Origin of the sequence: Clostridium acetireducens DSM 10703, assembly GCF_001758365.1 — a bacterium.
Taxonomy (GTDB): domain Bacteria; phylum Bacillota; class Clostridia; order Clostridiales; family Clostridiaceae; genus Clostridium_C; species Clostridium_C acetireducens.
This window is the reverse complement of the sequence record NZ_LZFO01000019.1, coordinates 1-41261: the sequence shown is the minus strand read 5'-3', so window position 1 is coordinate 41261 and position 41261 is coordinate 1. Positions and strand designations below refer to the sequence as shown.

General features: G+C 27.8%; 31 protein-coding genes. 8 read left to right on the top strand and 23 right to left on the bottom strand.

Features of this window, described 5'->3' with window-relative positions; genetic code table 11:
• Window positions 1-498 precede the first annotated feature (498 nt).
• The 5 genes from CLOACE_RS07295 to CLOACE_RS07270 all read right to left on the bottom strand — a co-directional run bounded on the left by CLOACE_RS07295 (window position 499) and on the right by CLOACE_RS07270 (window position 6200).
• The gene (locus tag CLOACE_RS07295; protein ID WP_242866422.1) at window positions 499-1155 is read right to left on the bottom strand and encodes a CPBP family intramembrane glutamic endopeptidase; all 657 of its coding nucleotides are present in this window, start codon (window positions 1153-1155) and stop codon (window positions 499-501) included.
• Between the two features lie 420 nt (window positions 1156-1575).
• Entirely contained in the window at window positions 1576-2796 is a 1221-nt protein-coding gene (locus CLOACE_RS07285; protein WP_070110447.1) for a M16 family metallopeptidase, read from the bottom strand.
• Window positions 2797-3247: 451 nt separating this feature from the next.
• The gene (locus CLOACE_RS07280) at window positions 3248-4228 is read right to left on the bottom strand and encodes an acyl-CoA dehydratase activase (protein ID WP_070110446.1); all 981 of its coding nucleotides are present in this window, start codon (window positions 4226-4228) and stop codon (window positions 3248-3250) included.
• Complete coding sequence (locus tag CLOACE_RS07275; protein ID WP_070110445.1) at window positions 4209-5306, bottom strand: acyl-CoA dehydratase activase-related protein; 1098 nt, start codon at window positions 5304-5306, stop codon at window positions 4209-4211. The genes CLOACE_RS07280 and CLOACE_RS07275 overlap by 20 nt, the downstream gene beginning before the upstream one ends.
• A gap of 3 nt (window positions 5307-5309) precedes the next feature.
• The gene (locus CLOACE_RS07270) at window positions 5310-6200 is read right to left on the bottom strand and encodes an acyl-CoA dehydratase activase-related protein (RefSeq protein ID WP_070110444.1); all 891 of its coding nucleotides are present in this window, start codon (window positions 6198-6200) and stop codon (window positions 5310-5312) included.
• 569 nt (window positions 6201-6769) lie between these two features.
• Here CLOACE_RS07270 and CLOACE_RS07265 point away from each other — a divergent pair.
• Window positions 6770-6946, top strand: coding sequence for an H-type small acid-soluble spore protein (locus CLOACE_RS07265; RefSeq protein WP_070110443.1), 177 nt, complete (start codon window positions 6770-6772; stop codon window positions 6944-6946).
• Between the two features lie 436 nt (window positions 6947-7382).
• Here CLOACE_RS07265 and hcp read toward each other — a convergent pair whose 3' ends face one another.
• Together hcp and CLOACE_RS07255 are read right to left on the bottom strand one after the other, a co-directional pair.
• The gene (hcp, locus tag CLOACE_RS07260; protein ID WP_070110442.1) at window positions 7383-9050 is read right to left on the bottom strand and encodes a hydroxylamine reductase; all 1668 of its coding nucleotides are present in this window, start codon (window positions 9048-9050) and stop codon (window positions 7383-7385) included.
• A 141-nt stretch (window positions 9051-9191) separates the two neighbouring features.
• Window positions 9192-9917, bottom strand: coding sequence for an ATP-binding protein (locus CLOACE_RS07255; protein WP_070110441.1), 726 nt, complete (start codon window positions 9915-9917; stop codon window positions 9192-9194).
• A 159-nt stretch (window positions 9918-10076) separates the two neighbouring features.
• Between CLOACE_RS07255 and CLOACE_RS07250 the strand changes: the two genes are divergently transcribed.
• The gene (locus tag CLOACE_RS07250) at window positions 10077-10754 is read left to right on the top strand and encodes a Crp/Fnr family transcriptional regulator (protein ID WP_070110440.1); all 678 of its coding nucleotides are present in this window, start codon (window positions 10077-10079) and stop codon (window positions 10752-10754) included.
• Between the two features lie 352 nt (window positions 10755-11106).
• Here CLOACE_RS07250 and CLOACE_RS07245 read toward each other — a convergent pair whose 3' ends face one another.
• The gene (locus CLOACE_RS07245; protein WP_070110439.1) at window positions 11107-12639 is read right to left on the bottom strand and encodes a GTP pyrophosphokinase; all 1533 of its coding nucleotides are present in this window, start codon (window positions 12637-12639) and stop codon (window positions 11107-11109) included.
• A 429-nt stretch (window positions 12640-13068) separates the two neighbouring features.
• Window positions 13069-14043: a lipoate--protein ligase gene (gene lplA, locus CLOACE_RS07240; protein ID WP_070110438.1), complete on the bottom strand. Its 975-nt coding sequence runs from the start codon at window positions 14041-14043 to the stop codon at window positions 13069-13071.
• Window positions 14044-14450: 407 nt separating this feature from the next.
• On the opposite strand from lplA, the gene CLOACE_RS07235 reads away from it, so the two are divergent.
• From CLOACE_RS07235 to CLOACE_RS07225, 3 genes are read left to right on the top strand one after another with little or no spacing between them, the layout of a single operon-like run.
• On the top strand, window positions 14451-14810 hold the full coding sequence (locus CLOACE_RS07235; RefSeq protein ID WP_070110437.1) for a glycine cleavage system protein H: 360 nt from the start codon (window positions 14451-14453) through the stop codon (window positions 14808-14810).
• 56 nt (window positions 14811-14866) lie between these two features.
• Window positions 14867-16204, top strand: coding sequence for a dihydrolipoyl dehydrogenase family protein (locus CLOACE_RS07230; protein ID WP_070110436.1), 1338 nt, complete (start codon window positions 14867-14869; stop codon window positions 16202-16204).
• Between the two features lie 44 nt (window positions 16205-16248).
• Window positions 16249-16695, top strand: coding sequence for an OsmC family protein (locus CLOACE_RS07225; protein ID WP_070110435.1), 447 nt, complete (start codon window positions 16249-16251; stop codon window positions 16693-16695).
• Between the two features lie 110 nt (window positions 16696-16805).
• Here the strand turns inward: CLOACE_RS07225 and CLOACE_RS07220 are convergent, their stop codons facing one another.
• A complete protein-coding gene (locus tag CLOACE_RS07220) occupies window positions 16806-17381 on the bottom strand; it encodes an indolepyruvate oxidoreductase subunit beta (RefSeq protein WP_070110434.1) in 576 nt (191 codons plus the stop codon).
• Between the two features lies 1 nt (window position 17382).
• Window positions 17383-19143 carry an indolepyruvate ferredoxin oxidoreductase subunit alpha gene (iorA, locus tag CLOACE_RS07215; protein WP_070110433.1) on the bottom strand — a complete coding sequence of 587 codons (1761 nt, stop codon included), beginning with the start codon at window positions 19141-19143 and terminating at the stop codon, window positions 17383-17385.
• Window positions 19144-19321: 178 nt separating this feature from the next.
• Between iorA and CLOACE_RS07210 the strand changes: the two genes are divergently transcribed.
• Window positions 19322-20236: a hypothetical protein gene (locus CLOACE_RS07210; RefSeq protein ID WP_070110432.1), complete on the top strand. Its 915-nt coding sequence runs from the start codon at window positions 19322-19324 to the stop codon at window positions 20234-20236.
• Between the two features lie 58 nt (window positions 20237-20294).
• On the opposite strand, the gene CLOACE_RS07205 is transcribed toward CLOACE_RS07210, so the two are convergent.
• Both CLOACE_RS07205 and CLOACE_RS07200 read right to left on the bottom strand, forming a co-directional pair.
• Window positions 20295-21380 (bottom strand): DNA cytosine methyltransferase, encoded by a 1086-nt coding sequence (locus CLOACE_RS07205; protein ID WP_070110431.1) that lies wholly within the window; start codon window positions 21378-21380, stop codon window positions 20295-20297.
• A gap of 99 nt (window positions 21381-21479) precedes the next feature.
• Entirely contained in the window at window positions 21480-22577 is a 1098-nt protein-coding gene (locus tag CLOACE_RS07200) for a YibE/F family protein (RefSeq protein ID WP_242866420.1), read from the bottom strand.
• Window positions 22578-23213: 636 nt separating this feature from the next.
• On the opposite strand from CLOACE_RS07200, the gene CLOACE_RS07190 reads away from it, so the two are divergent.
• A complete protein-coding gene (locus CLOACE_RS07190; RefSeq protein WP_070110428.1) occupies window positions 23214-24332 on the top strand; it encodes a YibE/F family protein in 1119 nt (372 codons plus the stop codon).
• A gap of 393 nt (window positions 24333-24725) precedes the next feature.
• Here CLOACE_RS07190 and CLOACE_RS07185 read toward each other — a convergent pair whose 3' ends face one another.
• A complete protein-coding gene (locus CLOACE_RS07185; RefSeq protein ID WP_070110427.1) occupies window positions 24726-25721 on the bottom strand; it encodes a YeiH family protein in 996 nt (331 codons plus the stop codon).
• 259 nt (window positions 25722-25980) lie between these two features.
• On the opposite strand from CLOACE_RS07185, the gene CLOACE_RS07180 reads away from it, so the two are divergent.
• Window positions 25981-27066, top strand: coding sequence for a GerMN domain-containing protein (locus CLOACE_RS07180; RefSeq protein ID WP_070110426.1), 1086 nt, complete (start codon window positions 25981-25983; stop codon window positions 27064-27066).
• A gap of 304 nt (window positions 27067-27370) precedes the next feature.
• On the opposite strand, the gene CLOACE_RS07175 is transcribed toward CLOACE_RS07180, so the two are convergent.
• The 9 genes from CLOACE_RS07175 to CLOACE_RS07135 all read right to left on the bottom strand — a co-directional run bounded on the left by CLOACE_RS07175 (window position 27371) and on the right by CLOACE_RS07135 (window position 41116).
• Window positions 27371-27712, bottom strand: coding sequence for a hypothetical protein (locus CLOACE_RS07175; protein ID WP_070110425.1), 342 nt, complete (start codon window positions 27710-27712; stop codon window positions 27371-27373).
• On the bottom strand, window positions 27705-29132 hold the full coding sequence (hydG, locus tag CLOACE_RS07170) for a [FeFe] hydrogenase H-cluster radical SAM maturase HydG (protein ID WP_070110424.1): 1428 nt from the start codon (window positions 29130-29132) through the stop codon (window positions 27705-27707). The genes CLOACE_RS07175 and hydG overlap by 8 nt, the downstream gene beginning before the upstream one ends.
• Window positions 29133-29537: 405 nt before the next feature.
• The gene (brnQ, locus tag CLOACE_RS07165; protein ID WP_070110423.1) at window positions 29538-30833 is read right to left on the bottom strand and encodes a branched-chain amino acid transport system II carrier protein; all 1296 of its coding nucleotides are present in this window, start codon (window positions 30831-30833) and stop codon (window positions 29538-29540) included.
• Window positions 30834-31450: 617 nt separating this feature from the next.
• Window positions 31451-32011, bottom strand: a complete 561-nt coding sequence (locus CLOACE_RS07160; RefSeq protein WP_070110422.1) for a DJ-1 family glyoxalase III — start codon at window positions 32009-32011, stop codon at window positions 31451-31453.
• Window positions 32012-32332: 321 nt separating this feature from the next.
• Complete coding sequence (locus tag CLOACE_RS07155; protein WP_070110421.1) at window positions 32333-35212, bottom strand: DNA topoisomerase IV subunit A; 2880 nt, start codon at window positions 35210-35212, stop codon at window positions 32333-32335.
• Between the two features lie 28 nt (window positions 35213-35240).
• Complete coding sequence (locus CLOACE_RS07150; protein ID WP_070110420.1) at window positions 35241-37202, bottom strand: DNA gyrase/topoisomerase IV subunit B; 1962 nt, start codon at window positions 37200-37202, stop codon at window positions 35241-35243.
• Window positions 37203-37326: 124 nt separating this feature from the next.
• Window positions 37327-37698: a hypothetical protein gene (locus tag CLOACE_RS07145; RefSeq protein ID WP_070110419.1), complete on the bottom strand. Its 372-nt coding sequence runs from the start codon at window positions 37696-37698 to the stop codon at window positions 37327-37329.
• Window positions 37699-38203: 505 nt separating this feature from the next.
• Window positions 38204-39073: a DMT family transporter gene (locus CLOACE_RS07140; RefSeq protein WP_070110418.1), complete on the bottom strand. Its 870-nt coding sequence runs from the start codon at window positions 39071-39073 to the stop codon at window positions 38204-38206.
• A gap of 15 nt (window positions 39074-39088) precedes the next feature.
• A complete protein-coding gene (locus tag CLOACE_RS07135) occupies window positions 39089-41116 on the bottom strand; it encodes a methyl-accepting chemotaxis protein (protein ID WP_084027576.1) in 2028 nt (675 codons plus the stop codon).
• Between the last annotated feature and the right edge of the window lie 145 nt (window positions 41117-41261).

The window sequence follows — 41261 nt, the reverse complement described above, 5'->3', positions numbered from 1 at the left end:
GTTATAATCAGTATCATGAACCATAGTGAAAACCTCCTGTATGTTTATACTCAACACCTATATCATACATGATTTTCACTATGGTTTTAATATTTTTTATCTGTTGCATTTAATTTTACAATGAACCATACAATTATAGTTGCTTAGGCAACTGGTATAACTATAATTTAATATAATTAAAAAATAGTAGCTTCCAATTGCGAGTCGGGGCTACTATTTTTTTGAGATTTTTTCTATAAGTAAAATTACGCACGAATTTTCTTACGAAAATTTTTTATAAGCCGTTAAAATAAATTATTACAATTTAAATTGAGATAATTTTAGGGAAATAAGAATTAAAAACTAGCAGGCTATATAGATAAAGTCTCCTTAAGAAATTTAAAGCTTAAAAACTAAACCCTAGAAAAAAACTTTTGCTAAACTTTTAAAACTCACATTCGTTCAAACAGTTAAAAGTTCTTCACGCAAAAGTTTTTATAGCTATATTTTTAAAATAAATTAAATTCCTGAAAATTTTATTGCTATTATAACAACAGTCATACCATTAAATGCAAGGTTACATATAAAATGTGCAGTAATAGGTATATAGATATTTTTTGTTTTTATATATGATATTGTTAATGGTACTGACCAAATAATAGCTATAAAAAAACCTAATGGTTTCAATGAATGTTCACTTGCATATAATAAAGTTCCAATAATAGCTGTAATCAACAATGAAATATTATTATCAAAATTTAGTATTCCTTTTCTATAAAAAGCTTCTTCAGCTATTGGTGGAAGCACAATTGTTGTTACTGTAAATGCTAAAAGTGTTGGTATATTGATTACTTTAAAAACGCCCATGCCATCATTAATATTTGGAAATAATTTTGATGTTAATGCGCCAATTCCAAAAGCAACAATTAGTGCTATTAAAGTATAAAATACTGAAAGCCAAAATTCTTTGCCTTTTTTCCACTCATTCCATAAATCCTTAAAATTTATAAAACCTATAGCTATAAAGTATACTGTTAATCCTAAATAAAATATCAAATCAAAATAAACTCTATATTTTGAGTCAATCTTACCACTAAAAAGTAGATATAGTAAATGCCAAATAATTGGCATTATTAAATATTTGCTTTGCATTTTTGTTTTTTCAGATATATTCAAAAATACTCCCCCCGTAAATTACCTTGCAACACAACATCTTACAAATATGTACTAAATTATAATTTATATTATGCACTAATTATAATTTAAGTAATAACAATTTACAACTAAATGACTATCGTCGTAAATAATTTTAAAATATAAAGTACTGTTATTAATCTTAGAAAATCAATAACCCTACCTTCAACGTCGCAATAATTCTATATTTGTCCAGTGATAAATTGAACTATAAGACTTACTGCGGCTACATTAAACCATACTATGATACCTAAAAATATAGGTCTAAATCCTGTTTTTATCATATCCTTAAAATTAGCACTAAGACCTACAGGCGAACTCTAGTTATATATCCTCAGAATTTCCAAGCCATTTTTGTCTAATAATATCCTACCTCTAATGCCGCAATAATTCTACATTTCGCTACTTAGGTTGAAGTATTTGAATTGAAGGTTTTTGAAAAACCTTTATTATAACTTGTACTATTTCTTTTTCTTTTATATTTTCCAATCCCTTAACTTCATCAAAAACCTTATTAGCATTTCCATACATAATTTCATAAAGTGCTAATTGCATACTTAATCTAATAGATTGTTCCAATGCCAATGCCCTTTTAAATTTAAGTCTTCTGCAAAGTTTAAGCATTTTATCCTTTGTAAAATATCCACTGCAATTTTTCAATTCTTCTATTTTATTATTAACTAAATCTATACATTTGCTTACATTTTCCTTAGAACAAGCCATAGAAATATAGAAAAGTTTTATTCCCCTACTATTATCTATTCTAGTAGATATATCATAAACTAGTCCATTTTTAGTTCTTACTTCATCAAATAAAATACTACTTGTACCTTCTCCAAATTCTACATTAAACAGTCTTAAAATATCTATTTCCCTACTACTTAAATCATGTATAGGAAATAAAAACTGAATTTTTGCTCCTTCTATATTTTCTTTTACCTTTGTAAATATACTGCTTTTGTTGTCTTCATAATATTCTTCTTCTATACCTTGAAATTTTCTAGAAAATGATCCAAAGTACTTTTCCAAATGTTTTATTACAAATTCAAAATCCACAAAAGACACTACAGATATAACCATATTTTCTGGGCAATAATATTTATTATAAAAATTTCTTACATCTTCTAAAGTAATGGAGTTTAAACTTTCTTCATTGCCTATTATCAAATCTTTTATTCTCCTATTTTTAAAGGAGTTAAATAAAAGTTCATCTTCACAATATTGATTTATGTCATCTTTCCATTCTTTAAGTTCTTCTTTTATAATATTTATTTCTTCTTTAAAGCCCTTTTCTGGAAATGTAGGATTTAATAAAATATCAGAGTAAAGTTCAAATGCATTTTCTAAGTCTGCTGATAGACAAGTAGCATAATAAATTACATAAGGGTAATTAGTCATGGCATTTTCAAAGCCAAATAATTCATCACATTGCATATTTATTTCTTGTTCAGTTCTATTTTTAGTTCCTTTAGAAACCATATGCTCTACCACATGAGCTAGTCCTTTTTTTGCTCCATTATCTTCTAAGGCTCCTGCATTTAAAGCTATTGAAAAAGAAGTTATTTCTCCTTCTATTTTTTTATATATTACTTTTATTCCATTTTTTAATACTAACTTTTTCACAATATCACCTTTATCATTTTTATATATATTATATTATATTGCAGCTATTTTTATAAAACAAGGTAATTTAGCAACTTCATGTGGTGGAGAGGGGTTTTGGGAGTTTTGGGAGTTTTGAGTTGAGGGTTATGAGTTAAGAGTTTTGGAGAATTTTTCTTCATTGACATTACGAAAAATTTTTGATTTTGTTAGTTGGTGCCAAAACCTTATAAAACTCTATAAAGTATATTTAAAATCCTGTTCAACGTAATCCATTTTACCTGCTAACACTGGGAAATTATCAACTCTTTAAGTAAGTACAAAAAAATGCAATTCCAGTAAAAATAAAATTTTTACTGGAATTGTACTACTAAAACTCTATCCCAAAAAAATCAAAAATTTTTCGTAATGCCAATGGAGAAAAATTCTCCAAAACTCTTAACTCCTAACCCTCAACTCCTAACCCTCAACTCTAAACTCCCAAATTCTCCTCTCTAAACTTTATGCCATTATTCCACTTTCCACATCTATCTCCAAAGTATCCAATTGGTTTACTATTTTCAGTGATTTTAACTACTTCACAATGGTTTGGGCATCCTTGGCAATCTATACTGGAGGATACAAATTTGCTATCTGTAAGAGTAAATCCTTTAAAATTGCTTCTGCCACCGCATTTCTCTACAGCTGATTTTGCAATTAAAGCAGCACCAATAGCACCCATTATATTGTAATGTTCTGGAACAAATACTTGAAAACCTAAGACTTTTTCAAAAGCTGCTTTCATTCCCCTATTTGCAGCAACACCACCTTGAAAAAATACTTTAGGTAATATTTCTTTTCCTTTAGCTATATTATTAAGGTAATTTCTAACCATAGCATCGCAAAGACCACCTATTATATCTGATTCATTGTAGCCAAGCTGTTGCTTATGTATCATATCTGATTCAGCAAACACAGCACATCTTCCTGCAATTCTCACAGGATTATTTGATTTTAAAGCGTAATCTCCAAATTTTTCAATAGGAATTTCTAATCTTTCTGCTTGTCTGTCTAAAAAAGAACCAGTACCTGCAGCACAAACAGTATTCATAGCAAAATCTGTAACTATGCCATTTTTTAATATTATAATTTTTGAGTCCTGACCACCTATTTCAATTATAGTTTTTATATCTTTATCTATTTCCAATGCTGCAACAGCATGAGCAGTTATTTCATTTTTTACTGCATCTGCTCCAATAATAGTGGAAGCTATTTGTCTTCCGCTACCTGTAGTTCCTGCTGCCAGTATTTTAGCATTACCATATTTTTTCTTTAAAATGTTAAAACCTTCTTGAATAGTTCTTATAGGCCTTCCTTTTGTTCTTATATATAACTTATCTTTTACATTCATTTTTTTATCTAAAAGTACAAAATTTGTACTAACAGACCCTACATCAACACCTAGATAATACATTGTCTTTTCTCCTTTCAAGTAAATCTACAAAAGCTTCTATTCTTGTAATGTATCCTGCTTCTCCAGTCATTTCATCTACTACTAAAGTCATAATAGGAAAATCTTTATCTTTTGATATTTTTGGCAATATGGATTTTGATACAATTTCAGGCATACATCCCATAGGAAATATTTGAATAGCACCATCAAATCCTTTTTTATGAGCTAAAATTGCTTCTCCTATACATTCCCTGGCATGACCTCCAATTTGAAAAGATAAATATTCATTAGCATATTTTTTTATTTCCAATTGATTTAATTTTACAGGGGATAATGCCATATTTTTAACCCACCAACTAGGTGTAAGTTCTCTTTTAGTAGAAACACCATATTCCATAAGTTTATCTTCAATACAAAGATTTGAAAAAGGCTCTATTATAGTGTATATTTCACCTATTATAGCAATTTTAATTGGTTTTTTATTTTTATCTATAGATACATTGTCTATTTTATCTTTATAGTATAAAAGCAAATTAATCATATCTTCAGTTTTTTTGCATTTTAAAGATTCCATTTTACAATTGCTTAATATTTTTCTACATTGACCTTTTACTATTTCATAACCTGCCATATAATGAGCCTTTGCTTCTATTTCATCAATTAAATTAATTACCTTTAATGCATTAAACAAAGCTTTAACTTTTTCTAATTTTGTCTTTTTACTTTTTGAAGATATTTTATTTATTCTATTTAATAATTCTTTTTTTCCTATATCTTTTGGCATATCCATAACTATAAAATCTATATCATGTCCAAGCTTTTTTAGTAAATTCATTTGCATTTCACAGTACTCTCCAAATCTACAAGGACCGCAACTTCCAGTAAGAATCACTGTATCTGCTCCTTTTTCTATAGCTTGCATGTAATTTCCTATCATTATTTTAAAAGGCAAGCATATATCTTCTGGGGAATAAAGTGAGCCAATTTCAAGAGCTAATTTACTATTTAAAGGTGGCATTATATAATCTATTCCAAGACCATCAAATAGTGCTTTTGCTGCTAAGCACACATTTCCCATGTGAGGAAAAGTTATTTTCAAATCTTAACAACTCCTTTCAAGCATATCCACAAATGCCTCTATTCTAGTAACAATACCAGCTTCTCCTGTTTGTTCATCTATTTTTAAAAGCATAAAAGGAAAATCGCCTATTTTATTTTTTATAAGATCCACCACTACAGAATCTATTCCACAAGCAAATGAAGATATATATATAATTCCATCAACTTTTTGACTATTCACTACATGACTTGCAAAACCATAATTTTCTCTTGCAAATGTCCAAAAGGGTCTTTTATAAAGTTCTTTTACTTCCTTATTTATAAATTTGTCATCTATGTATTCTAAAGTTAAAACACCAGCACCTAATTCATTTAGCTTTTTAACCAAATTCATATTTACAAAATTATCATATATATTATAAGGATGACCTACTAATGCAATATTCAATTTAAAGTTGTTATTTTTTATACCTGTAGAAAAAGATTTTTGCTTATTTAATGCTATGTTAAATGCCTTTTTTATTTTGAATTTGTCCTTTGTAATCATTGAACCAGCTTTTTTTGCCCATTTAAATAGTTTTTTTCTAGACGTAGCATAAATAGGTTCAGTTATAGTTTTAGGCATATTAGACATACTGTTTAAAACCATTTCTGGCAATCCACAAAATTTAGGACATATAAATTCTCTTTCTTTAACTTGCATTAATCTAGGTATTAAAATAATGTCACAATTATCTTTTATAGAAGCAATATGTCCATGAAACACTTTTACAGGAAGACAAGCTTCATCAACACAATGCTTAATTCCTTCATCTAATATTTCTTTATTAGTATCTGCTGAACACACTATTTCAGCACCTAATTCAGTAAAAAAGCTTGTAAAAAAAGGGTAATATTTATAATATAAAAGTCCCTTTGGAATTCCTATTTTCATATTAATATATTCTCCTCCAATCCAAAAACTATACCACATTTATGTAATATATCCATATTAGATAAAATAATTCAAAACCTATAAATTTTTTTAATAATGTAAGATAATTTCATAGAAAAAATAATCTGTTTGAAAATAATAATATTAGCAGGTATGAAGAGAGTTTGTAAATAAATCATTTCATTAAGACACTCTAAGAATAAAAAATAAAAAAACTCCTACCCAATTTATGCACCGTCCTTGGTGCGGAAATTGGCTCATCACGTCCTGTGATGAATTACGGAGTTTTTTTATTTTTTCTTCTAAGAGTCTCTAAAATTTATTCAAATTATTTACAAACTCTCTTCATACCTGCTAATATTATTATTTTCAAACAGATTATTTTTTCTATGAAATTATCTCAATTTAAAATACAATAATATATAAAAAAGTTTAAAACAAAATCAAAAATTTTTCGCAATGCCAATGGAGAAAAATTCTCCAAAACTCTCACTCCAAAAAAATTGCAATGCAATTTTTTTTTACACAAAGGGAACACTAAATATACTAATATAGAAAGGAGAATAACAATGAATATAAAAAGAGCTAACGAAATTTTCCAATCTTTAGGTGTAATTGATGTTGAGTATAAAGGAAATCCTGTTTGGATAGAAAATGTTATTGAAGAAAATAATGAAGTAGTAGTTAAAAATTTAGAAACCAAAAACAAATTTACAGTAAATGTTTTTGATTTAAAAGAAATTTAATTTTTGAAACAAAATCTTTAATGCAGCAAAAATAAAAATGCATACACTTTTAATAATGGCATTAGGGGTGGCAATGGGTTTTAGAAATAATTTGAATAAATTTTAGAGACTCTTAGAATAAAAAATAAAAAAACTCCGTAATTCATCACAGGACGTGATGAGCCAATTTCCGCACCAAGGACGGTGCATAAATTGGGTAGGAGTTTTTTTATTTTTTATTCTTAGAGTCTCTTAATGAAATGATTTATTTCTAAAACCCATTGCCACCCCTAATGCCATTATTTAAAGTGTATGCATTTTTATTTTTGCTGCATTAAAGATTTTATTATGGTAAATAAGCATTTTATTATGATAAAGAAACATAATATTAGCAAATCCAGTAGAAACAAAATTCCTACTGGATTCTTTATATAAATTTCTAAATTAATTATAAAAATTATCCTAATATTTTGTTTAAGTCTTCTTCTGGCGTGGATATTGGTGTTACATTAAATTTTTCTACTAGTACATTTAATACATTAGGCGATACAAAAGCTGGTAATGTTGGACCTAAGTGAATATTTTTTATACCTAAGGATAATAATGTTAATAGTATACACACTGCCTTTTGTTCGTACCATGATAAAATTAGTGTAAGCGGCAAGTCGTTTACTCCGCATTCAAAGGCGTCTGCTAAAGCTAATGCTATTTTTACTGCTGAGTAAGCATCGTTACATTGTCCTACATCTAGTAATCTTGGTAATTCTCCTATAGTTCCAAAGTCTAGTTTGTTAAATCTGTATTTTCCACAAGCTAGAGTTAAAATTACAGTATCCTTTGGTGTTTTTTGTGCAAATTCTGTGTAGTAGTTTCTTCCTGGTTTTGCACCGTCACAGCCTCCTATTAAGAAGAAGTGTTTTATTTGTCCTTGTTTTACAGCATCAATTATTTTATCTGCATAACTTAGTGTAGCATTGTGTCCAAACCCTACTAAGATTTTCTTTTCTAATTCATCTTCTTTCCATCCACCTAGTTCTAATGCTTTATTTATAACTGGTGTAAAGTCTTTTTTGCCATTTACTTCTTGTATATATGCTACATCTGGCCAACCTACTACTCCTGATGTAAATATTCTATCTTTGTAAGAGTCTTTTGGCTTTTGAATACAATTTGTAGTCATTAATACTGCACCAGGTATTTTATCAAATTCTTTTTGTTGGTCTTGCCATGCTCCACCGTAGTTTCCTGCTAAGTGCTTGTATTTTTTAAGTTCTGGATAAGCATGACATGGAAGCATTTCTCCATGAGTGTATATGTTTATTCCTTTTCCTTCTGTTTGCTCTAATAATTGTTTTAAGTCTTTTAAATCGTGTCCTGATACTACTATAAAAGGTCCTTTTTTCTTTGTAACTAATACTTCTGTTGGTGTAGGATTTCCATAGGATTCAGTATTAGCTTTATCTAATATTTCCATACATTTAAAGTTAGATTGTCCTAATTCCATATTTAAATTAAATAAATCATCTACAGTTAAGCTATTATTTGCCGCTGCTGCTAAAGCTTTATAGAAAAATTTATTTACTTCCTTTGAAGAATAGCCTAGTACATAAGCATGATGAGCATAAGCTCCCATTCCTTTTAGCCCGTATATAAGCATTTCTCTTAATGATCTTACATCTTCATTTAAAGCTGCATTATACATAATTCCTGCCCTTTTGGCATCTTTAAGCATAGATTCTTTATCTTCTGGCAATTCATACAAAGCTTCTTCTGGTGCATTACAATTACATTGTGCTATTTTCCCTTTTAATTCTTTCTTTATTTCTTCTGCTTCTTTTAATAATTCTACAAATCTATCTTCATCAAAATTCACATTAGTTAATGTAGAAAAAATTCCATCCATTACAAATTTATCAATTCTATCTTCTATTTCTATATCCTTTTCTATTAATTTTTCTCCATAAAATCCTATTCCCTTTAATTCATATACTAATAAATCTTGAAGTGCTGCCACTCTTGGGTCTTTTCCACAAACTCCAAATTTAGTACAACCCTTTCCTCCTGCTGTTTGTTCGCATTGAAAACAAAACATTGAATTACATGATGAACATCCATTACATGACATATTAATTTCCCCCTTTTTAGTATAGTTTTTATTAAAAAAATTTAAAATTTTTGATAGCATATTTTTTAGTCCTTTCTTTTTATTTTGCTGTATACTTTCAAATACTGTAGAAAATATACAGCAGTTTAAAAATTACATACTTTAAATTAATTTTCCTTCTGTACTTACTACTACTTCTTTATAAGGAACTATAGTTTCAGAATTAAGCATAGCTTTCTTTGCTGCATTTATAATGCCATTGCAACAAGGAACTTCCATTCTAACTACAGTTATACTCTTAATATTATTATTTTTTAATATTTCAGTAAGTTTTTCCACATAGTACTCATTATCATCAAGTTTTGGACAACCTATTACAGTAATATGTCCCTTTATAAAATCTCTGTGGAAATTTGCATAAGCATAAGCAGTACAATCTGCTGCTATTAATAAATCTGCATTTTCAAAATATGAAGCTTTAGTATTTACCAATTTTAATTGAACTGGCCATTGCATTAATTCAGAATTAACTTCTGAACATTGGCAAGAAACTGTGTTTTCAGCTGGTTTAATTGAAGATTTTCTTTCTATTTTTCTAGCTGCTGTGCCTGGACATCCACAAGGCATTGGTGCAACTTTTTTCTTATTCATTTCCTCTTTTCTTCTTTCCACTGCATCTTCATCATAAGGAACTGTTTCCTTTTCCACTATAGTTATTGCACCTGTTGGACACTCTGGAAGACAATCCCCTAATCCATCACAGTACTCATCACTTACAAGTTTTGCTTTTCCATTTATAATTTCAATAGCTCCTTCATGACAAGCCTTTGCACACAATCCACAACCATTGCATTTTGCTTCATCTATATTTACAATATTTCTTTTCATTTTGTTTTCCTCCTAATTCTATAATATTTATATTTCAGTTTACAATCTGTTATTTACAGTATTTGTTGATTTGTTATTTTAATTATATTAGAATATAATCAATAAATCCGTAACATTTGTTACCATAATAAATATTTTTTATAATAAAGGAGAATTTTAATGGAATGCATAATAAACTCACTGAATAAATGTATTTTATTTAGAGACTTTTCCAAAGAAAAAATAGAATATTTGCTTAAAAACATAGATTATAAAATAATTAATTATTCTAAAGATGAAAATATTGCTTTTGAAGGTGAAAAATGCACAAAGATGGGTATTGTTATTAAAGGACAAGTGCAAGTCCAAAAAATTTATGCCTCTGGAAACACTGTTACATTAACTGTTTTAGATTCAGGACATATATTTGGAGAAGTAATTATATTTTCAGATATGAATGTGTACCCTTCCACTATAACTTCTTATAATAATTCACAAGTTATGTTTATATCAAAACAGGATATTATTAAACTTTGCAATTTAAATTCCACTATTTTAAACAATTTTATGGGACTTTTATCTAACAAAATACTTATGCTAAATAAAAAAGTTACAACTATGTCTTATCAAACACTAAGACAAAAAATTGCTAGCTACATTTTAGATGAATACAGCATACAAAAAAGTTTAACTTTAACACTACCTTGTTCTAGAAAAGAACTAGCAGAACAACTAGGCATACAAAGACCTTCTCTCTCCAGAGAATTAACCAAAATGAAAGAAGACTCACTAATAGACTTCAACAAAAACACCATAAAAATACTAAACTTAGAAGATTTAAAATACTCGTTACACTAAAATTTAAAATTAGAATATTAGAGTAATAAAATTAATACAAAAAATGTACATGCCTTTAAATAATGTCATTAGGGGTGGCAATGGGTTTTAGAAATAAATCATTTCATTAAGACACTCTAAGAATAAAAAATAAAAAAACTCCTACCCAATTTATGCCCCGTCCTTGGGGCGGAAATTGGCTCATCACGTCCTGTGATGAATTACGGAGTTTTTTTATTTTTTATTCTAAGAGTGTCTAAAATTTATTCAAATTATTTCTAAAACCCATTGCCACCCCTAATGACATTATTTAAAGGCATGTACATTTTTTGTATTAATTTTATTACTCTAATATTCTAATTTTAAATTTTTGCTACAGAAGTTTAAATAAATCTATAACCTCATCTGCTCTCATTTCTTTAAATTTATCTATTTTGCCAATGTATTTTAATACTCTTTCACTTATTTCTATTTGTTTGCAATTTTCTTTAACATTATCTATAATTTCAATTACTTTTTTAGTGTCTATATTATAATTAAATATAGATAAAATCTTTATATACAAAAGTTCTAAATATATATTTTTCATATTTATCCATTCATCATAGGAATTTATGCTATTACAAATTATGTTTATAAATCCTCTAACTATTCTATTAATTTCTTTAATTGTGTTTTCATGAATAAAATCTATAGAATTAACTTCTTTAAAAGCATAAGCTATTTTAATCATAATTGAATTTTTAATATGTTCTTTTTCTTCAAAATTAAATTTACTATTTAATTTTACAAAACTTTCATTTTCATAAAATCTATTTTTAAGGAAACTTATAAATGTTTCAAAGTCTTCTGCATTGTTTCCCAGTTCAATTTCAAATAAAATTCTAAAAAATAAATTCCAATGAAAATCCACATTTATAGATTTAAGTATAGATTCACCAACTATACGTGAAAAATCATCTTCTAATATTATTGTTCTTTCAAAAGTTATTTCACTATTAAAATCTACATCATTTTTTCCTATTTCATTTAGTCTATTTAGTGTAGTTAACAAAGTGCTGTTATACTCATCTAAGTTTTCAGCATTATTTGAACGGAAAATATACTCCATAATTAAATCACAGGATTTTCTAAAATCCATAATAAATCCTATATTATTTTTTATTTTTCTAGAGAATATATCATAAATTATTTTTGACAATACTGCCTCCATTTGACTTTTCCTTACACTTTCATCTGTTGAGTTTATTTTGTTAAATTGCTCATAAATTATAAGAAGTTGATTGTCCATCATTGAAAGATTGCTTTTTATAGAATCCATCATTTCTTTAAAAAATTTATTTGTAAGCATATAATTATAATTTTTATATATTATTTTATGCTCTATTTCCCCCCAAAATATATTTACCAAAGACTTTATTTGAAGTTCAAAATTTATTTTTTTATCATTAAAATCGTAAACTCCATCTATTTTATATATTTTAAATCCGTTTTTTTGAACCTGAGGTTGCTGTGATGATAAATCCAATCTTATTTTTTCATTATTGGCATTATAGTACATTCCATCTTTATAAACTCTATTAAAAAACTTTTTCAAAAATTTATATATACCATTTTCATCTTCTATAAATCTACACTCTATTCTTACACCAATTAAATCTGAAAGATTATAAAGCACTTCTTCTGGAGAGCTATATTTTTTATAATAATTATTTCTAATAATCTTTTCTTTTAAACTGAAAGAAGATTTTACTCTAGAAGTTATATTTAAATATCCTTCAGTATCATCTATTAACATTGTATCCAAATACTTTTCTAAATCTCTAGAGGCTATTTCCAATTCTCCCCTAATATTCTCAAGATTATGCGTAGTTTCATCAATAAATTCAAATATTTGTAACCCCACTTTTATCCTCCTTAATGTTTTACTTGTCTTAATTCATACTTGTACTCTTAACAATACAATTTTTATAATTAATAGCATAATTACACTATTACAAATTATTAACACATTCACAATAAAAATTCCTTATGTTGCTAATAACTATTTTAACCTTTTTATAAAATAATATAAAGCACAATTGCTTACACTTTTTTAGTTTAGAGTTGAGATTTAAGAGTTAAGAGTTATGGAGGATTTCTTTCGTACCTCAAGAAATCTATAATTAATAAATTTAAGAAGGCTGTTGACAAATTATGTTTATCAACAGCCTGAGTAAAAATAAAATTCTTACCAAAATTTTGCTACTTAACTCCTAAAATCAAAAATTTTTCCTAATGGCAATGGAGAAAAATTCTCCACAACTCTTAACTCCTAACTCCTAACTCTTAACTCTCAAAACATAGCGTTTACCACTTCTTCTAAGGATATGTTTGAAAAATAATCTTGTATATTGAAAAGAGATAGTATCTCTATTATAGCATCTTTTTTATGTTGAACACCTACTAATGCATTTTCTATATTAGAAACATCAAACTTGCTAAAAAAATCACCTTTTATGTTTATTTCTTTAATTATACCTTTATCTACAAATAAAAACATTTCTAATAACCCCCCAGGGTACTTAACTTCTTTATTAAAGTTATATTTAGGAGATTTTCCAAAATTCCATTCCCATTTTAAGTATTTTTCTTCCATAAGCTTGTTTATATTATTAATATCTTCTTCTGTAATTTTATATTCTTTTGCACCTTCTAAAGAAGAAACATGGTCTAATAAAATATTTATAAATTCTTCAATATTCATTTGCTGTTTTAAATGAGATTGTATGTTAGTAACTCTAGCATTTACTGATTTTACAGCTTTGTCTTTAAATTTGCTTTCTTTAACTTTTAAAAATTTTGATACATCTTGGCTAGTAGAAGAAAAAAGTAATGTTCCATGGTGAAGTACTCTTCCTTTGTATTCATATTGAGCATTTCCTGATATTTTTTTGCCTTCAATAGTTATGTCGTTTCTCCCTGAAAACTCTGCCTTTACACCTAGTTTATTTAGCACGTCTATTATGGGTTTAGTGAATTTTTTATAATCATTAAAGCTGTCACTTTTGTTGCTTATAAAAGTGAAATTTATATTTCCTAAATTGTGAAAAACTGCTCCTCCACCTGAAAGTCTTCTTATAACAGGTATTTTATATTTTTCTATATAATCAATTTTTACTTCAGATAAAGTATTTTGGTTTTTTCCTACTACTACACAAGGATAATCCCTCCATAGCATGAAAAAATCTTCATTAAAATTTTTTACCAAATATTCTTCTAAAGCTAAATTAAAATGAGGACTATTGTTATTGTTTTTTATATATAGCATTTTCACCCTCCTGTTAAATATAATTTAATTTATATTATAATTTTTTATTAACACATATTTAAATCATTAAAAGAATTTTAAAATCTAAATTTAAATCCTAAAATTTTACTTATTATTCTTAATAATAGTATATTACAAAATATTTTATGTATGGTATTAATAGTATTAAATAATTTTTATAATTTGTCTAATACTATTAACAGGCTATATCAAGTATTTAGCTGCATTTCATTGACTTTATGGCTTATATCTTTCAATTATTTTATTATTAGTAATTATTTAAAATATATTGATTAAAAGACATATATTTTTATATATCTATAATATTTTACAAAAAAACTGCTTGACTTAATTAAATTGTGGCAGTATTATGGAATTACAAAGTATACGTAGGGGAGGTATGTAAAATGAAATTTTCTAATGAACATGTATGGGTAAAAGTTGAAGGAGATATAGCAGAGTTAGGATTAACTAAATTTAAAAAAGGTAAAATGGGTAAAATAACTTTTGTAGATATGCCTGAAGAAGAAGATCACATAGATAAAGATGATACTTTATTTAGTATAGAAGCCGCTAAAGCTGAAGGAGAATTTCCATCTCCTATATCTGGTGATGTTGTGGAAATTAATGAAGAAGTTTCTGATGATGCAGAAATTTTAAATGCTAATCCAGAAGAAACATTTATAGTAAAAATCAAATTAGATGATGCTAGCGAATTAGATGAACTTCTTTCTTTAGAAAAATATAATGAACAATGTCAAAAATAGTAAATAAAAAAAATTGTATACTGTTTTTTATAATATAAAAGTTAGGAGTAATGATTATGTACGATTTAATTGTACTAGGTGGTGGACCTGGTGGTTATAGAGCTGCTGAGCTAGCAGGTAAATTTGGTATTAAAACTGCTTTAATTGAAAAAGATTACCTAGGAGGAATGTGCCTTAATAGAGGTTGCATACCTACTAAAGCTTATTATAGTGATGTAATAGGAAAAATAGGTAATGTAAAAAATATGTGGGATAAAAAAGAAGCTGTAGTTCAAACATTAAGAGAAGGTATAGCACAGCTTATGGAAATGCACAGTGTAGATGTAATATTTGGTACTGGTACTATAAAAGATACTTCTGATGTTAAAAAAATTGAAGTAGAAACAAAAGAAGGTAAAAAAGTAATAGAAGGTAAAAATATTATTATAGCTGTAGGTTCAAAATCTATGGATATAAAATTTGAAAACAATAACTTGCAGGAAGTAATAAAAGGTGATATTGGAGTAACTAGAGAAGATTTGTGGAAAACTGATGAAGTAAAATCTGTAGTTGTAATGGGTGCTGGAGTTATTGCAGTTGAATTTGCAGTAATGCTAAAGGAAATGGGCAAAGAAGTTACTATGCTAAAACACTCTAAAGAAGTTCTAAGAAAAAGTGATAAGGATATAAAGAAGAGACTTATATCTACTTTAAAAAAGAGAAAAATAAAAATGATTGATTCCTTTGAAATAGCTAAAGTTGAAAAGAAGGAAAACTCTATTGTAGTATACGGCAGCTCTCCGAAGGGAGAAAAAGAAATAGAATGTGATAGATTAGTTTTAGCTTCTAGTATGGTGCCAATTTTAGAAGGTTATGGTCTTGAAAATTCTAATATTGAATACGACAAAAAAGGTATAAAAGTAGATAAATATATGAAAACTAACTTAGATGGAGTATATGCTATAGGCGATGTAACTGGTGGTATGATGCTTGCCCATGTAGCAGAATATGAAGCTATGGCAGCAGTTTATGCTATATCTGGAAAAGATTATACAATTGACTATAATAGCGTTCCTTATTGTGTATTTTCTGACCCTGAAATTGCTTCTGTAGGATTAACTGAGCAACAAGCTGAAGAAAAAGGATTAAAAATAAAAATAGGTAAATCCAATTTCATGTCTAATGGCATGGCTTTAGCTATGGGAAAAGCTGAAGGATTTGTTAAAGTTATAGCTGATGAAAATAATAAAATTTTAGGTGTTCATATAATGGGACCTGAAGCAGCTACTATGATTGGTGAAGCAGCTTTAGCAATTTACGCTGGTATGACTGCTGATCAAGTAGCAAAATGCGTTCACGCTCATCCTACTTTAAGTGAATGTTTAAAAGACGCTTTATTTAGTCTTGTAGGTTAAAATTATGCTTTGCATAATTAATAATATATATTGGAGGGATTTTTATGGCAATTACAGTATTTAAAGCAGTTGCAAGAGCAAAAGATGGTATTAAAATTGAATGTGATAATACAAGAGGACATAAAATTGTAATGGATGAACCACAAGATTTAGGTGGTACTGATACAGGCATGAATCCTGTAGAAGCTGTACTTTGTGCTTTAGGTGCATGTCAATCAATTGTGGCAAAGGCTTTTGCAGGAATGCAAGGTATTGATATTGAAGATTTTTGGGTAGAAGTAGAAGGTGACTTAGATCCAGATGGATTCCAAGGAGTTAATCCTAATGTAAGACCTGGAATTCAATCTATAAGAACTAAAATGCACATAAAATCCAATGCACCAGAAGATAAAATTAAAGAATACGTTGAATTTATTGAAAAAACTTGTCCTGTAGGAGATACAATTCAAAATGCAGCAAAAATAACAAATAACTACGTAATAGAAAAATAATAACTAGGGCTAATTTAGCCCTAGTTTATTTATATAAGTTCATTTAAAATGTCTATTAAAACTTTTTTAAAATCTCCATATTAATTTTATATAAAATAAATTTTAAATTTCTAAGCTTCCATTCCAGACTTTAAAGCTTTTTTATTTAAATCAAACGCTTTCTCTGGAACTATGCCTTTCATAACTTTATTCCAATCTACTTCTTCTAAATTTAACACATTTAATAATGCTCCTAATAAAACTACATTTTGAGCCTTTATATTTCCTAAATCCTCAGCCATTTTTGATGCATCTAATATTTTTATGTTATCTACTGCTTTTTTAAGTTTTTCATTAACTTTTTCAGGATATTTTTCTGCTCCAATTAAAACTGGCACAGGATATATTTCATAATCATTTACTACTAAATATCCACCTTTCTTTAAATAAGGAAGACATCTTGCTGCCTCACTTTTTTCAAAAGCAACTATAACATCTGCATTTCCTTTTTCAATTAAAGGAGAGTAAACCTTTTCTCCAAAAATTACTTGAGTAGTAACACTACCTCCTCTTTGAGCCATACCATGAACTTCTGACATTTTAACGTCATATCCATATTGTAAAAGTCCCTCTGTTAATATTTTTGAAGCTAATATAGTACCCTGTCCACCTACTCCTACAAATAATATGTTTTTATTCTTCTTCATTTTATTCACCCACCTTTTCTATAGCATTAAACTTACATACCTGTTTACATATGCCACAGCCATTACATGCATTTTTATCTATACTTACAACACCATCTTTATATTGAAGTGCTGGACAACCAGTCTTTAGACAGGCTTTACACTTTTTACATTTATCAGTGTTTATAACACATTTAATATCTTTTCTTGCCTTTACAGTGGATTTTAATAATGCACAAGGTTGTTTAGATATTATTACAAAAGGATCTTTTGCATCATGAGCCATTTTTACTGCTTCATTTGTTTCACTTAAATTATAAGGATTTATTACTTTAACATTTTCCTCTTTTATTCCTAAAGAAAGTACTAATTTCTTTATATCCACAGCTACTGTTTCTTCTCCTTGAAGAGTTCTGCCTGTACCTGGGTTATCTTGGTGACCAGTCATTCCAGTAGTTCTATTATCTAATATGCAAGTTACTAGTGGAATTTTATTATATATAGAGTTTACAAGACCAGTAATTCCTGAATGGAAGAAAGTTGAGTCTCCTATAAATGCAAATACTTTATTCTTTCTATTTACCATATTATTTACTTTTTCCACACCCAATCCAGCTGACACAGAAGCTCCCATACAAATTACTGTATCTGTTACACTAAGTGGTGGAGCCACTCCTAATGTGTAGCATCCTATATCTCCAGTAGCTATTACATCTTTATACTTGGATACTGCATAGTATATTCCCCTATGAGGACATCCTGGACATAAAACTGGCGGTCTAGATGGTGGTACTATATCTGATTTATAGCTTTCTTCTATTTCTTCACCTAATATAGCTTTTCTTATTATGTTTGGATTTAATTCTTCGCAAATAGGAAGTACTTCTTTTCCTAAGCACTTTATTCCCATAGCCTTAACAAAAGTTTCAATATAAGGCTCATTTTCTTCTACTACATATATTTTATCTACTTTAGATGCAAATTCTCTTATTTTTTTATCAGGTAAAGGATAGCTCATTCCTATTTTTAAGAAAGAAGCATTATCTCCTAAAACTTCCTTAGCATATTGATAGCAAATTCCCGCAGTAATTATACCTATTTTTGTATCTCCCATTTCAATTTTATTTATTGGAGTTTTATTTGAATACTCTCTTAATTTTTCAAGTCTTTCTTCAACTACATAATGCCTTTTCTTAGCATTAGCTGGTGCCATAACAAATTTTTGAGGATTCTTTTTATACTCTTTTACATTAATGTCTTTTTTATCTTCAAAACTTACTATACTCTTTGCATGAGAAACTCTTGTAGTACTTCTAAACAATACTGGAGTGTCAAATTCTTCACTTATTTCATAGGATAATTTTATAAAGTCTTTACATTCTTGAGAATCAGAAGGTTCAATTAGAGGAACCTTAGCATGAGGTGCATACAATCTATTATCTTGCTCATTTTGAGAAGAGTGAAATCCTGGATCATCAGCAGTTATAATTACTAATCCACCATTTATACCTGTATAAGCTAATGTAAAAAATGGATCTGCCGCTACATTTAATCCTACATGTTTCATAGCAGCCAAACTTCGTGCTCCTGCTATAGCAGCACCTGCAGCAAATTCCAAAGCAACCTTTTCGTTAGGTGCCCACTGAGCATACACATATTTATATTTCGCAAAATTTTCAAGTATCTCTGTACTAGGAGTTCCTGGATAAGCTGAAGCTACAGAGCATCCTGCCTCAAAAGCTCCTCTTGCAATAGCTTCATTTCCGGACATTATAACTTTCATATTACCCCACCTTTTCATATTTAAGTTAATTTGTTTTTATAATAATAGCTATGTATTCTTTTCTAAATTTATTACTTTAATATTTTACTGATTTAAATTTGTTTTTTATTATTTAAATATTTATGATTTTACGCTAACATATTAATTAGTAGAACATATACAGAAGGGAGCTTATTAAATGGCTAAACAATTTAGTGCTCATGAAAAAAAGCTTTTATCAATATTTAAACCTAATGAAATATTTTATTACAATGGTGAAAAATATATAATTGAGTTTGCTGGCAAACCAATGCCTCCTAAAGGAGAGTCAAAAACTGATGTATTTGTAGGAGTACGAAAACTTTCTACAAACAAACCTCTTTCTATAAAAATATCTTATAAAAAAAACAATGCTGAGTTTCTTGAAAATAAAATTAAAGCTGAAAGAGCTAAACAACTTTTAGGATGTGATTGGGAAAATATATTAAAAAACTCTATAAAAAATATTAAAAATGATTTGTTAAATTCAAAATTAATATATATAAAAGGAAAGTACCCTACTAAACCAGGCTCAATAACTTTGGGATGGAAATTTGAAATACTTACAGTAGCTAATAGAAAATTAAGCGGAAAATTAATTGTGCCCAAAGAAAAAACTGCTGAAATTATTAAAGATGTTTATAGTGGTATACATTTACCTGATGATAAAAAGCATTGCTTTGTAGGAAAAAATCAAATTGAAAACTCAGGTATAGCTAATACTATTTTATGGGGAGATATTAAAAATTCCTTTAGCGTTCAAGATATCATAGATAAGCTTATTCCAATAGAAAAATTTATTATAGATCACCCCAATATATACTTTGCTTGCACAGGATGTAATTACAGAATTCTTGAAGATAAATGTGATGGAAAAAGATCACTACTAATATATGTAAATTGGACTATAAATAAAGGTAAACTGTGTAGTGAAATAGTATTTGATAATCCTCTAAAATATGTAGCTACGGATATAATGGACAACCTTAAAAATTGTTTAAATAAGTTAAACATAAATTCTATAGACGACTTTAATTCTAACAAAATTTTAAATACTACTATAATAAATCAATAATAAATAAGTGTATAGCAAATAATACTATACACTTATTTATTATAAAATTATATTTTATTTAAATTATTATTCTATATGGTTCAAATATTGTTATTTTATTATTTGTATAATCATCAGTTAAATTTTGATTATTTTTTATTTCATTAAAATCTTTTATTACTTGAGAAGCTACTACTTTAGCCAACTTTACTGGAACTGCATTTCCCACCATTTTATACCCATCCATAACAGAGTTATATATAAACTTAAAATTATCTGAAAATGATTGTATCCTAGCACACTCTCTAATAGATAACCTTCTATAAGGATAATATGTATTTTTATCAAAAATCCATTTATCTTTTTCTATTTTTACCATAGGTGCAGATTTTGGATGAAGAGGTGCATGTCTTCCACTTGCTTGTATAGTAAATGACTGTTGATCCCAACTTTTCTTTCTATTTCTAGACATATAAATACTAGAAAATCCCCCTATAGCATATTCATGTGCATTTATTTCAAGTATATTACCATTAGTTTTATTTTTATCTTTAGCAGGTACTGGTTCTGGTAAATCACCTATACATTCCCTTAAAGTTACTTTTTTCTTAACTTTAAATTTTTCCAGTTCATTAAATTGAAATTTTTTATTTAAATCCTTTCTATATCCTACTAAAAAAACTCTTTTTCTTTCTTGACATACTCCAAACTCACTTGAATTTAGTATATCAAACTCTACATTATAGCCAATTTCTCCACAATTTTCAAACATTTTTTTTATATGACGAAAAACTTTTATATGTCTACTAGATACAATTCCAGGTACATTTTCAACCACAAAAAATTTAGGTTCTATTTCTTTAAGAAGTCTTAAATATTCATAAAATAAAGCTCCTCTTTCATCATCTATTCCTCTCATTGCTCCAGCCAGAGACCAACTTTGACAAGGTGGTCCTCCTATAACTCCATCTATTTTGATTTTTGGAATATCCTCTAACTTAACATCTACTATAGATTTAGTTTCTAATAAAGTATTAGGATGATTGTACTTATATGTATCCCATATGGTTTTATCTTTTTCATTAGCCCATACAATATTAAATCCTACTTCTTCAAATCCTTTATCTAAACCACCGGCACCAGCAAAAAATGAAACTACATTCATTGGTTAATTCAATCCTTTCTAATAAAACCTTTCAAAACTAATTATTTATTTTATACTTATATTAAAAGTTTATCCTATTTTCCATTTTAAATTACTATTTTACTTTACAAAAGATTCAATATCAATATTAAATTTTTCAAATAAAGCATAAACTATAGCCGTAAGAGGTACTGAAAAAATCAATCCTATACTTCCTGCCAAAGCTCTTAAAATTTCCGAAGCTATAATATCTTGATTTATTGTTCTGCAAAAATCCATACCATTGGAACTTATCATAATCATTAAATACATTGCTCCTCCCACATAAGCAAGTATTAAAGTATTTGACATAGAGCCTATTATATCTTGCCCAATAGTCATTCCTGATTTTATTAATTCCCTAGTTCCTATTTCAGGATTTGCCTCTTTTATTTCCTTCATAGAAGAAGCAATAGATATGCTAACATCCATTACAGCTCCCAAAGCCCCCATTATTATACCTGCAAAAAGTAATCCTCCAAAGTTAAAGTTAGGATTTCGTGATACATAAGTTAAAAACTTAATTTCCTCATCAGTAAGACCTTTAACTTTAATTACAGAATTAGAGAAAATAGCTATTGCTCCAGAAATAAATAAACCTCCCAAAGTACCTATTATTGCAGCAAAAGTTTTTTTGTTTTTGCCACTTATTAAAATTAAATTTACAATAGTTACCAAAATACATATTGCTATGGAAAGTTTTATTGGGTCTACACCTATTAATATTAAAGGTATCATTACTTTAATTACTATAACACCAGTAAATATCAATGCCACAATAGATTTTAAACCTTTTAAACCTCCTATTAATAATAGTATTATAACAAAAAGTGATACCAACTTATAAATATGCTTATATCTTACAATTTCAAATATATATGCAGATTCTATATTTCCCTTAGAATCCTCTTTTAGATTTAAAAGCACCTCATCTCCTGGCTCTGCGAAATTTCCTGTATTAACATCTTCACTTTTTATATGACCTGAAGAAAAATTTTGAACAGATATTTTTTTATCTTTATGTGAACCAGATGTAATTTTTACATCTACATAATTATATTTATAACTTTTATTATTGTTTTCCTTTCCATGAGAATAGCTTAAAACTACACCTTGCACAGCATTAGGATAGCTTTTTTTAAGAGTATTATAAAAAAATAATGACATTAATGCAACCAATACAATTACACCTATTACAAAATTTTTATTTTTATAATTATTAACCATTTTACTCTATTAGTCCTTTCTTTATTAGATATATTTAATAAATTAACTTTTGCACTACAACATCTATTATAACAAATATTTTTATAAAATTCGGTAGTATATTGGATAAGTGAAATTATAAGTTGTTGAACAAAAAAACATAAAGATAATTTGCAGATAGAAAATAATATGTATGAAAATAATAAAACAGCAGACATAAAGAGATTTGGAAAATAAGTCATTTCATTAAGACACTCTAAGAATAAAAAATAAAAAAACTCCTACCCAATTTATGCACCGTCCTTGGTGCGGAAATTGGCTCATCACGTCCTGTGATGAATTACGGAGTTTTTTTATTTTTTATTCTAAGAGTGTCTAAAATTCATTCGAATTATTTTCCAAATCTCTTTATGTCTGCTGTTTTATTATTTTCATACATATTATTTTCTATCTGCAAATTATCTCCATAATTTTTCACTCTTAAATCTTAACTTTTCACTAAAAAAAATTGCATAGCAATTTTTTTAATCTAAATCTCTTTTTTCATGAATAATAATTTAATCAAAATAATATAAATATAAAAAAGCAATTTGAGAAAGGAGAATTTAAGTGCTTAAAGATAAAAAATTAATTAACTTATGCATTGTACTTTTTATAAACATAATTATTCAATTGCATTGTAGTGTTTATGTACAAGCGTTTGAAGATAATGAAAGTGATAAATTTTCACCGGTGAAGGCTGAAGTTATAGAAATTACTTCTTCAGAAGAGCCTCAAGAGGTTAATTTATCTATTTTGGAAGGGAAATTTTCAGGAAAGAATATAATATTAAAAAATGAAATTATTTTATCTTGTGAAGAACCATTAGTGCTAAAAAAAGGGGATAAAGTTTTGGTTTGTTTAAAAGAAAATGAAAGTGGTGAGTTAGCTGGAGGTTATATAGTTGAGTTTGTTAGAGAGAAATACTTACTTTATTTATCCATTGCTTTTGTTTTCTTTTTAATTATAATTGGTGGATTTAAAGGCATAAAATCTATAATTACTTTGCTAATTACAGGTGCTGCTATTATAAAAATTTTGCTACCTGGTATTCTTAAAGGTCAAAATCCTACTACATTGTCTATTGGTATTGCTATAGGAATTACCATTATTACTCTTGTAATACTTAATGGTTTTAGTAAAAAATCATTTGTAGCAATTATTGGAACTGCAGGAGGGGTTATTGTTGCAGGATTTATAAGTTCTTTGGTTATAAGAATAGCTAATATTTCAGGATTAAGCGAAGAGAGCAATTTTATGCTTGGTAAGATATCTCAAAGTACACATTTGGATTTTAAAGGATTATTGTTTTCAGCAATTATATTAGGTGCATTAGGAGCTGTAATGGATGTTAGTATGTCTATAGCTTCTGCTCTTCATGAAATTAAAGAAAATAATCCACAGGTTACTTCTAAAGAAATTATACAATGTGGAATGAATATAGGAAAAGATATTATGGGAACTATGGCAAATACACTTATATTAGCTTATGCTGGTAGTTCTTTAAATTTATTGCTTTTATACATGACTTATGATGTATCTTTTGTGCAATTTATAAATAAACAAGAAATTTCTACTGAAATTTTGAGAGCCCTTGCTGGAAGTATAGGATTGATTTTTACTATTCCTATAACAATAATGGCAGCAGTTTTATTAAAAAAAGACAAACATAAGCGTTGTAATAATTAAAATTATAAGTTGTTGAATAAAAAAGCATGGAAATAATTTAAATATAGAAAACAATTAAAAATAATATATATGAAAATAATAAAATAACAGGCATAAAGAGAGTTGGGAAATAAGTCATTTCATTAAGACACTCTAAGAATAAAAAATAAAAAAACTCCTACCCAATTTATGCACCGTCCTTGGTGCGGAAATTGGCTCATCACGTCCTGTGATGAATTACGGAGTTTTTTATTTTTTATTCTAAGAGTGTCTAAAATTCATTCAAATTATTTCCCAACTCTCTTTATGCCTGCTGTCTTATTATTTTCATATATATTATTTTTAATTATTTTATATCTGCAAATTATTTCCACAACTCTTCACTCTTAAATATTAACTCTTCACTAAAAAAACTTATATTTGTCCAGTAATAAATTGAACTATGAGACTTACCACTGCTACATTAAACCAAACTATAACGCCTAACAATATAGGCTTTACTCCAGTTTTAATCATATCCTTGAAATTAGCACTAAGACCTACTGCAGTTAATGCCATTACAATCATAAACTTTCCTAAAATATTTGCATAATGTATAAAATTATCACTAAACAATCCAAAAGTATTTAATAAAGAAGCTACTACAAACCACAATATAAACCAAGGAAATATTTTAAAAAAAGAATAATTTAAACTAGAACCAGAAGAAGCTTGTTTCTTTTTCTTTCTTAATTCTACAAATGCAAAAATTAAAGATATAGGAATAATCATAGTAGCTCTTGTTAACTTAACAATAGTAGCAAACTCCCCAGCAGCATTGCTAAAAGCATAGCCTGCAGCAACTACAGAAGAAGTATCATTAATAGCAGTTCCTGCCCAAAGTCCAAAAGCTTTATCAGAAAATCCCAATAAATGTCCTAAAGGTGGAAATATGAAAACAGCTATAATATTAAATAAAAATATGGTAGATATAGAATAAGCTATTTCCATTTCATCTGCTTCAATTATAGGAGACACAGCAGCTATAGCAGACCCCCCACAAATAGCTGTTCCTGTACCAATTAAACTTTTTAATTTTGATGGTATATTTAATAATTTACCAATACCATAAGCAGTTATAAATGCCGTTACTATAGTAAACATAGTTACAGATAATGATTCTAAACCTGTCTTTTTTACTTGATTAAAGTTTAAACCTATTCCCAATACTATAATTGCCCATTGAAGTATTTTTTTAGATGTAAATTTTACACCATCTACACTCCACTTAGGCTTTTCAAAAAAGTTATTAATAATTATTCCAATTAAAATTCCAAAAACAGCACCGCCAACTATAGGCATTAAATTACCCAAATAAGTAGCAACAAGTGCTATTAAAAAACAAAATATAATACCTGATACTTTACTCATATTTTATCCTCCTTTTTAATATTTATGTACATGTATTATTCTATATCTTTTTAGTATAAAAATAAAATATTATTATTTTATAATATTAATAAGCAATTACTTATATAAGAATTAGGTTTTTGAAAAAACATGGAGATAATTTGCAAATTATCTCCATGTTTTTTCAAAACTCTAAAAAGTAAAATTATTTATTAAATTATGTAAAATAAGTGTATAATTATAGAAAGATTTACACAAAATATTTTTGGAGGTGTGCTTTATGAAAAAATACATAGGCTTTATTGTAGCTTTTTTTATGATATTTTCAATAGGATGTAATAATAGAAAGTCTTCTAAAATTGAGCCTCAAAAGGATTTAGGTGGAAAAAAGGTAATGGAACCATCTAAAACTAAAGATTATACTATAAAAGATTTTTATCCTTTTGTTTCAAATAGAAAACTTAAATACAAGGGTACTGGAAATGAATATACTTCAAAGGATGTATATGTGGACTTTATAAATGAAAATAAAATTCAAATTAGAATTATAAATCCAGGTACTACTTTAGGTCAAGTGTTAGAATATAAAGATGGAGAACTTCGATTATTAAATTCCAGAGAAGAATTTTATTATAAAGACAATTTAATCAGTGAAAAAAGTGAAAATGGAGAAGTATTGTTAAAAGAGCCTCTTATAGAAGGTAAGGTATGGGAAGCTCCAAAAGGTAAAAAGAGGACAATTACTGGTGTAGGTGTAAATGTAACTACTCCTGCAGGAGATTATAGTGCTATTGAAGTTACTACAGATGCCAATAATGGTGAAGATAGTAATGTAAAAGATTATTATGTAAAAGGTATTGGATTAGTTAAAACTGTTTTTAAATCAAAAGATTCTGAAGTAGTAACTGCCTTAGAAAAAGTAGAAGATAATGTACAGTTGCCTCAAACAATTAAGTTTTATTATCCTAATATAGTTAAAGATAAAATAATGTTTAAAAAAGATACAATTAAATTAAACACTAATGACGAAATAAAGAATGTATTTGAAAAATACTTTAGGGAAACTCCTTCAAAGGAATTACAGCCACTTATAAGTAAGGATATAACCATAAATAAAGTTTATTTAAATACTAAGGAAAATAAAGCTTATATAGATTTTTCAAAGGATTTTTCTAAATATGCAAGTACTGGTACTTCTAAGGAATTGGGAATATTAAAAGGTATAACTAATACTTTAGGAGATTATTATAATGTAGATAAAGTTCACATTTCTATAGAAGGTAAACCTTATAGTTCCGGACACATAGCTATGAAAGAAGGCGAATATTTTACTGTAGATTATAAAAATACAGAAGAAATTAAATAATGTAAAATGTAGCATAAATTCAAAGAAAAAATAATTAAAAATAATCTGTATAAAAATAATAATACAGTAGGAATAAAGAGAGTTTGTAAATAAGTCATTTCATTAAGACACTCTAAGAATAAAAAATAAAAAACTCCTACCCAATTTATGCCCCGTCCTTGGGGCGGAAATTGGCTCATCACGTCCTGTGATGAATTACGGAGTTTTTTATTTTTTATTCTAAGAGTGTTTAAAATTCATTCAAATTATTTACAAACTCTCTTTATTCCTACTGTATTATTATTTTTATACAGATTATTTTTAATTATTTTTTCTTTGAATTTATGCTACATTTTACTGCAATAATTAACTTTACAAGAGATATTATTATTTCCTTTTCTAATTCAGGAATAACAGAAGAATTTTGAATCAAAATAAAATACCCATCTAAAACTTGTATTTTATCATTAGGTTCGTAAAGCTCTTCTCCAGCTCCTGTTATATAACACAATCTTCTTCCAAAACTTTTTGCAAAAGAAACTTGTATATCCTTATAATAACTTAAAATGCTTTCACCTAAAATATCGAGAGAATCCTTTAAATCTACTCCACTTAGAGTTTTTTTCAAAGTACCTTCTAAAAACTCAGAAAAATTCTCATTAAACATATATATCTCTTTGTCCTGATTCTATAAGTTTTAGCTTGTCTTCTATAAATTCTCTCTTTTCTGGTTCAAATTGATTAAGAGCTTTTTTAATAGCTTCTTCCCCTACTTTCTTAGTTTCTTCTGAAGCATAATCTAATAAATATTCTTTAAAAGTAAATATAGCATTTGGCATACAATAGTTATGAACAAGGCTTTTCTTGGCTATTCCCATAAAATGTTCACCTGTTCTTGCTGATCTATAACCTGCTGTACAAAAAGATGGAATGCATCCTTGAGCACAGACTGCTCTTATAGCTTCATCTAATGATCTCATATCTCCTAATTGGAATTGTTCCTTCTCTGGCACATATCCTTTTTCAAATTGCTTATATCCACCAACACCAATTCTTGAACCTGCATCAATTTGAGAAACTCCTAATGGAAGTACTTCTTCTCTAACCTTTGGATTTTCCCTTGCAGTTAATATCATTCCTGTATATGGTACAGAAAGTCTTATTATAGCTACAATCTTTTTAAAATCTTCATCAGAAACTTTATATTTATGACTTAAAGTAAATGGACTATCTATAGCCGGCTCTATTCTTGGGAAAGATATAGTGTGAGGACCTACTCCTGCAAATGTTTCCTCTAAATGAATAGTGTGATATAAAAGTCCCATAACTTCAAATCTCCAATCATAAAGTCCAAATAAAGCTCCTATTCCAACGTCATCTATACCTGCTTCCAAAGCTCTATCTAAACCATATAATCTCCATTTATAATTGCTTTTTCTGTCTCCTTTTGGATGTAATTTTTTATAAGTTTCATGGTGATATGTTTCTTGGAATATTTGAAATGTTCCTATACCCACTTCATTTAACTTTTTATAGCCTTCCACATTAAGTGGTGCTGCATTTATATTAACTCTTCTTATTTCTCCATTATCAGTTTTTGTATCATATACTGTTTTTATTGTTTCTGCCATAAAATTTGCATCATAATCTGGATGTTCTCCATATACAAGTATAGCTCTTTTATGACCTTCTTTTTCTACTATTCTAACTTCTTCTCTTAGCTCGTCCATAGTTAACGTTTTTCTAACTATAGAATTATTGTTATTTCTAAATCCACAATAAACACAATTATTTTCACACTTATTTCCTATATAAATAGGTGCAAAAAATACTATTCTGTTTCCATAAACTTCTTCTTTTATTTTTCTTGCAAGAGCAAACATTTCTTCTAGTAATTCTTTATCTTCTACTTGAATTAATTTTGCTGTTTCTTCTGGTTCTAATCTTATTTTTTTTGCAGATTTTTTTAGTATTTCTCTTATTTCTGATGGATTAGGATTTTTAGCTGCATTAATTTGTTCCCAAATTTTCTCATCATTAATAAAATCCTTTCCATCGTCTATACAATTTTTTTCATCTTCAAACATAAAAATACCCTCCTAAATTTAAAATAAATATTCTAAGGAAGGCAAAAAATACCTATTAAGTTATAAAGCCCTCCTCAACCTTAGGAACTCCCTTGGTCTTAGAATATATAAATTACCTCTAAGTCAGAAATTCTTCCTTATTGGTATAGTTTTTTATTACAAGTTAAATTTACTACACTTTAATATTTATGTCAACAGTAAAAAAAAATACAATTCCAGTAAAAATAAAATTTTTACTGAAATTGCACTACTAAACCTCTATATTAAATATAAATTTCTCAACTCTCAACAAAATCAAAAATTTTTCGCAATGCAATGGAGAAAAATTCTCCACAACTCTCAACTCTAAACTCTAAACTCTTAACTAAAAAAGCTCTTAACTAAAAAAGCTCTTTACTAAAAAAATCACGCTACTTTCCTAGGGAACTTCTTACAATAAATCACAGAGCCTACTAAAGCAAGTGCTGCAGGAACAATCCATCCAAAACCTACATCTACTAAAGGTATGAACTTCAATATAGCCTTAGCAAAACCTATATTAAATCCAAGAGAATTAACTAAAACATCCATTACACTAATAATTAAGGTTAAATAAATTGTAAAAGATGTAGCTCTATCATCGCTAACAAAATCCCCTAATAAAACTATAATTATCAATGTCATAACTACAGGATATAAAATTTGAAGTATAGGGAATGCAAAACTAACTATACAATCCACTCCCATAGTAGCAATGAATGTACTTATTACAACTATAATTATTGCAGTAGCATTATAAGAAATTCTATTTTTTGTAAGCTTATTAAAAAATTCTGCTGCTGAAGAAGTAAGTCCTATGGAAGTAGTTAAACAAGCTAATGCTACTATTATAGATAAAGCAATACTTCCTCCATTTCCTAAAACTCTTCTTGATATTTCTGTTACTATTTTAGTTTTAGGAACATCTGCTGGTAGAATAGTTATCATCTGACTTCCCAAATAAGTAAGTCCTCCGTACACAATAGATAATGAAACTACACATACTATTCCTGATTTTATTAATATCCTTAATACATCTCTATCACTATTGTATCCTTTATCTCTAGCACTTATTAAAATTATAGCAGTAGTTATTACAGAACCAATAGCATCCATAGTTTGGTAACCTTCTAGTGCAGCTCTTGGAAACATATTTTTAACTCCAGTATCTACTATAGGTCCTACAGGAAATAAAGTACCTTTTACAATTAATATTAAAAGTACTACTAAAAGTACAGGTGTTAATTTAGAACCTATGTTATCTACAATAGAAGAACGCTTTAGCACAAATAATAAAGTTATTGCAAAATATAAAATAACTGCAATAAGCACATTAGCAGAAGGTATAAATGGAAGCACAGATATTTCAAAAGTAGTAGCAGCAGTTCTTGGTATTGCCACCAAAGGTCCAATAGTTATAACTAAAGCACTAGCAGCTATTATAGTAAAATATTTATCTACTCTAGCTGTCATTTCATAGAAACTAGAATTAGACTTAGCACAAGCAAGAATACCTAATAAAGATAGACCAGCATCTGTTAAAACAAATCCAATTATTGCAAAGGGATATTTAGTTCCTGCCATCATTCCTAAGAAAGGTGGAAATATTAAATTACCTGCACCAAAAAAGATAGCAAACATACAAAATCCAAGTACCAATGAATCTTTTACTTCTTTACTCATACACAAACCCCCTTTATATAATCTATTATTTATCATTAACAATATTGAGTAAAACTGGTAATTTTACAAAAACTGTATTTAACTACATTCAATTTTACCAATTTTTTATATTTCAAATTAATAACTTAAATTATTGTCAATTTTACAGTATATAAATTTCCACAATGAAAATATTTCGCTAATTTCCTTAACTAAATTAAATTGTTAAATAGAAAAATCATTGATATAATTTAATAGAAAAATAAGCTATATAAAATATTAAAGAAAAAGCTAGTATAATTTCAGAGAAAAATAATTAAAAATAATCTATATAAAAATAATAAGACTAGACCCATAAAGAGAGTTTGGAAATAAGTCATTTCATTAAGACACTCTAAGAATAAAAAATAAAAAAACTCCTACCCAATTTATGCACCGTCCTTGGTGCGGAAATTGGCTCATCACGTCCTGTGATGAATTACGGAGTTTTTTTATTTTTTCTTCTAAGAGTGTCTAAAATTCATTCAAATTATTTCCAAACTCTCTTTATGGGTCTAGTCTTATTATTTTTATATAGATTATTTTTAATTATTTTTCTCTGAAATTATACTAGCTTTTTCTTTAATATTTTATTCAGTTTATTTTTCTATTAAATTAACTAACATACCTTCTTTTATGTTTTCAGCTACTTCTCTTCCTGATAAATTTTGAAGTATTTTTAAAGCAAAGTAAATAGCTGTAGCAGGTCCTCTACTTGTTATTATATTGCCATCTTGAACTACAATTTCTTCAGAATAATTTACATTTCCTAATTCTTTTTCTATTCCAGGATAAGCTGTAATAGTCCTTTCAGCTACAACTCCTGCTGCTACTAAAACAATAGGTGCAGCACACATAGCTGCCACTATTTTTCCTTTATTATTAAAATCTCTTACTTTATCTAATACTTTATTATTATCTCTTAAATTAGTAGAACCTGGAATTCCTCCTGGCATAATTATAGCTTCATATTCATCAAAGTTGGCATTATCAAAAGTTATATCAGTTTTAATAGGTATATTATGAGCACCAACTACTTCTTTATTGGAACTTACTGAACACATATCACATAAAACCCCTGCTCTTCTTAATACATCCACTACAGTAAGACCTTCTATTTCTTCAAAGCCTTCTGCAAATAGTACCACTGCTTTTTTCATGTTAACCCCTCCAATACTATATCTACTTCCTAATTATACCACAAAATTTAATTTTAATGTAATATTGAAGAAGGCTTATACTTTTTTAGTTTAGAGTTTAGAGTTTAGGGTTAAGAGTTTAGGAGAATTTTTCTCCATTGGCATTACGAAAAATTTTTGATTATGTAATACTACCTTATATACGCAGGTAGGTTGGAGCATTAAAAATAAAATCCCAGTAAAAGTAAAACTTTTACTGGGATTTTGCCAATAAATAAAAAATTTTTCGTAATGTCAATGGAGAAAAATTCTCCTAAACTCTTAACTCTTAACTCTAAACTCTTAACTTACCAAAACTTCTGCTAATAATTCATCCATTATTATAAGTAAAATATTTTTGCCCTTACCTGCTCTGTTTTGGGGAATAATTTCCTTTAAATTTATAGTTTCTTTTTTGCCTTTGTTGGTTTTTATAATCATATTTTCGCTAGAATCTTTGTCAATTATATGGGCAGATACCACTATATCTTCTTTATTTAAGTTAATACCATTAACTCCTGATGCTATTTTACCCATAGGATTTACAGTGGAGGAGTCAAATCTTATACACATTGCTTTTTCTGTTACTAAAATAATATCTTTAGATTCTGGATTTTCTACATATTCTATGTTTATTATTTCATCCTTTTCTTTTTTAAATTTATAAACTATGCTTGAAAATTTAATGTCTTTTAGTTCACTTATAAGCATTCTTTTTACTATGCCTTGTTTTGTAAAGAAATATAGACTTCCTTCTTTGTTAAAGTCATCTACGGATAAAACTTTTATTATAGGATTTGATTTGTTTATATCTTCTATTAAGTGCTTAATATCTATGCCTTTTTTTCCTATGTTTTGAATCATGTAGGCTGGCATACTGTAGGCACTGCCATTCTTTGTGAATATTACAATTTGTTTTAAGGAATTAGTAAATACTTTTAATCCTTCTGATTTTTTATTATTCTTTGCAATTTTAATTTTGCCAAAAGGCGTTAGTTCTAAAGTAAATTCTTTGTAATTATACTCTTTAACGAATTCCGCTTTAACTACTGCATCACTAATAGGTAAACTAAATAAATCTCTTCCTACTATATTTCTATCTTCTTCTTCAATTTCTGGTTCTTCAATTTGGAACTTTAATCCTTTTAAAGTTTCAAATTCTATAAATTCTCTATCTCTATTTCTATCTACCAATTCAATTTTAGCTAAGTTTTCACCTTTTCTTAGCTTTAATGCCATAATTTTAGAGTAATTAGTATTAAATCTATGTAATGCTGTCTTTTTAATACATCCTGTAGAAGTAAAGAACATAAAATCCTTTTGAGCTGTTATGTTATCTATAGAATAAACAGCTATTATATTTTCTTTACTTAAATCCAATCCTCTTATTAAATCTTCTAATCTTTCACCTTTTTCTTTCCATCTAAGTTCTGGAAGCATTACTGTTTTTATTTGATACATATTTCCCTTGTCTGTAAAGAACATAAGTGTGTCTTTAGTGTTAGAAGAAATTAAATATTTGTTAAAGTCTCCTTCTCTATACTCTATATCTTCCACATTTGCACTACATCTATTATAAGATTTAAGAGCTATTCTCTTTATAAATCCTTCATTAGACATAGTTATAACTTCATCTTCTTCAATTATTAATTCCTCTAAATCTATTTTAGCTGCTTCGTCATTTTCTACTATAGTTGTTCTTCTTTCATCTCCGTAAGTTTCTTTTACTTCTTTTAGTTCTTTTTTAATAACTTTTAATAATTCTTTTTCGCTTTCTAATATTTTACTTAATTTATTAATTTGCTTTTCTAATTCTTTATGTTCTTTTTCAAAAGCAACAATTTCTAATCCAGTAAGTCTATATAGCATAAGTTCTAGTATGGCATCAGATTGTATGTCTGTAAATCCAAACTTAGATACTAAATTATTATGAGCATCTTTTTTAGATTTAGAAGCTCGTATAGTTTTTATAATTTCATCCATTATTCCAATAGCTTTTATAAATCCTTCTACTATGTGAAATCTTTTTTCCGCTATTTCAAGTTCCCTTTTAGTTCTTCTAGTAACTACATCCTTTTGATGTTCTACATAATACTTAATTATGGTTTTAAGTCCCATAGTTTCTGGCTTTCCATTAGCTAAAGCTACCATGTTAAAAGATAAATTATATTGAAGGTCAGTTTTTTTGTATAGATATTTAAGCACTTTTTCTGATGTTTCTTCATCTATAGACCTTTTAAATTCAATAACTGCTCTTATTCCATTTCTATCGGACTCATCCCTTATATCATAAATTGCTTCTAAAGTTTTAGCGTGTTTTTTGTCTGCTGTCATTTCAGATATAGTTTGAAGTATTTTAGATTTATTTTTTCTATAAGGAAATTCTTTTATAACAATAGCTAATTTTCCATTTTCCAACTTTTCAATATCTGCTTTTGCCCTTAAAGTAACCTTTCCTTGACCAGTCTCATAAGCAGATAACAATGAATTTTTGCCTATTAAAGTTCCTCCTGTAGGAAGGTCTGGTCCTTTTATATAATTCATAATCTCTTTAGTTTCAATTTGATTATTATCTATGTAAGCTAAACATCCATTTATAACTTCTTTTAAATTATGAGGTGGTATGTTAGTAGCAAGACCTACTGCTATTCCAAAAGCTCCATTTACTAAAATATTAGGGTATCTTGCTGGTAAAACTTCTGGCTCTTTTTCTGAACCTGAGTAGTTATCTACCATATCCACTACACCCTTGTCTATATCTTTTATCATCTCTAAAGCTATTTTAGTAAGCCTAGCTTCTGTATAACGCATAGCTGCTGCACTATCTCCATCTATACTTCCCCAGTTACCATGTCCATCTATAAGTGGTGCTCTTGTAGTAAAGTTTTGTGCTAATATTACCATAGCTTCATACACAGAACTATCTCCATGAGGATGGTATTTACCTAATATATCTCCTACTATTCTGGCAGATTTATAATAAGGTTTATCTGGAAAAGCTTTAAGCATATAAGCTCCATAAATTATTCTTCTATGCACTGGTTTTAGACCATCTCTTACATCTGGAAGTGCTCTGTCTTTAGCAACTTCTACAGCATAAGGCAAATAATTCTCTGGCATAGCTTCTTCTAAGGGTACTTTTATTATGTTTTTATCCTTTGGTATATCTATATTTTTAGCCATAATTTCACTCCTTTAAGCTGTAAACAAGTTAAAATTCTGCGTACTTATACATATAATTCTTTCTAGGTTCAACTACATCACCCATTAAAAGTGAAACCATTTTTTCAGCTTTAGCAGCATCTTTTATACTTATTTGCTGCAGTGTTCTTGTTTCTGGATTTAAAGTAGTTTCCCAAAGTTGATCTGGATTCATTTCTCCAAGACCTTTATATCTTTGTATTAAAGCGCCTTTTCCCACTTGTTTTTTAGCTTTATCCAATTGTTCATCACTATAAGCATATTTTATTACTTCTTTTCCCTTAACTGTTTTATACACTTTGTAAAGAGGCGGCAATGCAATATACAAATGTCCATTGGTTATTAAACACTTCATATATCTATAAATATAAGTCATCCAAAGTGTTCTAATATGGTAGCCATCCACATCTGCATCACTCATAATTATAATTTTATCGTATTTTAACTCTTCTTCATTGTAATTATCCAAAATACCAGTACCTATAGCAGTATTAAATATTTTTAATTCTTCACTGCCAATTACATTTTCTAACTTTTGCTTTTCTGTATTCATAATCTTTCCCTTGGAAGGCATTATAGTTTGAAATCTTCTATCACGAGCTTGCTTTGCAGAACCTCCTGCAGAATCTCCCTCCACTATAATAAATTCTGACAATTCAGGTTTTTTTAATGTGCATACTGCTACTTTACCTGCTAAAGGAGAAGTTCCTCTACCTACTTTTCTTTTTTCTGCTTCATTTATTTTTTTAATTTTTTCCCTTCTTGTAGCTGCATCCACTGCATTATTTATAATTAAAGAAGCTGCATCTTTATTATCCTCTATCCACTCACAAAGCTTTGTATAAGCTAAATCATTCATCATAGTATAAGCTTCATTATTTCCAAGTTTTGTCTTAGTTTGTCCCTCAAATATGGGATTAGTTAATTTAATTTTTATTATAGCTGTCATTCCTTCTCTTAAGTCATTTCCCTCAAAATCTTTATCCTTATCTTTAGATAAATTAAATTTTCTAGCACACTCTTTAAAAGCTCTTGTCATACCTGTTTTAAAACCGGTTTCATGAGTTCCTGACTCTGTAGTTGGAATATTGTTTACATAACTTGCTATATATTCTGTGGTAGAATCTGTAAACTGTATGCATATTTCCCCTTCCATTCTTATATCATTTACTTGTTTTTCACCTTCAAAATGAATAGGTGGATTATGAAGAGGTGTTTTACTTTCATTTAAATACTCAATAAAATCTAAAAGTCCTCTTTCTGAATGATATTTTTTTTCTAAAATTTCATCTTTTCTTTTATCTATAAATATTAAAGTTATGCCTTTATTTTGAAAAGCTAACTCTTGAAGTCTTTCGTCAATTATATCAAATTTAAAATCTATTGTGGAAAATACATCTTTATCCGGCATAAAAGTAATTTTTGTTCCAGTTTTTTTAGTATTTCCTACAATTTTTAAAGGAGTAACTGGTGTTCCTGGCATTTTTTTATTTAATTTTTCATCTATAGCATACTCAAATCTCTGACTATATATTTTGCCATTTTGATGCACATCAACTTCAAGCCACTTTGAAAGAGCATTAACTACAGAAGCTCCTACACCATGAAGACCTCCAGAAGTTTTATACAAATTGTTGTTAAACTTCCCTCCAGTGTGAAGCTCTGTAAATACCATCTCCACTCCTGATTTCTTTTTTATAGGGTGAATACCTGTAGGTATTCCTCTTCCATTATCTATTATAGTTACGCTATTATCTTTATTTAATATGATACTTGCTGTATCTCCATAGCCATTGGAAATTTCATCTATAGAGTTGTCTAGTATCTCCCATATACAATGATGAAGTCCTTTTACACCTGTAGAACCTATATACATACCTGGTCTAATTCTAACAGGTTCTAATTTTTCAAGAGATGTAAGTGCTGTAACATCATAAGCTGTGGATTTATCTATATGTTTATTTTCTCCCATATTCAATCCTCCGTTGTTTATTTTATCTGGTTAATAATTATATCAGAAAAAATTAGTAAAAACAAACGTTCTCCTTTTATTTGGATTTTTTTATTATTTTTTGTATTATATGACCTAATATTACTTAATATTCTTTTATAATTGCTGAAGCTATTCTTAATATGTGCTTTAAATTATCTTCTTCAATTTTGCTTTTAATATTTATTCTTTCTAAATTTTTTTTAAATATTTCTAAAGATTTTTCTTCTTTATATACTTCAGTTTCCTGTTTATGCTTTAATTCTACTTGTTTTACTGATTTAGATGCTTCCTCTAATATTTTTTTTACAACTTGTTTATTAGTTTCTTCAACTTTTAAAGAAGCCAATAAATTATTTTCTATACCATAGTATTCTTCCACTACTTGAAAATCCTTTTCTCTTATTAAATATAAAAAGTATAGTAAAGCTCCTAGTAAAAGAATTATTAATACATATTTTATTATAACAACTTCCACTAAAATCCCTCCTTGAAATTTTTAACCCTTTGGAATTATCCAAAGGGCACTATTATGTAACCTAAAAAAACAAAGCTACTAAATATATACTATTAATCATTACTAGTTTTTGTGCATAATAAAACCCAATTTGTGTTAAATAACAATTTATAAATGACGTAGTGAGTAATGTGTATGTAAAATAAAAAAATATACTAAAATTTAGGCAAAAATTAAGTGCCACAGCAGCATTAGTGTGTGTAAATAATTTGAATAAATTATAGAACTTCTTAAGTTAAAAATTTAAAAAACTCCGTAATTCGTCACAGGACGTGACGAGCCAATTTCCGCCCCAAGGACGGGGCATAAATTGGGTAGGAGTTTTTTAAATTTTTAATTTTAGAAGTTCTTAATGAAATGATTTATTTACACACACTAATGCTGCTGTGGCACTTAATTTTTGCCTAAATTTTAGTATATTTTTTTATTTTACATACACATTACTCACTACGTCATTTATAAATTGTTACTTAACACAAATTGCTCTTTTGCTTTTTATTATGGCATAAACTGAATTTAAAACCACAGATAAAAGCACAATGCTTCCGCCTATTAAAGCCCACATACCTGGTTTTTCTCCTGTAAAAATAAATACCCAAATAGGATTTAGTACAGGCTCTATAACAGGTATTAATACTGCTTCTAATGCTGTTACATTTTTTATAGCTATAGAATAAATTAAATAAGGTATTCCCAATTGAACTATTCCTAATATTAAAAGAGCAATACAACTTTTAAAATCTGGCTTAGATTGAAGCATAAATGGAATAGCTATTAAAGCTGTAAGTAAATTTCCCCAAAACAAAATTTCTGTTGGATTTCCATCCTTTTGTCTTCTTAAAAATATAGCATTAAAAGCAAAAGTAATACCTGTTAAAACACCAAAAATATTACCTGCTAATTTTCCAAAACTTAAATTATCTACAAAAAATAATATCATTCCTAGTATTATAAAAAATATAGATACCCAATCGGATTTCTTTGCCTTTTCCTTTAAAAAGAAATTGCCAAATAAAGCTATGTATATTGGAGCAGTGTACTGCAAAAGTATAGCATTAGCTGCTGTAGTTAGTTTACTAGCTACAACAAAACATATAACTGTTCCTGCATAAGCTAATGATCCACAAACTTTATCTACGGTAAAATTTAATGAAGGCTTCTTTATAGCACACAACATAACAAGAGCAGCTATAGCGCTCCTAGTTCCCGCTATAGCCACTGGATTCCAATTTATAATCTTTATGAGAAGACCACCTAAGCTCCAAAGTACTGCCACCAATACCATTAATATTACTGATTGAAAATGTTTATCTTCTTTTAAAACTTTAGTATTCATATATCCTCCAAAGAATTATATTTTAAATTTATTTGTAGCTTCTCCTAATTTATCAGCTACTTCATTTAGCTCTTCAGCATGTCTTGAAACTTCTTCTGAATTAGCAAGCACTTCTTCTGAAGATGCAGATATTTCCTCTGCTGAAGCTGAATTTTCTTGTGATACAGCAGTTACTGCTTCTACTTTACTTGAAACTATATCTTTAGATGTTAAAGTATTTTTTAAAGACTCATAAGTTTCTTCTATAAATGGAGCTATTTGTGATATAGAATCTAGTATATCATTAAAGGATAATACAGATTTTTCAACTATATTTACTTGTCCTTCTACTAAGCCATTAACTTCATTAGAAGTTTGTATTACATTTCCCGTTTCTGCGCTAATAGCTTGTACTAAATTTTGAATTTTATCTGTAGATTCTTTTGACATTTCTGCTAATTTTCTAACTTCTTCAGCTACAACTGCAAATCCTTTTCCTGCTTCTCCAGCTCTTGCTGCTTCTATAGCTGCATTTAGTGCCAAAAGATTTGTCTGCTCTGATATTCCATTTATTACTTCTGTTATATTACCTACTTGAGATACACTTTCATTTAAATTATTTACTTTATCCACTACTACTTGGAAAGATGATTTTATATCTTCTATAGATTTTAACAATACATTTATTTGCTCTTTTCCTACATTAGCTTTGCTTTCTGTAGTTTCAGAACTATCTTTTACATATTTCAGCTTATTATGAATATTTTGTACTTCTTTTGATAAATCTTCTACGCTATTTACTATTTCTACTAAATCATTAGCTTGTTCAGTAGCACCTTTTGTCACTTCTTGTACAGCATTAGTCACTTCATTAGTTACAGAAGTCATTTGCTGAGAATTAGCATTTAGCTGACTAGACATTTCTTCTACTTTATTTGTTTGTTCTTTTATATCTATCATAGATTGTCTTAAGTTGCTACTCATTTGAGCAAAATTTCTTCCAAGCACTCCTATTTCATCTTTTCCATCTACTTCTATAGTATTATCTAATTCACCTTCAGCTATTTTTTGAGAAACTAATACTATATCTTTTAAAGGATTAGTTACATCTTTTGATATATTTAATAATACAAATACTGCAGCTATTAAAGCTATTACACCTATAATACTTATTAAAGTTATCACTCTAATTATAGCTTTATTTGTATTTTCTAAAGAAAGTCCTAAATCTAATGCTCCCTCTCTCACTCCATCTTTATAAATAGGAACTATAACATTAAATACTTTTTCACCTTTTTCTTTATAATAATACATATCTGTAATATTTTCACCTTGTTTTACTACTTTTTCAATATTTTTTTTATCTATAGAATTATCTATTTTAGTTCTATCACTATGAGATGTTATTTTAAGATTCTTATCAACTACAGCTGCATAAACTATGTTTTTACTTTTTGCTATTTCTTCTAATATAGTTTGATTCTTTAAACTTGAATTAAGTTTTTCAATTTTATTTGCAAGTATTCCTATTTGAAAAAGTCCACCATTATTTTTTTTAACATAACCGTACTTATAGTAATTTTCATCATTTTGACTTTTTCTTATTTTTTCCATAACAGAATTCTTTTTCCCAGATAAAACAACATAACCTACATTATCAGTTTTAACTTCTCTTCCTATACTACTTGGTATATTAGAGTATATTATTTTACCATTTTTATCTGCTACATTAACTTCATCTACTTTGAAAATTCTACAGACTTGTTTTAAATATTCATTATTATTTATTTTATCTCCTTGAACATTTAAAAATTCTGCTAAAGTAATTATTCTATCTTCTATATTTTCATCTATAACATCTACAGCTTTACTACTTTTAGTCATTTGAGAAGATATTACAGTTCCCAAATGTGTTCCCTCCGTTTTTACTTGATTTAATAGCCTTTCCTTTATCATTATACTAGATAATGTACATATTAAAAGCAGTACTATAACAAAAATAGATAATGGTACCGTAAGCACTTTAAACTTAATAGAACGATTTTTTAACAAATTATTTCTCATTTTTACCTTCCTTTCATTAATTGTATATTTTTTTCACTAAATAGAAAAAATTGTAGTATTATTTCTTTAAATAGATTGTAGTCTATTTTGAAAATTTGTTCAATATGTTTTTCATTTATTATGATTTAAACACACTAATTTTCTT

What these genes read in the sequence shown, in the direction of transcription:
- CLOACE_RS07280 (WP_070110446.1), bottom strand. Translation starts at nt 4,228, where the DNA reads ATGTATTATCTAGGTGTTGATGTAGGGTCTGTTAGTACAAATTTTGTA.
- CLOACE_RS07270 (WP_070110444.1), bottom strand. Translation starts at nt 6,200, where the DNA reads ATGAAAATAGGAATTCCAAAGGGACTTTTATATTATAAATATTACCCT.
- CLOACE_RS07265 (WP_070110443.1), top strand. Translation starts at nt 6,770, where the DNA reads ATGAATATAAAAAGAGCTAACGAAATTTTCCAATCTTTAGGTGTAATT.
- hcp (WP_070110442.1), bottom strand. Translation starts at nt 9,050, where the DNA reads ATGTCATGTAATGGATGTTCATCATGTAATTCAATGTTTTGTTTTCAA.
- CLOACE_RS07255 (WP_070110441.1), bottom strand. Translation starts at nt 9,917, where the DNA reads ATGAAAAGAAATATTGTAAATATAGATGAAGCAAAATGCAATGGTTGT.
- CLOACE_RS07250 (WP_070110440.1), top strand. Translation starts at nt 10,077, where the DNA reads ATGGAATGCATAATAAACTCACTGAATAAATGTATTTTATTTAGAGAC.
- lplA (WP_070110438.1), bottom strand. Translation starts at nt 14,043, where the DNA reads ATGCTATATATAAAAAACAATAACAATAGTCCTCATTTTAATTTAGCT.
- CLOACE_RS07235 (WP_070110437.1), top strand. Translation starts at nt 14,451, where the DNA reads ATGAAATTTTCTAATGAACATGTATGGGTAAAAGTTGAAGGAGATATA.
- CLOACE_RS07230 (WP_070110436.1), top strand. Translation starts at nt 14,867, where the DNA reads ATGTACGATTTAATTGTACTAGGTGGTGGACCTGGTGGTTATAGAGCT.
- CLOACE_RS07225 (WP_070110435.1), top strand. Translation starts at nt 16,249, where the DNA reads ATGGCAATTACAGTATTTAAAGCAGTTGCAAGAGCAAAAGATGGTATT.
- CLOACE_RS07220 (WP_070110434.1), bottom strand. Translation starts at nt 17,381, where the DNA reads ATGAAGAAGAATAAAAACATATTATTTGTAGGAGTAGGTGGACAGGGT.
- iorA (WP_070110433.1), bottom strand. Translation starts at nt 19,143, where the DNA reads ATGAAAGTTATAATGTCCGGAAATGAAGCTATTGCAAGAGGAGCTTTT.
- CLOACE_RS07210 (WP_070110432.1), top strand. Translation starts at nt 19,322, where the DNA reads ATGGCTAAACAATTTAGTGCTCATGAAAAAAAGCTTTTATCAATATTT.
- CLOACE_RS07205 (WP_070110431.1), bottom strand. Translation starts at nt 21,380, where the DNA reads ATGAATGTAGTTTCATTTTTTGCTGGTGCCGGTGGTTTAGATAAAGGA.
- CLOACE_RS07185 (WP_070110427.1), bottom strand. Translation starts at nt 25,721, where the DNA reads ATGAGTAAAGTATCAGGTATTATATTTTGTTTTTTAATAGCACTTGTT.
- CLOACE_RS07180 (WP_070110426.1), top strand. Translation starts at nt 25,981, where the DNA reads ATGAAAAAATACATAGGCTTTATTGTAGCTTTTTTTATGATATTTTCA.
- CLOACE_RS07175 (WP_070110425.1), bottom strand. Translation starts at nt 27,712, where the DNA reads ATGTTTAATGAGAATTTTTCTGAGTTTTTAGAAGGTACTTTGAAAAAA.
- hydG (WP_070110424.1), bottom strand. Translation starts at nt 29,132, where the DNA reads ATGTTTGAAGATGAAAAAAATTGTATAGACGATGGAAAGGATTTTATT.
- brnQ (WP_070110423.1), bottom strand. Translation starts at nt 30,833, where the DNA reads ATGAGTAAAGAAGTAAAAGATTCATTGGTACTTGGATTTTGTATGTTT.
- CLOACE_RS07160 (WP_070110422.1), bottom strand. Translation starts at nt 32,011, where the DNA reads ATGAAAAAAGCAGTGGTACTATTTGCAGAAGGCTTTGAAGAAATAGAA.
- CLOACE_RS07155 (WP_070110421.1), bottom strand. Translation starts at nt 35,212, where the DNA reads ATGGCTAAAAATATAGATATACCAAAGGATAAAAACATAATAAAAGTA.
- CLOACE_RS07150 (WP_070110420.1), bottom strand. Translation starts at nt 37,202, where the DNA reads ATGGGAGAAAATAAACATATAGATAAATCCACAGCTTATGATGTTACA.
- CLOACE_RS07140 (WP_070110418.1), bottom strand. Translation starts at nt 39,073, where the DNA reads ATGAATACTAAAGTTTTAAAAGAAGATAAACATTTTCAATCAGTAATA.
- CLOACE_RS07135 (WP_084027576.1), bottom strand. Translation starts at nt 41,116, where the DNA reads ATGAGAAATAATTTGTTAAAAAATCGTTCTATTAAGTTTAAAGTGCTT.